Below are 56,293 nucleotides of genomic sequence, written 5' to 3' on the forward strand. Positions count from 1 at the left end.
CGCCCGCTCCCGCGCCCGGCCTACAGGTGCGTCGGCTCGAACATCCGCAGCAGCGCCGGGAGCACGACGACGGACGGCCCCGGGGCCGCCAGCGCCTTGCCCAGGTCCGCGGCGAGGGACTCCGGAGTCGTCCGGACGGCCGGGACGCCGAAGGACTCGGCGAGGGCGACGAAGTCCGGGCGGGACAGCTCGGTGCCGGTGGTCTCGCCGAAGGCTCCCGTCATGTACTCGCGCAGGATGCCGTAGCCGCCGTCGTCGACGATCAGCCAGGTCAGCGGCAGGTCGTACTGGCGCGCGGTGGCCAGCTCCGCGATGGAGTACATCGCGCCGCCGTCGCCGGAGACCGCGAGCACGGGCTTCGTCGGGTCGGCGGCGGCCGCGCCGATGGCCGCCGGGAAGCCGTAGCCGAGGCCGCCCGCGCCCTGGGCGGAGTGCATGGTGTTGGGGCGCCGGGCGTCGAAGGCGGACCAGGCCCAGTAGGCCAGGATCGTCATGTCCCAGAAGCTGGGCGCGGCGTCGGGCAGCGCCTCGCGGACGGCGGCGAGGACCTGCTGCTCCAGGGTGAGTTCCTGGGCCTCGATCCGGACCCGTACCTTCTCCAGCACGGTACGCACGCGCTCGGCGGCGTCCGCGTCCTCGCGGGGCTCGACGGCCTCCAGGAGGTCCGACAGCGCCTCACGGGCGTCGGAGTGGATGCCGAGCGCGGGGTGGTTGGACTCCAGCTTCCCGGCGTCCGCCTCGATCTGGATCACCCGGCCGCGCGGGCGGAAGGTCAGGTAGTTCGAGGAGAGTTCACCGAGCCCCGAGCCGACGACGAGCAGGACGTCCGCGTCCTCCAGGAAGTCGGTGGTGTGCCGGTCCTCCAGCCAGGAGCGCAGCGACAGCGGGTGCTCCCAGGGGAACGCGCCCTTGCCGCCGAAGGTGGTGACGACCGGTGCGTCGAGCTTCTCGGCCAGCGCGACGAGCTTGCCGGAGGCGTCGGAGCGGACCACTCCGCCGCCCGCGATGATCACGGGCCGCTCGGCGTTCGACAGCAGATGCGCGGCGGCGATCGTCAGCTCGGGGCGCGGGTAGAGCTCGCGCGGGGTGGCGTCCATGGCGCTGACGACCGGGAGGGTCGTCTCGGCCAGCAGCACGTCCTGCGGGATCTCCACCCAGACCGGCCCGTGCGGGGCGGTCAGCGCGGACTCCCAGGCGGCGGCGATGGCGGAGGGGATCTGCGACGCGGTCCGCACGGTGTGCACGGACTTCACGATGTCGCGGACGGAGGCCTGCTGGTCGCGCAGCTCGTGGAGATAGCCGTGCCGCCCGCCGCCGAGCCCCGCCGTCGGGATCTGGCTGGAGATGGCGAGGACGGGAGCGGAGGCGGCGGCCGCCTCCTGGAGCGCGGCGAGCGAGGTGAGCGCGCCGGGCCCGGTCGACAGCAGGAGCGGGGCGACTTCCCCCGTGATCCGGCCGTACGCGTCGGCGGCGAAGCCCGCGTTGTTCTCGACGCGGAGCCCGACGTAGCGGAGGGAGGAGCGGCGCAGCGCGTCGAACATGCCGAGCGCGTGCTGACCGGGCAGCCCGAACACGGTGGTCGCGCCGAGGCCCTGGAGGGACTCGACGACGAGGTCGCCGCCGTTGCGGCCGGCCGGCGGGTCCAGTACGGCGGCGGCCTGGGCTGCGGTGAGCTGGGGCCGGTCGTCGTGGTGGTCGTGGCTCACTTGGCGTCCTCGGCTCCCGTGGTTTCCTTCTCCGCCGCGATCTGGCGGGACATGATCGTCGTCAGCTCGTACGCGGCGTGCGAGGCGGCCACGGAGGTGATCTCGGCGTGGTCGTACGCGGGGGCGACCTCGACCAGGTCGGCGGAGACCAGGTGGCAGGAGGACAGCCCGCGCAGGATCTCCAGCAGCTCACGGGAGGTGAGGCCGCCGGCCTCGGGGGTGCCGGTGCCGGGGGCGTGCGCGGGGTCCAGGACGTCGATGTCGATGGAGATGTACAGCGGCCGGTCGCCGATGCGCTGACGGAGCTGGTCGGCGATCTCGTCGACGCCGCGCCGCATGACGTCGGCGGAGGTGACGATGCCGAAGCCCATCTTCTCGTCGTCGGTCAGGTCCTGCTTGCCGTAGAGCGGGCCGCGGGTGCCGACGTGGGAGAGGGCGGAGGTGTCGAGGATGCCCTCCTCGACGGCCCGGCGGAACGGGGTGCCGTGGGTGTACTCGGCGCCGAAGTAGGTGTCCCAGGTGTCCAGGTGCGCGTCGAAGTGGAGGAGGGCGACGGGCCCGTGCTTCTTGGCGACGGAGCGCAGGAGGGGCAGGGCGATGGTGTGGTCGCCGCCGAGGGTCATCAGGCGTGCGCCGGTGCCCAGCAGGTCGTCGGCCGCGCCCTCGATGGTCTCGACGGCCTCGTTGATGTTGAACGGGTTCGCCGCGATGTCGCCGGCGTCGGCGACCTGGGCGAGGGCGAACGGGGAGGCGTCCTGGGCCGGGTTGTACGGGCGCAGCAGCCGGGACGCCTCACGGATGGCGTTGCCTCCGAAGCGGGCCCCGGGCCGGTAGGAGACCCCGGTGTCGAAGGGCACGCCGACCACGGCGACGTCGGTCCGGCCGACCTCGTCGAGCCGGGGCAGCCGGGCGAACGTCGCGGGCCCGGCGTACCGCGGGACGCGGGAGGAGTCGATGGGGCCGCGCGGCGAGTCGGTGCTGCTCATGGGGGTGTGCCTTTCCTTCGGGTTTCTACGGTGTCAAGTGTGCGGGGTGCGGTGGGGTGCCGTGGTCGTCCGGCGGCCGCTTCGCCCTCAATCGCCGGGCGGGCTGATGGCCCCGGGCCCGCCCGATTCGGCCCGCCCGGCGATCCCGGCCCGCCCGGCCGATCCCAGGCCGCCTGGCCGATCCCGGGCCGCCCGGCCGATACCGGTCGCCCGGCCCATCTCGGACCGTCCGGCCCATCCCAGCCCGCCCGGCGATTGAGGGCATCTTTGGGCTCGGCCAGCCCATCCCAGCCCGCCCGGCGATTGAGGGCATCTTTGGGCTCGGCCAGCCCATACCAGCCCGCCCGGCGATTGAGGGCATCTCTTGGCTCGGCCGATCCGGCAGCGGGCTTCCGTCCTCAAACGCCGGACGGGCTGGGGTGGGCTGGCACGATGCTTCCGTCCTGAAGCGTTGGACGGGCTGGGGTGGCACGGCACGGGTTCCGTCCTCAGACGCCGGACGGGCTGGAAGTGGCGGACGGGCCAGGTGCGCCGGAGGCGATGGGCTCGGCCGAGGCATCCGGGTCCGGACCACCCCGCCCCGCCAACCGCTCCCGCCACGCGGCCAGCACGGCCGCATCCGTCGGCGGCGTCGCCAGCGAGACGACGACGTACACGGCCAGCGACGCCAGCAGCCCGTAGTAGATCGGCTGGTTCGCGAGGATCCCGTAGTACGCCATGAGCCCGATCACCGCGACACCCCCGACGCACACCGCCGACAGCGCCCCCGCCGCCGTGCCGCGCCGCCACAGCAGCCCCCCGATGATCGGCACGAGCAGCCCGCCCACCAGGAGGTTGTAGGCGACGGTCAGCGCCTCGACCACGTCGTTGAGCGCGATGGCGATGAGGATGACCGCGACGCCCATGATCAGGATGAACATCCGGTTGCCCCTGACCTCGTCGTGCGGCTCGTCACCGCCCCCGCCCCGGACCACGACCCCCCGCAACCGGGACCAGATGTCGTTGTTGGCGACCGTGGCGCAGGCGATCAGCGCGCCCGAGGACGTCGACATCACGGCGGCCAGCGCGGCGGCGAGCACCAGACCGCGCACCCCCATCGGCAGCTCGTCCTTGACGATCGTCGCGAAGGCCGCGTCCGCGCTCGCCAGGTTCGGGTACATCACCTTGGCGGCGGTGCCGATGACGGCCCCGGCGATGGCGTAGACGAGACAGTACGTACCGGCGACCGTCCCGCCCCACCGCGCCGTCGTGTCGCTGCGCGCGGTGAAGACGCGCTGCCAGATGTCCTGCCCGATGAGCATGCCGAAGGTGTAGATCAGGACATACGTGAAGATCGTCTCGCCTCCGATGCCCAGCGGGTCGAAGTACTCGGTGGGCAGCTGGGCCTTCATCTCGCTGAAGCCGCCCGCCTTGACGACGGCGATCGGCAGCAGGAGCAGCAGCACCCCGATGGTCTTGACGACGAACTGGACCATGTCGGTGAGGGTGATCGACCACATGCCGCCGAGCGTCGAGTACGCGACGACGATCGCACCGCCGAGGACGATCGCGACGGTCCGGTTCACGTCGAAGAGGACGTCGAAGATGGTGGCGTACGCGATGGTCGAGGTGACCGCGAGCATCAGCGTGTACGCCCACATCACCACGCCCGAGATGATCCCGGCCCGGCCGCCGTAGCGCAGGTCGAGCATCTCGGAGACGGTGTAGACCTTCAGCCGGGCGATCCGGGCGGAGAAGAAGACGGACAGCGCGAGCAGCCCGAGGCCGATGGTGAAGACCATCCACGCGCCGGAGAGGCCGTACTGGTAGCCGAGCCCGACGCCGCCGATGGTGGACGCCCCGCCGAGGACGATCGCGGCCATGGTGCCGGAGTACATGCCCGGTCCGAGGCGGCGGCCCGCGACCAGGAACTCGGCTTTGGACTTGGCGCGGCGCATGCCCCACCAGCCCATGGCGAGCATGCCGGCCAGGTAGACGACGATCACGGCGTAGTCGACAGCCATGGGCTTCCCTCCGTCTCGCGCAAACAGATGTACGTGCGAGGAAGACGGTAGGTGGCCGAAAGCCGACGCTGAAGTGTACGTTTCCTCCATCCTCAACGCACTGAATGGATGAACCGTCCATGCCGTCTCCTCCCGCAGCCACCACACCGCCGACCGCGGCCCCGCCACCCGGCCCCCCGACCCCGCCCATCCCCTTGGCGGAACTCCTGGCGAGCAAGGAGCTGGGCCTGCGCCGGATCGCGGGCCCGGCCGAAGCCGACCTGCTCTGGGTGCACACCTCGGAGATGGCGGATCCGTATCCGTATCTGCTCGGTGGCGAGCTGCTGCTGAGCGCGGGGGTGCTGCTGACGGACCCGGACCACTACGTCGGCCGGCTGGTGGAGGCGGGGGCGGCGGCGCTGGGCTTCGGGGTGCGCCCGGTCCACGAGACGGTGCCGGGCGCGCTGATCGAGGCGTGCGACCGGCATGGCCTGCCGTTGCTGGAGGTACCGCCGGAGACCCCGTTCACGACGATCGCGCGGGCGGTGTGGCGGCTGATGGCCGAGGCGCGCCACCGGGAGCTGCGCCGGGTGACCCGCGCCCAGCAGGCCCTGGCGACGGCGGCTGCCCGCCCCGACCCCGTACCGGCGGTGCTCCACCAGCTCGCGGCACAGCTCGGCGGCCGGGCGGTCCTGCTGACGGCACGCGGCGAGGAGGTGCACGCGGCGGGCCGCGACCCGGCCGAGGAGCCCCGTGCGGCGGGCCGCCACCCGGCCGGGGACGCCCTCGCGGCGGGCCGCCGCCCCGCCGGGGACGCCCTCGCGGCGGGCCGCCCCGCCGGGGAGATGCACGGGACCGGCCCCCACACCGCACGGGCGACGGCGGTGGCACTGACCCGCCTGGCGCGCGTGGTGGCCCGCGAACGCCCCGGCGCGCCCGCCTCGGCCACCGACGCCCACGGCGACACGCACCTGTCCGCGTACGCGCTGGGCGGCGGCGAGGGTCTGGTCCTGGCGCTGGCGACCCGGCGGCGGGAGTCCGGCGACCACACGGTGGCGGGCATCGCGGTGGTCCTGCTGTCGCTCCTGGCCGCCCCTCACCAGGGCGCGGACGCGGCGGGCCGGTCGGCGGCCCTGGTCCGCATGCTCCTGGGCGCCTCCCCCGCCGAGGTGGTGCCGCTGCTCGGCCCCACCGGCTCCTGGACGGTGATCCACGCCCGCCGCGCGGACGGCGCCCCGGCGGACGCCCTGACGGCCGGGGCGCTGGGCGCGTCGCTGGGCACGGCCCTGGTCGACGCGGGCCACGGAGGCGACGGCCCGGTCCGGGTGCTGCTGCCGGAGGGGGACGGGATCAGCCCGCAGCCCGGCTGGACGCTCGGCGCGTCCGCCCCCACCCCCGTCGACGCGCTCGACGCCGCCGACTGCCTGGCCGCCCGCGCCCTGGCCCACGCGCGGGCGACCCGCGCTCCGCTGGCGGTGGACACCCCGGTCGGCGGGCTCGCCGCCCTGGTCCCGCCCGAGCAGGCGGCCGCCCACGCCCGCGCCCTTCTCGCCCCGCTCACCGCGCCGCTGGCCGACACCCTGCGCTGCTGGCTCTCCCTGCACGGCAGTTGGGACCGTACGGCGGTGGCCCTGGCCGTCCATCGCAACACCGTCCGCCAACGCATCGGGCGGTGCGGGGAGTTGCTGGGCGCGGACCTGGACGACATGGACGTACGGGCGGAGCTGTGGTTCGCCCTGCGGCAGGGATGATCCGGGGCGGAGGAAGGGGAGGAGGACGGAAGAGGACACGGGGAGAGGGACACCGCGACCATCCACCTGAGGGAGCGGATATTCGGCTGCCCCGGGCCGGCCGGGGCACTAGCCTCGCGCTCATGCCCCCAGTCAAGCGGCGCGCCCTGTCCCCTGCCGATACCTCCCGGGCACTGCGTGCGCTCAGCACGTGGACACCGGCCGACGCCCCGGCCGGGGGCCTGCACCCCGGGGACGTGGGCTGGCTCCTGCGCCACGCGGACGCGACGGTCCACCTCTGGGTCGACGCCCGGGGCGACGGACGGCCCGATCCCCGGTACGACGCCGCGGCGACCGTCGCCGTGGGCTTCCTCGACGGGCCCGTCCTGCGGGTGACCGCCGCGCCCGACGCCGATCTCGGGGCACTCGCCGCGGACGCCGAGGAGCTGCTCGTACCGGGCAACGACTGGTCCGACGGCCTGCCCATACCGGGATGGCGGCCCGACCCGGAGGAGACCTGGCTCGCCCTGTCCTGGACCCCGGAGCCGGTGACGACCCGGGCCGAGCGGGTCGGCGAGCCCGACGGGGCCGACCGGGTGCTGGTGCACAGGTCGGCCTTCCAGAGGTCCACGTTCGCCCTGAAGCACTGGGAGACGATGCGGGCGTCCCCGGCGGGCCACCTGGCGGTGGAGACGCTCGTGCGTACGCCCGGGGGAGACCCCGCGGCCGCGGCGACCGGCTGGTTCGCGGGCGCCGGCAGATGCGGCCTGCTCGAACCGGTCGGCACCCACCCGGACCACCGCGGCCACGGCTACGGCCGCGACGCCGTCCGAGGCGCCTGCGCGGCCCTCGCCGACCGGGGCGCGAGCGCGGTGGCCGTCCTGACGCCGGCGAGCAACGAGGCGGCGGCAGCGCTCTACCGATCGGCCGGTTTCACCGTCGTACGCGAGAACCACGACTGGACACGCGCCCGCCGGGCCTGACCTCCTGCGCCCTTATGCTCTGCCCACCCCACTGGCCGTCGCGCTGGCGGTGGTCACCGCCGCCCTCATCGTGGGCGCGCGCTGTGCCAGCGATGGGCGTCGTCACGGTAGTACTTCGCGCGCCACGCTTCATCGTTGTTGGCCAACCAAAGGTGCGACAGAACAGTGAAGGTGGACGGCGTCGAGCTACCCATCCTCAAGAAACTTCCCGACGGTACTCTGATCGCCAAGTACGACCTCCCACACAGCCCGTCGGAAATCAGACACAGCCGCACCCCACTCAAACCTGAATCGGTTGATCCGCAGCATCTTCCCAAATTGGACGAGGCGGCGAAGAACAGCCGGGTGAGCGTTGATCTATCCAATGCGAAGAAGGCATTCGACGAGAACCCCTCAGCCCTAAACAGGTCCGATCTCGATGCAGCACAGCGAGCCTACGACGATCAGCTCCCCGGAGTTCCCAACAACAGCAAACATTCCCAGAAGCTCGGAGAATTTGCCTCCAGATGCCATGCCATACCCGAACTCTTTCCGACGGCTAAACATATCACTCTACCGAAGACACCAAATGGCGCCAACGCTCTGGATGAACTCTATGAACTTAGCAATGACAGCAACTTCCTGATTGTCGAACAAAAGGGCCCCAAGGCGAACCTCAACCCACCCCGACTTGGCGCAGGGCCGGCTGCGAACATGATGGTCAAGCAAGGAACCAGGCCATATCTCAAGACGATCTTCCACGAGATGTGGAAACGAGGCGGCGAGGACAGGCGGCTCGCCGAAAAGCTGTTCGACGCACTCGAAGACGGAAAGATCCAATACGTCCTGGTCAAGGGGAAGGAAAGGTCGGGATCTCATGATGGATCCGTCCTTGAGCATCTGAAGATCGATTAAGGAGCGAATCAGTGGCCAAAGTATCCCGCCACGACTTCCCAACTGAAGCAATCCGGGCAGACATGACGAGTCTCACGGAAAGCGCGGAGCGAGTACTTTCGAGGCTGGATGTCTCGGACATGTCCCGCTCCCGCGCTCTCGGTTGCTGCGTGACCGTGGCCATGTCCCGCTGCGCAGGGGACCCTGAGGGGATGGAGTTCAGCACCTGGCAGGCATGGGTCACCGCCATGCAGGTGGGATCGGCCCTGTTCGATTCGGCTACAGCCACGGACGGCCCCGTGGTTTGCCGTATCGGGGTGAACGACGAAGTGAAGAAACTCCCCGCGACCGGGCCCGTACCCTACGCGCACGCCGGAGCATGGCTGACGTCTGTCTACTTGGCAGTCATCTGCCGAGAGGAGGCCCGTCTCGACCGGCTCATGCGCGTTCCCGTGGCGTTCCTCCGTGAATCCGGAGCCGTCTTCGACGAGTACGTCTACAAGTGGGTCGAGGCGCTGCAAAGCTACTGGCTGCGCCGTGGCGACGACATGTGGAGCAGTTTGGTCACAGCAATCGAAATGGCCCGCCCTGAGACGGCACGGATCGCAGACGAAGAGACCTTGCTCAAGATTCTGTACCCGCCACTTGAGCTCTTCCAGCTTTACAACCGTGGCGAGGCCGAGAAGTTCAATGAATCACTGGCCGAATTTCTCACGTGGCACAAGCAGTACTGGACTGCTGATGAGGCGCGAGCCATGGACAGCGATGGCCTGGTAGCACTGGCTCCCTTGGCCATTGCTTCTATGGCCTACGACAACGGGTTTTCGGTTGATATCGAATCGGAATACCTACCGAGAGAGCTCCTGAAGTTCGGCTGGGCGGGCGAAGTTGATGCCTGAGTAGTCGAATCCGTCCCGCTTTGAGCCCCCTCGGTCGCGAACGATACCGGCGGCCTGGGTGACAACCCGGCAGACCCAGCAGGATTCCGGGCTGACCAACCGGACGGCATGACGAACGGCTCCGCAGACGGCCCCGGCGGCAGTTGGGTCGGGCGGCCTTCCGCTTATGCGGCCGGCATGATACGAATCCCCGAGGGGAACGCCCAACCAGTCGATATTCCAGCGATGTGGAGGAAAAGGACGAGGGCAGGTCTGTGGCGGCGCGAAGTTGATGGAACCTACACCGACGGTGGCCACCACTCGCCGAAGAGTCTCAGAGCGGCTGGAGCCCATCACCAAGCGCCGCATCTCGTGCGGGGCGGATTGGGGACCGCCTGGCAGGAGCTCAGCCTGAAGCACCCAAGACGGAGTTCGCCGCAGTTTTCTCCAACCTCGACAAATCCGTGAGGGATGTTTTCCAAGGGCTGCGTGCCAAGGGGCTGAATCTTCTGAAGTGAGCAACATGCCTTCACGTACGGTGTTGAACCGACTGTCGGCCATCAGCTGGGCTGACGACGCCGCAGCCTTCCAGCACGCTTACTCACGTGCCCTGCTTATGCAAGGCTTCGGCGTAGTCGCGTGCTGTTCGGTTCACGCCGCTTTGCCCCGTGGCTTCGAACGAGCCTTTTGGGACGGGACTCGCCGTCGGGTGGAGGTCCACGACGAGAGCGGGTTCCCCCCAGCTCGCACAACCCTTGCCGGACGGCCCCTGGGTCCGAGCCAAGGATGTTCCTCCGCCTCCAAGCCCGCGCTTCCTCGACGAGGACTACATTGCGGTGGGAGCAGACACCGTCACGAGCCGTGGCAGGCTGAAGCTTCTTGACTCGGCCGCACAAAAACGTTACTTCGACATCCAGTGGGACAATCTCGTAGCAAAATGGAAGGGCGATTCAGCGACCCTCCACGAAAAGCTGGGGACCTCCGAAACAGCGGCCGAGTGGGCCGAAGCTCGGGGCACCTACAAGGAATCCCATACCCAGATGGGGAAATCCGCGGAGGACTTCGGCGAAAAGGCCGCGGAGCACCACTTCGTTGCGGAAAGGTATTCAGACTTCGAAAAGCAACCGCTCCTCGGACCGAAGAATGGCAATGACCAGTTCGATCAGGTCTGGACACACGAGGGCGGTCGCGTCGTTGTCATTGAAGCCAGGAGCAGCACTGGAACGGACTGGGCAGTCGCAGGCTTCAAGACAGTAGACGAGCATCCCAGGGAAGCCAAGAATATTTCCTCGACATCATTGATGCCATGAAGAAGCGAGGAGAGTTCGACACGATAGAAGCCTCGGAAAGAGCGCTTGAAGACAACCGGCTGGACTATGTTGTTGTCAAGGGGGAGAAGAATATGGGCACGTATACTGGTTATCAGTATCGCCGCTTCGACATCAGCAAGGGGCCCCTTCCGTGACTGTAGACATTGCCCGCCATGCATTGCCCACGGGACCCGAGGCCGAGGAATTTACCGAACGCGTTGAAGCGCATCTGTCCACGGGAATCGGGCGTCTCGAACATTCCCCTGAAGCCATCCGATCAATATTCGGCACGGCGCTCATGACCTTGCGTTCCAGGTGCATCATCGATCCGCAATCGGCAGCGGTGGAAACATGGGAGTCCGCCGTCACCGCAATGCAGGTGGGGTCGGCCCTCTTCGCTGTAACCACCACAAACGAGGAGCGGGTGGAGTGCCGCATCGACAGGGAGCTCCGTTCCATCCCTGCCACCGGCCCTCGTTCATTTGCCGATGCGGGCACCTGGCTGTCGGCATTCTGGATGGCTGTCATCTGCCGTGACCAGGAACGTATGACCCAGCTCAGCGAGATCCCCCTGGACCGGCTCCGTTCACCCGAGGGCTCCTACGACGAGTACATCTACCACTGGGTCGACACCCTTCAGACCTGGTGGCTCCGTCGGCCCGGCCTCGCGGACAAGCTCATCGCCACCATCGAGGCGTCCGACCCCGCCGTCGCCCGCATCGCACCACAAGACCTGCTCCAGGCCGTGCTCTACCCGCCCATCAATATCTTCTACCATTACGTCCGCAACGACCGGGACGGCTTCGCCCCCGCCCTCGTAGACGCCCTCAAACTCCATAAGACCTACTGGACCCTCACCGAGGACCGCGCCACAGACATCGACGGCAGCATCGCCCTCGGTCCACTCGCCATCGCCTGCCTCGCCTACGACGCCGAGTTCCCCCTCGACATCGAGTCCGACTACCTCCCCAAGCACCTTCTCCAGCGCACCTGGATCGGCGAATTCCCCACCTGACGATCTCCGCGAAGGTGCTGAGGAAGCGCCGGCGTAAGTTCGAGGGAAAACGAGCAGAACGAAAGGAGTCCGACGCTCCTGCCGCATGCAACCGGTCGCCAACCTTCACGGCGACAGGCGAGCGCAGCAGAGCAAGCGGAAGGAGCCGCCACGATTGCCCAAGTTCCTTTGCTCGCGGTGCTAGTCGGGATCGCGATGCACAACTGCTTCGTCCTCTTGCGTCCCGAACTCGGCGGCGCGCACCTACGCGACCCTCACGCACTCTCCCTCGCGGACGCCCTGAGCTGTTTGGAGGAGCAAGTCGCGGCGCTCTGCACCATGGTGGATGTGCCGAATCGTCTGGGGCTCGACACACATTGATCGGTCATCCCCTCCGCGCTACGGGAGACGGGTGGTGCATCGTTGAGGCCATGGTCGAAGTCGACCTTGAACGATCATCGGGAGAGTTCGGCACCGTTGAGCGGTCGACGTGATGGTCACACCTGCCGAGAACTGCATCTCACAAGCGGATCGGGCCCGACCTCGCCCCGGGAACCGTCAGCCCAGCTGGGTCCCGAAGCGGACCGGCGACGGCGTCACGCCGAGGCTCGACTCGCCGAAGGAGACGCTGCCCTTGGTGACCGGGCCCGTGGAGCTGCCCTTGAACAGCCAGACGCCGCCCTGGCCGGCGTTCTCGCCGGGGGCGGCCACCGCCAGGGTCGCCGGTACGCCCTTGGCGGCGGGTACGACGTGGACCTCGCCGCCGAAGGCGTCGCCCTGCTCGTCGACGCCGGGGACGTTCGCCGTGGACTGGCCGATCACCTGCGTGTCGGCGCCCGTGATGCCCGAGGCGCGGCCCTTGAAGACCAGGAGCCCGCCGGCGTCCTTGGCCGCGTCCACGTCCTCGCCCGGCAGGCCCACGACGACCTCGCCGTAGCCGTCGCCGTCCAGGTCCTCCACCGCGGCGCTCGCGCCCATCGCGTCGCCCGCCTCGTCGGCGCCCGGGACTCCGGCGGTGGCCTGGGTGATCCACTTCGGCTTCACGGATGTGTTCTGCCCGTTGGGGCCGCCGAGGGCGATCGCCACCGCGCCGCCCTTGCTCGGGAAGTCCAGGTCGCTGTCCATGCCGGTCGGCTGCCGGGTGAAGACCAGGTCGGGGTAGGCGTCCCCGTTGACCGAACCGACCGTCACCGAGGCGTGTCTGAGGTACGTTCCGGGCGTGGTGGCGATCGGCGTGTAGGTGAAGCCCGTACCGGTCGACAGGTACAGCGACGTCCCGCCGCAGTCCGGCTCCTCGGTACAGCCGGTACGGACGAGCAGGTCGTCCTTGCCGTCGTTGTTGATGTCCGCGGCCTGCACGCTCTCGAAGTCGGTGACCCCGTCGTCCGCGGCGAGTGCCGTACGCGTGCTGCCGACGGAGCCGTCCGCGCCGATGTTCTCGTCCAGCACGATCTTCCCGGCCCAGTCCGTCCGGTCGACCCCGGCCACGTCCGTACGACCGTCACCGTCGAAGTCGCCCACCGCGTTGCCCCGGCCCTGGAACTCGACGGCCCGTGTGCCGAGACCGCTCCTGCCGCCGAACAGGATGATCCGCGGGCCCTGGCCGGCCGAGACCAGCAGGTCGGTGTAGCCGTCGCGGTCGATGTCGCCGGGCGTCGCCGTGCCGAACCCCGCGTTCGCGGCAGCCGAGCCGGGGACTTGGGGCGTGTTCTGGTTGATCACCTGGTGCCGGGCCGGGCTGATGCCCTTAGCGTCGCCCGGATACACCGCCACGTACCCGGCCTTCTTGATGCCGGACACGGTGCCGTCGGGCACCGACACGAACATGTCCTCGTACCCGTCCCCGTTGAAGTCGACCTGCTGACGCGCGGCGGAGGCCGAGGTAGCCGCCATCGACGTCCCGGAGAAGACCGGTGCGGCGGTCGCCGTGGCCGCGATCGTGACGAAGATCGCCGAAGCGGTACGGAGTCGAGAAGTCTTCATTGTTCATCCCCCGGATGTGCGTTCGTGGTCGACAGGTGAGCCTGCCGCCACCACCTGTCCAGAAAGACCATCCGCGCGGCCAATGGTTGTGCACTCCAGGCCCGATCCCTTTGCGCACGAGGCTGGCTCCAGCGCCACCTTCTTGCGTTATAGGCAAGGTTGCATGCATCAGACGCAAGGAGCCGTACGCTCGATTGCATGGCTCACACACACCAGCACCAGCACCAGCACGGACCTGCGGACCACTCCGCCCACGCCCACACCCACGATTCCGACGCGACGCGGAACGGCCTTCCCGAGATCCTCGACCTCGACGCCGCCCTCTTCGCGCCCCATCTGACCGCGCTCACCGGGCGTATCGCCTGTCTGGCCGGTGACGACGTCCGGCACGTCGTCGACCTCGGATCCGGGACCGGGGCCGGGACATTCGCCCTGCTGGAGCAGTTCCCGACCGCCCGGGTGACCGCCGTCGACAGCTCCCCCGCCATGCTGGAGCGGCTCACCTCGGCGGCCCGGGACCGGGGGCTGGGCGACCGTGTGCGCACGCTGGAGGCCGATGCCGGTGCGGGGCTGCCCGGAATTTCCGATGCCGACCTCGTCTGGGCGTCGGCGTCCCTGCACCACATGGACGACCCCGCGACCGCCTTGGCCGGCATCCGTGCCGCGCTGCGTCCCGGCGGGCTGCTGGCCGTGGCGGAGACCGACGGGATGCCGGACTTCCTGCCCGCGGACGGGGGCCCGGGTGAGCTGGAATCCCGCTGCCGAGCGGCGCTCGACGGCCTGCACGCCGAGCAGTTGCCGCACCGGGGCGCCGACTGGGGCTCCCTGCTGGCAGCGGCCGGCTTCTCCGTCGAGCAGGAACGCGCCGAGCAGTGGGAGCTGCGCGCCCCGCTGCCCGAGGGAGCGGGCCGGTACGCCTTCCTGGTCTTCGAGCGGATCCGCGGCTCTCTCGACGGGCGCGTCGACGCCGACGACCTGGCCGCGCTCGACCGGCTCGTCGACGGCGGGCCCGAGGACGTGCGCCACCGCGACGACCTCGTCGTACGGTCCACCCGCCGGACGTGGATGGCCCGCCCCGTCCCATCGAGGACGGGAACCACCGGCTCGCCTCGGCCGCCCGCCAGGGCCACGCCTCCGCACCCTGCATGATCGTCTGAACCCTGGCTCCGGCGGCCCTGGCCCGGGCAGCGACCCCTGGCACCGGGACCCCGGCACAAAGCCCGTCCTGATGGCCGACGGCGCCGGCGGTCTAGTTGCTGACGGCGATGGCGGTCCCCGCGGAGACCGCCGCCACCGTCCGCAGCACAGCCGCGTTCACCGCCTCCGCGCCCCAGCTGCTCCCCTCCAGCTCCTTCGCCCGCTGGTAGACCTTGCCGGACCACGGAATGGAGCGGTGCAGCGTCGGCAGCGTGCCGCTCGCGGAGAGCAGTCCGGTCAGCGCCGCCGTACGTTCGTCCGGTTCGGCCCCGTCGATCAGGACGGCCCGGACCTTCTCCACCAGGGCCTTCTTGTACCCGGTGTCCGCCATCTTCGTCGACGTCGTACGGAACAGGCCCAGGGTCTTCTTCGTCTCCTGGCGCAGCACGCCCCGCTCCACGAGCCGGTCGAGCACCGCCTCCCGCTTCGCCACCCCCGTACCGAGCTCGATCAGCAGGGTCTGTACGCCGCGCAGGCGCTCCCCGACCTTCGCGTGGGCGGCCCGGAGCAGCGGATCCGACGGTGTACGACCGGCGACGGCGTGCACCTTCACGCCGTTCAGGCCCGCGTCGTTCTCGTCGGCCCTGATGTGACCGTCGAGGCCCAGCTCGACGAGGACCGCGCCGCCCAGCGTGTAGTACAGCGTGCCCGCCCCCGCGATGGCCCCCGACGCGTCGTCCATCATCAGCAGCGTCAGGTCCTCGACGATGAGCAGGTCGTTCTCGATCTTCTTCTGCATGGCCTCTTGTCCAACCGTCGGCGTCCGGTGCGCGGGTCTCCGACCAGCCTGCCCCGCGCGGGGCAGGCTGGTCGGTGCGCCCTGTCACCACTGTTCATGACAGACGTCATGTCCGGTCCTGTGGCGAGGCCGACCGGCCTCGCGGCGGCGCCGATAGCATCCGGGTGAGACCCGAACGGACTGAGGAGCGACGCGTGCGATTCGCACTGGAAGCACTGTTCGCGGACGTGCCCGCCGAGCAGGTCGCGGAGGCCCGCGACTTCTACCGGGCGCGGGCGGCGGGCCGCGGACCCGCCGGCCTCCAGGAGCTCAAGGAGGCGCGGGCGAAGAAGAGCGCACCTCGTGCCGCCGTTCCGCCGCCCGTCGAAGAGACGGTCGAGGCCGCCGGTGTACGCGTCCCGGTCCGGATCTTCCTGCCGTCCGGCGGTCCGCCCCAAGGGGTCTACCTCGGCATCCACGGCGGCGGCTTCTACATGGGCTCCGCCGCGCAGGGCGACGAGCGCCACCGCGCGCTCGCGGACGCCCTGGGCATCGCCGTCGTCGGCGTCGACTACCGGCTCGCACCCGAGCACCCCTGGCCGGCCGCTCCCGACGACTGCGAAGCGGTGGCGCTCTGGCTCGTCGAGGAGGCGGAGGCCCGCTTCGGGACCTCCCGGCTCGCGATCGGCGGCAGCTCGGCGGGGGCCACCCTCGCCCTGGCGACCCTGCTCCGGCTGCGGGACCGGGACGTCGCCGACCGGTTCACCGGGGCGGCGCTCCGCTTCGGCACCTACGACCTGAGCGCGCGGACCCCGAGCGGCCGCCTCATCGCGGACGAGTACTTCATCCAGGCGTACGTCGGCCATGTGCCGGACCACGACCGCACCCTTCCCGACATCTCGCCCCTCTACGCCGACCTGGCCGGACTTCCCCCGGCCCTGCTGGTCGTGGGCGCCGAGGACATCCTGCTGGAGGACAACCTCACGCTGGCGGGCCGGTTGTCGGCGGCCGGCAACGACGTGGAGCTGCGCGTCTACCCCGCCTCGCCCCACGGCTTCACCGGCCACCCCACCGCCCTGGCCGCCACCGCGCTCGACGGCATCAACTCCTGGCTGCGCGACAGGATCAGTCGCCCCTGACCCGGGCGTGCAGATGCATGTCGTGCCGGCCGTCGTCATGCACGGCCGCGTTGCGCTTGGTGCCCTCCAGGCGGTAGCCGGCCTTCGTGGCGACCCTGCACGAGGCGTGGTTGCGCGTCGAGTGGTCCAACTCCAGGCGGTGGAAGCCGATGTCGTCCAGCGCCCACGCGCTGACCGCCGCGAGTGCGCGGGTGGCGACCCCGGCGCCGCGTGCGTCCGGGAGCACCCAGTACGCCACGTTCGCGACGCCGTCGTCGAAATCCAGGCCGCGCAACGCCATCCGGCCCAGCACCTCGCCGCTGACGCGGGCGACGGCCCAGTGGCAGCCCTTCTCCCGCTCCCAGTCCCGGCGGTACCCCTCGAACCACTCCCGGACCTGGGTCTCGGTCGAGGGCCGGTGCGTGTGCCAGCGGCGGGTCTCCTCGTCCGCGTACGCGGAGAGGAACGCCCCCGCGTCGGCCGCCTCCCACGGACGCAGCAGCAGCCCGCTGTCGGCTACCGCGAGCACGTGTCGCGGGGCGGTGGCGAGGCAGCCGGAGATCATCGCGGGCGGTGTCGACAGAACGCGGGTCATGGACCCATCGTCACCCGTGGCCCCTCATGGCCGCAGCCGGACCGGCCCCGCGCCCGATCCTCACGCCGGCTGAGGGGACCCGTCCCTCAGGAGCGTCCGCCGCGCTGCCAGCGCTGCGCCCCGAGGGGCGCGGGTCCGCCCGCGAGCTGATCCGCGAACGGCTGGACCAGGTGCCGCGCCTCGTCCGGGAACGCCTGCACGGCCGCGACCACCCCCGTCGTACCGGCTCCCTCGTCGTCGACCAGAACAGCCACGAAGGTCAGTCGCCCGTCCGGCACCGCCCCCAGCAGCCCCTGCTCGACCGGGCCCGTGGCACGGTCCCGCGCAGGCCACCGGGCGGTGATCAGCGTGTAGGGGGCATCCGCCGCCGGTTCGCGGTGCAGCAGCACCACCGTCGCGACCGCCGTGAACGCCCGGTAGAGACCGGCCTTCCAGAACGGCTCCTCGGTCGCGAACCGCTCGGCGGCGGCACGGTCGGCGAGGTCGACGACGTGGACACTCCCCGTGTGCTCCTCCCCGTCGTCGGACAGGGTGGGCCCGCGGAGTATCAGCCGGCTGTCGAAGCGGTCCATGTAGGACCAGTGCTCCTCGCACAGCTCCATCAACTGGTCGGCCACATCCGGCTGGTCCTGGGCGTGAACGTAGAACGGCATGCCGCGACCGTACCGGAGCGTCCGGAGCGGGTCCGGTCGTTCGCCCCCGCCTCACGGCCGCAGCCGGACCAGCCCCGGGCCCTTTCCGGCTGACCCGGAAGGCAGGCGGAAAGGGCCCCGAGGGCTGACGCCCTCACTCCCCCACGTACTCCGCCAGGTGCTCCCCCGTCAGCGTCGAGCGGGCCTCGACCAGGTCGGCCGGGGTGCCCTCGAAGACGATTTTGCCGCCGTCGTGGCCCGCGCCGGGGCCGAGGTCGATGATCCAGTCGGCGTGGGCCATGACCGCCTGGTGGTGCTCGATGACGATCACCGACTTCCCGGCGTCGACCAGGCGGTCCAGGAGGCCGAGGAGCTGCTCGACGTCCGCGAGGTGCAGGCCGGTGGTCGGCTCGTCGAGGACGTACACGCCGCCCTTGTCGCCCATGTGCGTTGCCAGCTTCAGGCGTTGGCGCTCGCCGCCGGACAGGGTGGTGAGCGGCTGGCCGAGGCTCAGGTAGCCGAGGCCGACGTCCACGAGGCGGTCGAGGATCTTGTGCGCGGCCGGCAGGGCCGCTTCGCCGGAGCCGAAGAACTCCTCCGCCTCGGTGACCGACATGGCGAGGACCTCGCTGATGTCGCGGCCGCCGAGGTGGTAGTCCAGGACCGAGGCCTGGAACCGCTTGCCCTCGCAGTCCTCGCAGGGGCTGGAGACACTGGCCATCACGCCGAGGTCGGTGAAGATGACACCCGCGCCGTTGCACGTGGGGCAGGCGCCCTCGGAGTTGGCGCTGAACAGGGCGGGCTTCACGCCGTTGGCCTTGGCGAAGGCCTTGCGGATCGGCTCCAGGAGGCCCGTGTACGTCGCCGGGTTGCTGCGGCGCGAACCGCGGATGGCGCTCTGGTCGACCGAGACGACGTTCTCGCCCGCCGGGATCGAGCCGTGGACGAGCGAGCTCTTTCCGGAGCCGGCGACGCCCGTGATGACGGTGAGGACGCCGAGCGGGATGTCGACGTCGACATCCTGGAGGTTGTGCGCCGTCGCGCCGCGGATCTCCAACGCCCCGGTGTGCTTGCGGACTTCCTCCTTGAGGACGGCCCGGTCGTCGAGGTGGCGGCCGGTGACGGTGTCGGAGGCGCGGAGTCCTTCCAGGGTGCCCTCGAAGCAGACGGTGCCGCCCGCCGTACCGGCCCCGGGGCCGAGGTCGACGACGTGGTCCGCGATGGCGATGGCCTCCGGCTTGTGCTCCACGACGAGGACCGTGTTGCCCTTGTCGCGCAGGCGCAGCAGCAGGTCGTTCATGCGCTGGATGTCGTGCGGGTGCAGGCCGATGGTGGGCTCGTCGAAGACGTACGTGACGTCGGTGAGGGAGGAGCCGAGGTGGCGGATCATCTTGACGCGCTGGGCCTCGCCGCCGGAGAGGGTGCCCGATGGACGGTCCAGGGCGAGGTAGCCGAGGCCGATCTCCACGAAGGAGTCCAGGGTCTGCCGGAGGGCTTCGAGCAGCGGGGCGACCGAGGGTTCCTCCAGGCCGCGGACCCATTCCGCGAGGTCCCTGATCTCCATCGCGCAGGCGTCCGCGATGCTGATCTTCTTGATCTTCGAGGAGCGGGCGCCCTCGGTCAGTCGCGTTCCCTCGCACTCGGGGCAGGTGGTGAAGGTGACCGCCCGGTCGACGAAGTCCCGGATGTGGGGCTGCATGGACTCGCGGTCCTTGGAGAGGAACGACTTCTGGATCTTGGGGATCAGCCCTTCGAAGGTGAGGTTCGCGCCCTCGACCTTCACCTTGGTCGGCTCCCGGTAGAGGAAGTCCTGCATCTCCTTCTTGGTGAACTTCGCGATCGGCTTGTTCGGGTCCAGGAAGCCCGACTCCGCGTACGTCCGCACGGTCCACCAGCTGTCCGACTTCCAGCCGGGGATGGTGAACGCGCCCTCGGCGATCGACTTGGAGTCGTCGTAGAGCTGAGTGAGGTCGATGTCGGAGACCGAGCCGCGGCCCTCGCAGCGCGGGCACATGCCGCCGGTGCGGCTGAAGGTCGCCTTGACCGCCTTCTTGTTGCCGCGCTCGACGGTGATCGCGCCGCTCGCCGTCACCGAAGGGACGTTGAAGGCGAACGCGCCGGGCGGGCCGATGTGCGGCTTGCCGAGCCGGCTGAAGAGGATGCGGAGCATGGCGTTGGCGTCGGTGGCGGTGCCGACCGTGGAGCGGGGGTCGCTGCCCATGCGCTGCTGGTCGACGATGATCGCGGTCGTCAGGCCGTCGAGCACGTCGACGTCGGGCCGCGCCTGCGAGGGCATGAAGCCCTGGACGAACGCGCTGTACGTCTCGTTGATCAGCCGCTGGGACTCGGCGGCGATGGTGCTGAACACCAGCGAGCTCTTGCCCGAGCCGGAGACCCCGGTGAACACCGTCAGCCGGCGCTTGGGGAGCTCGATGCTGACGTCCTTCAGGTTGTTCTCCCGCGCACCGTGCACACGGATCAGGTCGTGGCTGTCGGCAGCGTGCGGCGCGGGCGGCTGCTGGGTCTTCGTTCTCGGAGCCATGCTCGTCGTCTCTCCATCACTGGTGCGCGGAGCCTGCTGTGTGCGGGGCCCGGCCGGTACGGCTGATGCGGCTGGTTGTTCGGCTGGTGCGGGGGTCCGCCGGTGCGCGGAGCCTACTGGTCGTGCGGGAGGGCCGGGGCGCTTTCGGCCCCGGCCCCTGAGGGCGGGTGCTACTTCTCGACTGCTGCTGCTCGACTGCTGCTGCTCTGCCGCTACTTCGCGGCTGTCACTTCTTGGCCTGGGTGATGCGGAGCATGTTGCCGGAGGGGTCCCGGAAGGCGCAGTCGCGGACGCCGTAGGGCTGGTCGATCGGCTCCTGGAGCACCTCGCCGCCCGCGGCGCGGACCTTCTCGAAGGCCGCGTCCACGTCGTCGGAGGAGAGGATGACGCCACGCAGCATGCCCTTGGCGAGCAGCTCGGCCATGGTCTGCCGGTCGGCGGCCGGGGCGTTCGGGTCCGCGAGCGGGGGCTCCAGGACGATCTCGACGTCCGGCTGCGCGGGGGACCCGACGGTCACCCAGCGCATGCCTTCGAATCCGACATCGTTGCGCACCTCCATTCCCAGGGCGTCGCGGTAGAAGGCGAGCGCCTTGTCGTGGTCGTCGACGGCGATGAAGCACTGCGAGAGATTGATGTGCATGGATTTCACGCTACGGGCGGCGGGTGCGATCCGCTTCTCCATTCCTGACCGGTCGCGTGAGCATCTTGGCGACGCATGCCGGGATGGTCTCGCCCGCCTCGTGGGGGCGGGCCCGGTAGGCGCTCGGGCTCTCCCCGACCAGCTCCGTGAAGCGGGTGCTGAACGAGCCCAGCGACGTACAGCCGACGGCGAAGCAGACGTCCGTGACCGACAGGTCGCCCCGGCGCAGCAGTGCCTTGGCCCGCTCGATGCGCCGGGTCATGAGATAGCTGTACGGGGTCTCGCCGAAGGCGGCGCGGAAGCTGCGGGAGAAGTGGCCGGCCGACATCAGGGCGTCGCGGGCCAGCGAGGGGACGTCGAGCGGTTCGGCGTACTCGCGGTCCATGCGGTCGCGGGCCCGACGCAGCCGGGCCAGGTCCTCCAGCCTCACACCCTCACCTTCCTTCCCGTCGCCGTCTCTCCTCGATACTCCCCCACGCCACTGACAATCGGTCCGTCTCCCGGCCTCGGCCGGTCCTTCGCGTGCCGAGCATCACCCTGGACAGCGACCGCAACCGGCGGGTAACTTCGAAGGGAGTCTGAGCAAGCGCTTAGCCATCGACGAATCGACTGCCGACCCAGGAGGCACCCCGTGCGCCGTACGGTATTCAACGAGGACCACGAGGCGTTCCGGGAGACCATCCGCGCCTTCATCGCCGCCGAGGTCGTGCCGGTGTACGACGAGTGGTTCACCGCGGGCGTCGTGCCGCGCGACTTCTACCTCAAGCTGGGCGAGCTGGGCATCTTCGGCATCGAGGTCGACGAGGAGTACGGCGGCGCGGGCATCGACTCGCACAAGTACGAAGCCGTCATCTACGAGGAGACCGCCCGCGCGGGTGTCTCCTTCGGCGGCTCCGGCGTGCACACGCTGCTCGGCCTGCCCTACGTCAAGATGCTCGCCACCGACGAGCAGAAGAAGCGCTGGCTGCCGAAGTTCGCGACCGGCGAGGAGATGTGGGCCCTCGCGATGACCGAGCCGGGCACCGGCTCCGACGTCGCGGGCATGAAGACCACCGCCAAGCTCTCCGAGGACGGCACGCACTACGTCCTCAACGGCGCGAAGACCTTCATCACCGGTGGCGTGCACGCCGACCGCGTGATCGTCTGCGCCCGCACCGCCGCCCCGCGCGAGGACGACCGCCGCTTCGGCATCTCCCTCTTCGCCGTCGACACCAAGTCCGCGGGCTACTCGGTCGGCCGCAAGCTCGACAAGCTGGGCTTGAAGGTCTCCGACACCGCCGAGCTGGCGTTCGTCGACGTCAAGGTCCCGGTCGAGGACCTCATGGGCGAGGAGAACAAGGGCTTCGGCTACCTCGGCACCAACCTGGCCTCCGAGCGCTGGGGCATCGCCTTCGGCGCGTACGCCCAGGCCGCGGCCGCCGTCCGGTTCGCCAAGGAGTACGTGCAGGAGCGCACGGTCTTCGGCAAGACGGTCGCCTCGTTCCAGAACACCAAGTTCGAACTGGCCGCCTGCCAGGCCGAGGTGGACGCGGCCCAGGCCGTCGCCGACCGCGCGCTGGAGGCCCTGGACGCCGGTGAGCTGTCGGCGGCAGAGGCAGCCTCCGCGAAGCTGTTCTGCACCGAGGTCGCCCACCGCGTCATCGACCGCTGCCTCCAGCTGCACGGCGGCTACGGCTTCATGAACGAGTACCCGATCGCCCGCCTGTACGCGGACAACCGGGTCAACCGCATCTACGGCGGCACCAGCGAGGTCATGAAGTCGATCATCGCCAAGTCCATGGGTCTGTAAGGGGATACGTTCCCTCCATGAACGAGAGTCCCGATCCCCTGCTCGATCTGCTCCACCTGCTCGACCTGGAGCAGATCGAGCGGGACATCTTCCGGGGCCTGAGCCGCAGCGCGCTCGTGCCCCGGGTGTTCGGCGGCCAGGTCGCGGCCCAGGCGCTCGTCGCCGCGGGCCGCACCGTGCCCGCCGACCGCGGGGCCCACTCCCTGCACTCCTACTTCCTGCGGGCCGGCGACCCGGGCGCGCCCATCGTCTACACCGTCGACCGCATCCGCGACGGGAAGTCCTTCACCACCCGCCGCGTCGTCGCCGTCCAGCACGGGCAGCCGATCTTCCACCTCTCCGCTTCCTTCCAGACCCACGAGGAGGGCATGGAGCACCAGGCGCCCATGCCCACCGCCCCGGACCCGGAGACCCTGCCGACGGCCGCCGAGATGCTGCCCCGGTACGCGGACCGCTTCAGCGATCCGGAGGTGGTGGACCGGCTGATCGAGGCACGGCAGGCGGTGGACCTGCGGTATGTGGACGCGCCCCCGTTCGGCACGGTGGGCGAGCCGCGCGAACCGCGCTCGCAGGTGTGGTTCCGGACGAACGGCAAGCTCGCCGACGACCCGCTGCTGCACGTCTGCATGGCCACGTACGTCTCCGACATGACCTTGCTCGACTCGGTGCTCCTGGCCCACGGACGGGGCGGCTGGGCGGTCGGCGACGTGGTCGGCGCGAGCCTGGACCACGCGATGTGGTTCCACCGGCCGTTCCGGGCGGACGAGTGGCTCCTGTACGACCAGGAGTCGCCGTCGGCCTCCGGCGGCCGGGGACTGGGCCAGGCCCGTATCTACACCGCCGACGGGAGCCTCGCGATCACCGTCATCCAGGAAGGCGTCGTCCGCATCCCGCGAGGATGAGCGACATCCCCGCAGATGGTCCGTACCCGCGAGGATGAGCGGCCTCCGAAGCCGCGATTCCGACATACTCCCCACCATGAGCGACGCGAAAGCCGACGAAACGGCCGAGGGCGGGGAGTCCACGTTCACCGTGATCGTGGCGGCCCTCGCCAACCTCGGCATCGCCGTGGCCAAGGCCGTCGCCGGGCTGATCAGCGGCTCCAGCGCGATGCTCTCCGAGGCGGCCCACTCGGTCGCCGACACCGTCACCGAGGTCATGCTCCTCACCGCGCTCAAGCGGAGCGAGAAGCCGGCCGACGAGGACCATCCCCTGGGCTACGGCCCCGAGCGCTACATCTGGGCGATGCTCGCCTCGATCGCCACGTTCGTCGGCGGGGCCGTCTTCTCGATCTACGACGGGGTGCACACCCTGGTCGCGGGCGAGGAGCTGGGCGATCCGCTCATCTCCTACATCGTCCTGGCGGTCGCGTTCCTGCTGGAGGGCTACTCGCTGCGCACCGGGGTCAAGCAGGTGCGGCGCGAGGCGTCACGGCTGCGGGTGCCGGACACGTACTACCTGCGCCACACCCCCGACACGGCGGTGAAGGCCGTCGTGATGGAGGACTCGGCGGCCCTGGTCGGCCTGCTGCTGGCGGCGGGCGGCCTGCTGGGCGGACAGCTCTCCGGCTCGGGCGTCTGGGACGGGATCGCGTCCTGCCTGATCGGCCTCCTGCTCGTCTACGTCGCCTGGGTGCTGGGCCGTTCCAACGCGCAGCTCCTCATCGGCCGGCCGCTGCCCCCCGCGATGCGCTCGGGCGTGCGCGAGGAGCTGCTGTCGGTGCCGCACATCGTGGAGGTCCTGGAGCTGACCACATTGATCCAGGGGCCGACCGAGATCCTCATCGCCGCGAAGGTCGACTTCCGGGACATGGCCACCGCCGCCGAGGTCGAGTGGGCGTGCGAGGAGGCGGAGGCCCAGTTGCGGGAGAGGTTCCCCTCGGTCCGGCGGGTGTATCTGGACCCGACGCCGGGGCGGGCGCAGCGGCTGCGGCGGCACCCCGCTCCCTGACGCCCTACGCCGTCAGCTCCGCCACCGTCTTCGCGATGCGCCGCTGCCGCGTCGCGTCCGCCTTCGCGCCCTCGATCGACGTCACGTGCGCCTTCTGGCGGCTGGGCGCGAGGGCCGCGAACGCCTCCGCCGCACCGGGGGCCGCCGCCAGCGCCGCCGCCAGGTCCTCCGGCGGCTCCACCGTGCGGGGCGCGGTGTCGAGGGTCAGCTCCACCTCGATGGCGTCCCCGCCGCCGATGCCGGTCTCCTCGCGCTTGTCGGCGCTGAACGGGATGAGGTACTGGCCTCCCATCGGGGCGATCGTCGAGCGGTACGCGTATCCGTTCACGGTCACGTTCACCGGCGGGCGCTTTCCCGCGCCGAGGGCATCGACCACCGCCTCGGGCACCTCGATGCCCGTGTTGTTCCCTGCCTGGAACATCGTCGCGCTGAACTTCATGGCCCTCGCCCTTCCGCGGTCTTCGCCGGCCGCCCCGCGCGGAGGCGGCCGCGGCCGCTGTGTCGCTGTCGCTGTCGCTGTCAGGGAAGACGGCCGCCGGACCGGAAACTCATCGCCGGTAGCCGTTACGCGACCGGCTCCACGGCCCCCGCGGGCTCCTCGGACGCATCCTCCAGCAGCCCCGCGGCGTGCAGCAGGTAGTCCGTCATCGGGTCGTAGAAGCGCGGGTCGGTGACGTGGTCGTCCAGCGGGACCGTGACCTGGAGGGTGCCCTCCGACTCGCCGAGGAAGAGGGCCGGGTCGTTGCAGTCGGCGTAACCGATCGCGTCCAGCCCCCGCTGTCCCGCGCAGCCCGCCCAGCCGTGGTCGGCGACGACCAGGTCGGGCAGCGGGCGGCCCAGGTGCGCCATGGCGTCCAGGATGGCGGCCATCGGAGCCGGGGAGTGGGTGTGCCAGAGGGTCGCCCCGCGTTCCAGCATCGCGACGTCGGCGAACTGGAAGACCATGCCCTCGTCCGCGATCAGCCCGGACGGGATGCGGACGATCTCGCAGCCGGCCCGGCGCAGCGCGTCGGCCGTCTGGCGGTGCACGTCCAGCAGGCCACCGGGGTGCCCGGTGGCGAACAGGACCCGCTCACGGCCGTCGGCGGCCTTGCGCAGGCGGGCCGCCATCCGCTCCAGGGCGTCGACCGTCAGCTCCGGGTCGATGGTGTCCTGGCCCTGCCGGTGCGCGGGGTCGTCGCTGACGCCGCAGCGCTCGGCCATCACGGCGAGCACGTCCTGCTCGTCGGTCCAGCGGTCGCCGAGCTCCAGGCCCAGCCAGTAGTGGCGGTCGCCGTTGGCGAGCTTGCGGTAGTGGGAGAGGTTGTTGTCGCGTGGCGTGGCGACGTCCCCCGCGATACGCGTACGGACGAGGTGGTCGACGAGGGCGGCGCGGCTGGGTATCGGCATGGCCCCATTGTGCCGTCCGGGGCCCGGAACACGCCCGGTGTCCCGAACGACGGACGGCCGGTTCGTCGCCGTCAGGGGCTCGGGCTGAGCCCTTCGACCGCGAGCGTGTAAAGGCGGTCGGCCTGTACCGACGGCTCGGCGTGGTGCTCGGTGGCCAGGGCGATGCCGACGGCGAGGGTGAGCAGGTCGTGGAAGGTGGTGCCCGGCCTGACCGCCCCGTCGCGCAGGGCCCGGCGGAGCAGCGGAGTGGCCGCGTCCTCGATCACCGCGCCGCAGGAGTGCTGCCCGGGTTCGGCGGGGGCGTCGGTGGGGGGCTCGAAGGTCAGGGCGTCGGCGAGGCCGCGGGCGGCGACGGCGTACGCGAGGAGGTCGTGCAGCCACTCCAGCAGGGCGGCACGGCTGTCCTCGGTGCGGCTCAGCTCGTCGGCGCGCTCGCAGAGGGCCTGGACGCGTTCCTGGAAGACGGCTTCGAGCAGGGCCTGACGGGTGGGGAAGTGGCGGCGCACGGTGGCGGAGCCGACGCCGGCGGTACGGGCGACCTGTTCGAGGGAGGCGGCGGCGCCGTGCTGGGCGACCTCGGCCTCGGCCACGGCGAGGATGCGGCTGTAGTTGCGGCGGGCGTCGGCGCGCTGACCGGTCACGTTCTCTCCCTGGTTGCTAAGTGGTGGGCCCCGCCATATCGTAGCCAACAGAAAACGGCGGGCCCCGCCGTTTCGTGTTCGCGTGACGTCGTCGTGAGGTTCGGTCGACGCTCGCCTATCTGGAGGAGCCATCGCCATGGCATCAGAATCCGCCCCCGTACTGGTCACCGGCGCCACCGGACGCCAGGGCGGGGCCACCGCCCGGGCCCTGCTGGCCGCCAGCGTCCCGGTGCGCGCGCTGGTGCGCGACCCGCACACGCAGCGCGCGAAGGACGTCGAGGCGCTGGGCGTCGAGCTGGTGACCGGGGACCTGACCGACCGGCCCTCACTGGACGCGGCCTGCGCGGGCGTCCGCGCCGTGTTCTCGGTGCAGATGCCGCCGATGGACGCGAGCGGCGTCGACTTCGCGGGGGAACTGGCGCAGGCGGCCAACCTGATCGGGGCGGCGCGGGCGGCGGGCGTGCCCCAGTTCGTCCAGTCCTCGACCAGCGGGGTCGGGGCGCACACCCGGACTCCGGGCTGGGCGGAGGGCCGCTGGGCCGCGATGGCCCCGTACTTCGACACCAAGCAGGCGATCCTGGAGAAGGTGCGGGGTGCGGGTTTCGCCCGCTGGGCCGTGGTCAAGCCCGCGTTCTTCATGGAGAACCTGCCCCAACTGGCCCCGAACGGCCCCGAAGGCGGCCTGGCGACGGTGATCCGGCCGGAGACGACCCTGGCGCTGGTGGCGAGCGAGGACATCGGCGCGGCCGTCGCCCACGCCGTACAGGAGCCGGACCGGTTCCACGAGGTGGAGCTGGAGCTGGCGAGTGACCTCCTCACGATGGAGCAGGTCGCAAAGGTGCTGTCCACGGCGTGGGGCGTACCGGTGGCGGCCCCGTCGATGGACCTCGACGAGGCGCTCGCGGCGGGGATGCCGGCGTGGGGCGCCGGTCACCTGTGGAGCAACGCCGTGACACAGCCGGCCCGCCCCGCGTTCGCGCGGGAACTCGGCATTCCCGTGACCTCGTTCGCCACCTGGGCGCACCGGCACCTGACGCCCGCCCCCTGACGCCGGTTTGCCCGACTCCGGCGACCCGACTCCGGCGATTCGAGGGCAGCGGTCTTCGAGGGCAGCGGTCTACGGGGGCAGCGGTCTACGACACCACGGTGAGCACGGTCACCACCGTCACCGCGGAGATCGCCGCCTGGAGGTTGCGGATGGCCTCGCGCACGCTCACACCCGCCCAGTGGCCCTCGGCGATCTGGGCCATGCGCGGGGCGACCTGCTTCTTCGGCAGGCCGGGGAAGGTCTGGGGGTGCATGCCCGTCGCGTGCAGCAGGGCGACGAGCGCGGTGGTACGGGCGTCCGGCTCGGCCCCGTCCAGCACCACGGCGGCCAGCCGGTCGCGCAGCTCGCGTTCGACGGTTCCGTCCGCCTCCGGGTAGCGGCGCACCGGGAAGACCCCGAGGGCCCGGTGCTTCTCCTCGGTCACCAGGCCGCGGGCGCAGAGGCTCTCCACGACGTCCTGCGAGCCCTTGGCGTGGTCCCGGGTCAGCCAGTCGGCCACCTTGCGGCTGCTGGACGCCCCGTGGACCCAGCGCGCCAGGCGGTCGAGCCGTCCATCCAGGAGCGGGTCGCCCGTCGGGGACGGGTCGAAGACCTCGACGCGGCCGCCCCTGACCGTGGCGCGGCCCGCCATGACCAGCTCCAGGAGCATGCCGGCCGCCACGCCCCAGCGGGCGGCGGTCTCCCCCTTCGCCGCGCCGGTCGTGTCGTCCAGCGACAGCAGCATGATCTCTTCGCCCAGTGAGACGGTCATGGTGCGGCTCCCCGATTCGTTGCGTGTTGACCGGACAGACGTACGTACCCCGTCCCGGGTTGCCCGGATCCCGAGGGAGCCCGGAAGGGAAAGCCGCCGCTCAGGAGGGCTCCGCGGCGGCGAAGGCACCGCGGGCCAGTCGGTGCAGCAGGGCGGCGGTCGCCGCGCGGCCGGGCAGGGCCTCGGGCCGGGCCAGGTGCGGGGTGGAGTTCAGCAGGCCGAAGACGGCGTGCACGGTGACGCGGGCCCGGTTCTCGGCCAGCGAGGGGTAGAGGGCGCGGACGACGCCGACCCAGACCTCGACGTACTCGCGCTGGAGCCGCCGCACCCGCTTGCGGTCCGTGTCGCGCAGCCGGTCCAGCTCCCGGTCGTGGAGGGTGATCAGGGGGCGGTCGTCGAGGGCGAAGTCGATGTGGCCCTCGATGAGCGCGTCCAGGAGTGCCTCCGGTGAGCCGTCGCCCCGGGCCGCGTCCTCCGTGACCCGCAGCCGTCCGCCCTCCAGCAGGCGTTCGCTGATGCCCACCAGGAGTTCGGCGAGCATCGCGTCCTTGCCGGGGAAGTGGCGGTAGAGGCCGGGGCCGCTGATCCCGACGGCGGCGCCTATCTCGTCGACGCCGACACCGTGGAAGCCGCGCTCGGCGAAGAGGCGGGCGGCCTCCCGGAGGATCTGCTCGCGGCGGGTGGGAGCCGCGACGCGGGCGGCGGCATGGGTGCTCATGAGGATTCATTCTAGACAGGGTCGTTAGCGCTCGTTAACCTGAGGGAAACGCGTTAACGCTCATTAACAGCAGCGGGCAGACAGCAGCGAAGCACTGATCGCGGTAGGTACGGGCAAGGGGGCTCGACACGATGCAGCAGGCACCGGTCCTGGCGAGCGCGGCCGATCCCGCATCGGAGGCCTGGCAGGCCAACGAGGCGGCGCATCGCGCGCTCTCCGACGACCTGGCGGGGCGTCTCGCCACGGCACGGCTGGGCGGGGGTGAGAAGGCACGGGCCCGCCACGAGGCGCGCGGCAAGCTGCTCCCCCGGGACCGGGTGGACACCCTCCTCGACCCGGGCTCGCCGTTCCTGGAGCTGGCCCCGCTGGCGGCGAACGGGATGTACGGGGACCAGGCCCCCGCCGCTGGCGTCATCGCGGGCATCGGGCGGGTCTCGGGCCGCGAGTGCGTGATCGTCGCCAATGACGCGACCGTCAAGGGCGGCACGTACTACCCGATGACCGTGAAGAAGCATCTGCGCGCCCAGGAAGTGGCGCTGGAGAATCGTCTCCCCTGCCTCTATCTGGTCGACTCGGGCGGCGCGTTCCTGCCGATGCAGGACGAGGTCTTCCCCGACCGGGACCACTTCGGGCGGATCTTCTACAACCAGGCCCGGATGTCGGGCGCCGGCATTCCGCAGATCGCGGCGGTGCTGGGCTCCTGCACGGCGGGCGGGGCGTACGTCCCGGCGATGAGCGACGAGGCCGTGATCGTCCGCAACCAGGGCACGATCTTCCTCGGCGGCCCGCCGCTGGTGAAGGCCGCGACCGGCGAGGTCGTGACGGCGGAGGAGCTGGGCGGCGGCGAGGTCCACTCCCGTACGTCGGGGGTCACCGACCATCTCGCCGAGGACGACGCGCACGCCCTGCGGATCGTCCGCAACATCGTCGCGACCCTCCCGGACCGCGCCCCGCTCCCCTGGTCGGTCGAGCCGGCCGAGGAGCCGAAGGTGGACCCGGCCGGGCTGTACGGCGCGGTCCCGGTGGACTCCCGCACCCCGTACGACGTACGCGAGGTGATCGCGCGCGTGGTGGACGGCTCGCGCTTCCAGGAGTTCAAGGCGGAGTACGGGCAGACGCTGATCACCGGCTTCGCCCGCGTCCACGGCCACCCCGTGGGGATCGTCGCGAACAACGGGATCCTGTTCTCCGAGTCGGCCCAGAAGGGCGCGCACTTCATCGAGCTGTGCGACCAGCGCGGCATCCCGCTCGTCTTCCTCCAGAACATCTCCGGCTTCATGGTCGGCCGGGACTACGAGGCGGGCGGCATCGCCAAGCACGGCGCGAAGATGGTCACGGCGGTGGCCTGCACGCGGGTGCCGAAGCTGACGGTCGTCGTCGGCGGTTCGTACGGCGCGGGCAACTACTCCATGTGCGGCCGGGCCTACAGCCCCCGCTTCCTGTGGATGTGGCCCAACGCCAAGATCTCCGTGATGGGCGGCGAGCAGGCGGCCTCCGTCCTCGCCACCGTCAAGCGCGACCAGCTCGGCGACGACTGGAGCGCCGAGGACGAGGAGACGTTCAAGGCCCCGATCCGCGCCCAGTACGAGACCCAGGGCAACGCGTACTACGCCAGCGCCCGGCTCTGGGACGACGGCGTGATCGACCCCGTGGACACCCGGCAGGTGCTGGGCCTCGCCCTGACCGCCTGCGCCAATGCCCCGCTGCCCCAGAAGGACCCGGCCGGTCCGGGCTTCGGCGTCTTCCGGATGTGAGGAACAGATGACGACGATGTTCGACACCGTGCTGGTCGCGAACCGCGGCGAGATCGCGGTCCGGGTGATCCGGACCCTGCGCGAGCAGGGGGTGCGCTCGGTCGCGGTCTTCAGCGACGCGGACGCGGACGCCCGGCATGTGCGCGAGGCGGACACGGCGGTACGGATCGGCCCGCCGGCCGCGTCGGAGAGCTACCTGAACGTGGGGGCGCTGCTGGACGCGGCCCGCCGCACGGGCGCGCAGGCGGTCCACCCCGGCTACGGCTTCCTCGCGGAGAACGCCGAGTTCGCGGCTGCCTGCGCGGACGCGGGGCTGGTCTTCATCGGCCCGCCCGCCTCCGCGATCTCGCTGATGGGCGACAAGATCCGGGCCAAGGAGACGGTCGCGGCGTACGGGGTCCCGGTCGTGCCCGGCTCCTCCGGCAGCGGCCTGACCGATGCCCAACTGGAGGAAGCGGCACGGGAGATCGGCACCCCGGTCCTCCTGAAGCCCTCCGCCGGCGGTGGCGGCAAGGGCATGCGCCTGGTCCGCGACGCGGCGGTGCTGGCGGAGGAGATCGCGGCGGCCAGGCGCGAGGCCCGGGCCTCGTTCGGCGACGACACCCTCCTCGTCGAGCGGTGGGTCGACCGCCCGCGCCACATCGAGATCCAGGTGCTGGCCGACGCCCACGGCAACGTGATCCACCTCGGCGAGCGCGAGTGCTCGCTCCAGCGCCGCCACCAGAAGATCATCGAGGAGGCGCCGAGCGTCCTCCTCGACGAGGAGACCCGGGCGGCCATGGGCGAGGCGGCCGTGCAGGCGGCGCGCAGTTGCGGCTATGTCGGCGCGGGGACGGTGGAGTTCATCGTCCCGGGCAACGACCCGGCGTCCTACTACTTCATGGAGATGAACACCCGCCTCCAGGTCGAGCACCCGGTGACCGAGCTGATCACCGGCCTGGACCTGGTGGAGTGGCAGCTGCGGGTGGCGTCGGGCGAGCAACTCCCGTACGCACAGCAGGACATCAACTTGACCGGCTGGGCGATCGAGGCCCGCGTCTGTGCCGAGGACCCGTCCCGGGGCTTCCTGCCCTCGGGCGGTACGGTGCTGGCGCTGCGCGAGCCGCAGGGCGGCGGGGTCCGGACGGACTCGGGGCTCAGCGAGGGCGTGCCGGTGGGCAGCCTGTACGACCCGATGCTGTCGAAGGTCATCGCGTACGGCCCCGACCGCGCGACGGCTCTGCGCAAGCTGCGGGCGGCCCTCGCGGACACGGTGATCCTGGGCGTCCCGACCAACGCGGGCTTCCTGCGCCGCCTGCTGGCCCACCCGGACGTCGTCGCGGGGAGCCTGGACACGGGCCTGGTGGAGCGCGAGGCGGAAGGGCTGGTGCCGGACGGCGTTCCGGACGAGGTGTACGCGGCGGCTGCGGCGGTCCGCCGCGACGCGCTGGAGCCCCGGCCGGACGCGGGCGGCTGGACGGACCCGTTCTCGGTGCCGAGCGGCTGGCGCACGGGGGGTGTGCGGGTGCCGCTGATGTTCCCGCTGCGGGTGTCGGGCGCGGACCCGGTGACGTACGGGGCCCCGGCCTCCGCGACGGTCACGGCGGACCGGGTCACGGTCGAACTCGACGGCGCGGTCGGCCACTTCCACCGCTCCGGCGACTGGCTCGGCCGGGACGGCGACACCTGGCACGTCCAGGACCATGACCCGGTGGAGGCGTCCCTGAGCGGGGCGGGCCGGAGCGGGGCGGACACGCTGGCGGCCCCGATGCCCGGCACGGTCACGGTGGTGAAGGTGGCCGTCGGGGACGAGGTCGAGGCGGGGCAGAGCCTGCTCGTGGTGGAGGCGATGAAGATGGAGCACGTGATCTCGGCCCCGCACGCGGGGACGGTGACCGAGCTGGACGTCACGGCGGGAGCGACGGTGGCGATGGACCAGATCCTGGCGGTAGTGGTCCCCCTGGAGGACGCGTGAGCACGCAAGGGCTCCCCATGAAGGTCCCGGCGCCGGGTCTCCCCTCCCGGGTCCGCATCCATGAAGTAGGCGCGCGGGACGGCCTGCAGAACGAGAAGAAGGCCGTACCGACCTCAGTGAAGGCGGAGTTCATCCGCCGCCTGGCGGTGGCGGGCCTGACCACCATCGAGGCGACGAGCTTCGTCCACCCGGAATGGGTTCCTCAACTGGCCGACGCGGAAGCGTTGTTCCCCCTGCTCGGCGACATCGCTGACGTGGGTGACGTGTCGCTCCCGGTCCTCGTGCCGAACGAACGCGGACTGGACCGGGCGCTGGCGCTCGGGGCCCGGTCGATCGCGGTGTTCGGCTCGGCGACGGAGACGTTCGCCGCGCGCAACCTGAACCGCACGGTCGACGAGTCGCTGGCCATGTTCGCGCCGGTGGTGGCCCGCGCGAAGGCCGACAAGGTGCGGGTGCGCGGGTATCTGTCGATGTGCTTCGGCGACCCGTGGGAAGGCGCGGTCCCCGCCACCCAGGTGGTGAAGGTCGCGAAGGCGCTGATGGACCTGGGCTGCGACGAGCTGTCGTTGGGCGACACGATCGGGGTGGCGACACCGGGCCACGTAACAGCCCTGCTGACAGCGCTGAACGAGGGGGCCGTCCCCACGGAGGCGATCGGCGTCCACTTCCACGACACGTACGGCCAGGCGCTGTCCAACACCCTGGCGGCGCTCCAGCACGGGGTGACGACGGTGGACGCCTCGGCGGGCGGCCTGGGCGGCTGCCCGTACGCGAAGAGCGCCACGGGCAACCTGGCCACCGAGGACCTGGTGTGGATGCTCGACGGCCTCGGCATCGAGACCGGCGTCGACCTGGACGCCCTGACCGCCACCAGCGTCTGGCTGGCCGAACACCTGGGCCGGCCGAGCCCGTCCCGCACGGTCCGCGCCCTGAACCCTTCTTCTTCCGCCTCCCACAAGGAGTGAGTTACCCCATGTCCCTGGACCACCGGCTGACCGCCGAGCACGAGGAACTGCGCCGCACGGTCGAGGAGTTCGCGCACGACGTGATCGCGCCGAAGATCGGCGACCTCTACGAGCGCCATGAATTCCCGTACGAGATCGTGCGCGAGATGGGCCGGATGGGCCTGTTCGGACTGCCGTTCCCGGAGGAGTACGGCGGGATGGGCGGCGACTACCTGGCGCTCGGGATCGCCCTGGAGGAGCTGGCCCGCGTCGACTCCTCGGTGGCGATCACCCTGGAGGCCGGGGTCTCGCTGGGCGCGATGCCGCTGCACCTCTTCGGCACGGAGGAGCAGAAGCGCCGGTGGCTGCCGAAGCTGTGCGCGGGCGAGGCGCTGGGCGCGTTCGGCCTGACCGAGCCGGACGGCGGCTCGGACGCGGGCGGCACCCGGACGACGGCGGTGCTGGACGAGGCGAGAGACGAGTGGGTGATCAACGGATCGAAGTGCTTCATCACCAACTCGGGTACGGACATCACGGAGTTGGTGACGGTCACCGCCGTGACGGGCCGCAAGGAGGACGGCCGCCCGCTGATCTCCGCGATCATCGTGCCGTCCGGAACCCCCGGCTTCACTGTAGCGGCCCCGTACTCCAAGGTCGGCTGGAACGCCTCCGACACCCGGGAGCTGTCCTTCTCCGACGTCCGCGTCCCGGCGGCGAACCTCCTGGGCGAACAGGGCCGGGGCTACGCGCAGTTCCTGCGGATCCTGGACGAGGGCAGGGTAGCGATCTCGGCTCTGGCAACGGGCCTGGCGCAGGGCTGCGTGGACGAGTCGGTGAAGTACGCGCACGAACGCCACGCGTTCGGCAGGCCGATCGGCGCGAACCAGGCGATCCAGTTCAAGATCGCCGACATGGAGATGCGCGCCCACATGGCCCGCGTGGGCTGGCGCGACGCGGCTTCGCGGCTGGTGGCGGGCGAACCGTTCAAGAAGGAGGCGGCGATCGCGAAGCTGTACTCCTCGACGGTCGCGGTGGACAACGCCCGTGAGGCGACGCAGATCCACGGCGGCTACGGCTTCATGAACGAGTACCCGGTGGCGCGGATGTGGCGCGACTCGAAGATCCTGGAGATCGGCGAGGGCACGAGCGAGGTCCAGCGGATGCTGATCGCACGGGAGTTGGGGCTGCCGGCCTGAGTCCGCGGACCGGTTCTCCCACTGCCGACCGGTGGTTCGACTACCGCCCGGTGTTTTGGCCGCGGCCCGGTGCTGTGGCTGCCGCCCCGGTCGCCGTGGATATCCACGGTGGCCGGGGCGGCGGTGTCAGCTGGGATCACCCACCGGCTTCTCGCGGGGACGAGGAGGACGGAGCACGCGGTCTCGATCCGGGACGACCGGACTCACAGAGCCGTCCGCCGTTCTCGCGCGGTTCGAGGCAGCAGCGGGTGTCCTTGCCGTCCTCCGGAACGGAGCAGGCCAGGGTTCACGCGCCCCCCGATCCCGCGGCCTCCTCGATGAGGTCGGTCACCGGGCCGGGCTGCGACGCGAGGGACGCGTGGCTCGCGTCCAGCTCGATGGTCCGGCGCGGGTTCATCCGCTCGGCCATGCGGCGCTCGTTGTCGGGGTGGATCATGCGGTCGGCGGTGGAGATCTGGTACCACGTGGGCTTGGACCGCCAGGCCGGGGCGGTGATGTTATCGCCGAACGTCGACGCCGGCGGCGCCTTCTGCGTCACGGCCATCACGAGTGCCTCGTCCTCGGACAGGTCCTGGGCGAAGCTCTCGTGGAACTTGTCCTGCTGCACCCACAGGTAGCCGTCGGAGTCCGGTGCGATGTTCTCGAACGCGGCCGGGGGCTTCTCCTGGGTGATCTGTCCGGGGCTTTCGCCTGCGTCGGGCGCGAACGCGGCGATGTAGACGAGGCCGGTGACGTTGGGCAGGTCGCCGGCCTCGGTGATCACCGCGCCGCCGTAGGAGTGGCCGACCAGGACCACCGGTCCTTCGATCTGCCGGACCATCTTGCGGGTGCGCTCGGCATCGTCGGCCAGTGAGGTCAGCGGGTTCTCCACGGCGTGCAGGGAGCCGAAGCCACGACGGTGCAGCTCGGTGATGACCTTGGCCCAGTGGGCGGCGCCGCCCCAGAAGCCGTGGACCAGGACGATCGCGGGTTTGTCAGCCATCGGGCGGGGCCTTTCGGAGGAGCGCGTCGCGCGCGAGGAGTGCCGGAAGCCGTACCTCCCCAGCAGACGTCCATCCCGCCGTCACCGCATGTCGTCAGCATCATTCAGGTGGTGGCCGCCGCCCCCGGCCGCCGCGGGGCTGTCCACGGCGGCCGGGAGCGGTGTCGGCTAGGAGCGCTTCGCGTCCGGGACCGCCACCCCGTCCTCCGTCACGTACTTCGCGCCGTCGTCGCTCTTCGTGATCGTGAACGCGTCCAGGGTCTCCCCCACCTCCTTGTCCGTCGTCGATGCGTCGTCCCACTTCGCCCCGATGACCGCCTCGTAGCGGATCGTGTTCTTCGAGACGGTGATGCCCTGGAACGTCGACGTGTGGGCGGCGCGGGCCACCTGGGTCGCGCCGTTGCGGGTCCAGACGTTGTCGTCGGCCGGGGACAGCTCGTAGTACTTGGGGCCCGCCATCGCGACCGCGTAGACCGGGCCCGTCGTCACGCCCGGCGTGTCCGTCGCGTCCGCGTTCACGTAGCCGCGGGCGTACACGTGGTCGTGGCCCATCAGGACCAGGTCGATGTCGTTGCGCTGGAAGACCGGCAGCCACGCGTCGCGGATCGGCTTCTCGTCACGGCCCACCGCCGCCGAGAACACCGGCTGGTGGAAGGTGGCGACCGACCACTTGTGGGGGTTGTCCGCCAGGATGTGGTCGAGCCAGCGGGCCTGGAGGTCCAGCCAGAGCTTCTGCGGGTCCGGGCAGTCCTGCGAGCACGGCGGCAGATTCGGCGGGGTCATCAACTCGCGCGCGTCGTGCGTGCTCGCGTTGAGGGTGATGAAGCGGACGTTCTGGTAGTCCGTGTAGTAGGCCGTCTCCGTGATCGACTTCGCCATGTGGGCCTCGTACGCTGCTCGTTGGCGCTCCGCCGGGGTCTCGTCCTTGGCGGGTGCGGCCGTGGGGCCGTTGGCCGGGTACGCGAACGTGGACTTCCACGTCTTCAGGAACAGGTCCGCGTTGTACTCGTGGTTCCCCGGCGCGGCGATCACGTTGGCCGTCTGACTGTGGCCGCTCATCGCGCCGAACCACTCGTCCCACAGGCCGTCGTTGCCGCCCGAGTCGACCAGGTCGCCCGCGTTGACACTGCCGATCGCCTTCGGGAAGCGCTGGTACGCCTGGTCGACGACCGGGGCCCACTTCGCCTTCAGGTCGTTCTGGGCGTCGCCGAAGTAGAGGAACGTGAAGTCCTCGCCCGGCTTGCCGGCGGAGGTGAACACATATCTCTCGCTCAGCTTGCTTCCCGTGCCCACTCGGTACGCGTACGCCGTGCCCGGCTTCAGCCGGTCCATCACCGCCGAGTGCGTACGCGTCGGGACGCCGTTGCTCAGGAGTTCCTCGTTCGTCATTGCCTCGGCCTTGCGCCAGGCCGCGTTGGAGCCCTCCTCGCGGTACTGGACCTCGCCCTGCGTCGTGCCGCTGCCCGTCCGCCACGTCACCGCCTGCGAGGTGGCGGGTGTGGTGGTCGGGGTCAGGACGATGCGCTCCGGGGTGACCCCGGGGGCCTCCAGGTCCGGGTTCGTCGTCAGGGCCACGTCGAAGACGTGCATGATGCCCCGGTCCGTGCCCTGCGGCAGGACCACCGACCGCACCCGCTTCTTCCCGTCCAGCACCTGCGGGACCGTGCCGAAGACCACCGTGCGCGTCGTGTCCGACGTGCCGTTCACCTTGTTGCGGCCCTCCGTGGCCACCAACGGCACGTTGCCGTACAGATAGTTGGTGCCGGGCGTCCAGTCCGTGAACTGCACCGCCACGTTCTGCGTCGAGCCGTCCTCGTACTCCACCGTCGCCAGGCCCTGCGAGGGGCCGTTCGTCGCCAGACCGAGGAAGGAGATGCCCGTCGCCTTGACGCCCTTGCCGTTCCGGCCCGTGAGGTCCACGCGCTGGCCGTGCGGGATCCAGTTGTCCGGCTTACCCTGCTTCGCCGTCGGCCAGGTGAACGTGACCCCCGTGTCGCCCAGCGGCAGCTTCGCGCCCGGGGCCGCGCCCGCCGCCGCCAGCTTCTCGCGGGAGAGCGAGTTGTCGCTCAGGTCGAGCGCGCCCAGCCTGCCCTGGCCGTCGGGGGTCGACCCGATGTTGTTACGGGCGTCCGAGCCTTCCGTGTACGACGGCGGTACGTCGGCCGCACCCGTGCCCCAGGTCTTCGGAGCCTCGCCCATCGTGAACGTCAACTCGCCGCCCGCCCGCGCGAAGTCCTCGTCCAGCCAGGACGTGCTGGTGGGCTTTCCGTTGACCTTCAGGGCCGTGACGTACGGCTTGTCCGCCGCCGCGCCCGCCGCCTTGATGGAGATCCGGCGGTCGCTGTCCGCGCTGTCGATCGTGATCCGGTCGAACATCGGCGAGCTGAGCACCAGGTTCGCCGTCCCGTACACCGCCGGGTTCATCCCGAGGTTCGCCCACACGTACCAGGAGCTGAGCGAGCCCAGGTCGTCGTTGCCCGGCAGGCCCGACGGCGTCGTGCCGTACATCTCGTCCGTCGCCCGGCGCAGCACCTCCGACGTCCGGTGCGGCTGCCGCAGCCAGTTGTGGACGTACGGCATCGAGAAGCTCGGCTGGTTGCTGAGATAGGCGCCCGTGGTGTTGTAGACGCCCGCGTCCAGGGATTTCGTGTGCTCGTCCAGGTCTCGTGCGACCGGCTCGATGCCGCCGCGCTTCTCGATCAGCGTGCCGATGTTCTGCGGGACCATCCAGCCGTACTGGTAGCCGGTCGCCTGCTCGAACTGGTTGCCGCGCTCACCGAGGTTGAAGGAGCGGTCGAAGCCGTTGCGGCCGCGCGGGCGGATGCGGTACGTCTCGGGGTCCAGCAGGTTCTGCCAGTTCTGCGCCCTCGTCATGAACTCCGCACGCGTGCTGTCCTCGCCCAGTCTGTCCGCCAGTCGGGCGATCGCGAAGTCGTCGATCGCGTACTCCAGCGTCTTCGACGTCGCCGAGTCGCCCTTGCCGTTGTCGATGAACCCGGCGCTGAAGTACTGCTGTGCGTGGGCCCGCTTCGTCGTGTCGGCGGGCAGCCGCTGCGTCTTCCGCATCGAGGCGAGCGCCGCCCGGCGGTCGTAGTCCACGCTGCCGAACGCGTCGATCGACGACAGCACCACCTGGAGCGAGTCGCCGCTCATCTTCTGCTGCGACTGGTTCAGATGCGGCCAGTTGGGCCAGGCGCCCGTCTGCTTCACCAGGTCCACCAGGGACTGGTTGATGTCGGAGCCGACCTTCGGGAACAGCAGCGCGATGAGCTGCGCCTGCCCCCGGTACATGTCCCAGCCCGCGTAGGTGACGTAGTGGTGCCGGCCGGGCGCGACCTTGCGGATCCTGCCGTCGTGACCCGGGTACTGGCCGTTCACGTCGTCGGAGACGTTCGGGTGGAGGAGGGAGTGGTAGAGCGCCGTGAAGAACTTCACCCGCTCCGACTTCGTCCCGCCGGTGGCCGTGACCGTGCCCAGCGAGTCCTTCCAGACCTGCGCGGTCGCCTTCCGCACCTGGTCGAAGGTGCGGCCGCCGGTCTCCTCCTCGGCGTTGCGGGCGGCGTTCGCGACGCTGACGTAGCTCAGCCCCGTCCGCGCGGTGACCGTCGCGCCCTTCGGGAAGACGAGGTACGCGCCGGAGCCGTGCTTGGCCTCGCCACCGCGTGCGGTCGCCGCCCCCGGGGTGACCTCGCCGCCCCGCCAGGTGCCGTACGAGGTGAACGCGCGGTCGAACGTGGCGGAGAAGTAGGCCCGGTAGCGGCCGCCCTCGTCGCACACCGACGCCGTCTCGACCCAGCCGCTGACCGTACGGCCCTCGACCCTGACCTCGCTGTCGAAGACCCGGTTGTTGGACCCGGCGACGTCGAGGATCAGCGTCGAGGAGTCCTTGCGGGCCGGGAACTCGTACCGGTTGACGGCGGTTCGGGTGGTCGCCGTCAGCTCCGTCTGCACGCCGTTGGCGAGGCCGACCGTGTAGTGGCCGGGGGCAGCCGTCTCGTCGCGGTGGTCGAAGTCCAGGTAGTACGGGTCGATCTTCGTGCCGGGGCTGGTCGGCAGCGCGCCGCCGTCGAGCTTGCCCGTGTACGGCAGGACCGGGAAGTCGAACGCGCTGAACCGGCCCTCGCAGCCGGTGCCGGACAGCCGCGTCATGCCGAAGCCGCGGATCTTGTCGGCGCTGTACTCGTACCCGCCCTTCTGGTCGCCGTCGGACGAGCGGTACGTGGTCGGGCTCGACTGGACCATGCCGAACGGGGTCGTCGCGCCCGGCCAGGTGTTGCCGTACGCGCTGTTGCCCTTGTTCTGCTTCGGGTCCAACTCCGTTCCGATGAACGGGTCGACGGCGTCGTACGGGCTGATCGCCGACGCGCGCGGGGCGGCCTCGGTGGCGGCGGCGGCCGTCGCGGTGGCCGGGGCCGGGCCGGCGACGAGCGCTCCGGCCGTCAGGGCGGCGGCGACCACGACGGCGCGCAGCCGGCCCGGTCTCGTCCGGGCATCCGGGCGTTCGGCGGTGGTGGGTTCCCGCATGAGCGGTCCTCTCGGGTCGGGCGGAAGGCGTGGGTCTCCGACCCGGGAGGCGGAACGGCACGGAGGCATCGACGAGGGCGATGACAACGTTGTCCAACTCCCGTTCGGGCGCGTGCACCACAGTGCTCGGGACAGTTTTCCCGGAGAGGACCGTCATGGGAAGAGCTGACCAACAGGCCATGTCCCGCACGGTCGGGAGACGTGCGCACCGGGCGGCCTCCACCCCTGCACGGAGCGTGGCGGATCAGCGCCAGGCGTGGCGGATCTTCAGCCGCCCGTAGCCCATCGCCCCCGAGAAGCGGAAGCGCGGCGCACCCGGGCGGCTCGGCTGCCGGGGCCGGTAGCGGAGGTCCTTCCACCCGGTGGTCAGGCCCTCGACCTCGACGATGGCGTCGCGCGGCACCGTGATGCTCGCGTTTCCGGTGCCGAGGCTCAGCTCGATGTCGACGACCGGGTGTTCGACGATCGCCCGGGACAGGTCCAGACGCACCCGACCGAAGGCGGACTCGACCTTGAGGATCCTGGGCACCCGCCAGGCGCCGCGCCGCTTGATCCGTCCACCGGCGGCGGCGATCGTCGACGTGGTGCCCGGGTCCTCCGCCGGCAGCGGGTCCAGGGCCGACACGAGTTCGCCGTGGGTCGTGGCGGCGAGCACCCGGTCCAGGCGCTCGCCCATCTCCTCGTGCGAGATGCGCTCCTCGGCGTAGGCCTCCCGGACGCGCCGCACCGCGCTCTCGCGGTCGTCTTCGCCCACGCGCGAAGCGGCGTTCCTCTGAGGTGTGGTCACCGGTTCACTGTAGTGCGGCGCCGGCCGCGTGAACATGGTGAGACCTCTCAGGAGACCGACGCCGCCTCGGCTTCCTGACGGCTGTCGTAGTCGGCGCGCGCCTTCGCGATCTCCTGCTGGTGGCCCTCGGTCCAGTCGACCAGGGACCGGATCGTCGTGTGCAGCGTCGCGCCCAGCTCCGTCAGCTCGTACTCCACCCGCGGCGGGACGACGGGGTAGACCGTGCGCCGCACCAGGCCGTCGCGCTCCAGCTGGCGCAGGGTCACCGTCAGCATGCGCTGGCTGATGCCTTCGATCAGCCGGCGCAGCTCGGAGAAGCGCAGGGTGCGGCGCTCCAGGTGGGCGATGGCCAGGAGCGACCACTTGTCCGCGACGCGGTCGAGGATCTGCCGCACCTCGCAACCCTCGCGCACGTCCCACTGGTTGATGTAGTAGTCCGGCTCCGCGCCGGTATCCGCGCAGTGACTCGGTGACTTCGAAGTGCCTTCTTCCATACCTCCCCACGGTGCCGCAAGCTTCATGTGGTTACAAGAGAGAACCGACCGGCAATTCGGTAACTCGTCGCTCTTGCGCGCTGCTTGAGGCTCTTGCACGCGAATCCCGTTTTCTTCGACCGCTGTTGGCGGCTGTTCGCCATGCCCGTTTCGTCCGCTCACAAGGAGAAGTCCCGTGTCCTCATCACCGTCCCTTTCGAGATCGAGCAGTGACCGCATGACCGGGCGCGCCTGGGGTGTGCTGCTCGTCCTGTGCGGCGCGATCTTCCTCGAAGGCATCGATGTGGCCATGCTGAATGTGGCCCTGCCCGCGATCCGCGAGGATCTGAACCTGTCCACCGGCACGCTCCAGTGGGTGATGAGCGCGTACGTCCTCGGCTACGGCGGTTTCATGCTGCTGGGCGGACGGGCGGCCGACCTGTTCGGCCGGCGCCGGATGTTCGTCCTCTGGCTCGTGGTGTTCCTGCTCTTCTCCGGGCTGGGCGGCCTGGCCACCGAGGGCTGGATGCTGATCGTCGCCCGCTTCGTGACCGGGGTCGCCGCCGCCTTCATGACACCGGCCGGGCTGTCGATCATCACCACCGGCTTTCCGGAGGGACCGCAGCGCAACAAGGCCCTGCTCGTCTACGCGGGCACCGCGGCGGGCGGCTTCTCCATCGGCCTGGTCGTCGGCGGGCTGCTCTCCGCCATCGACTGGCGCTGGGTGTTCTTCGCCCCGGTCATCCTCTCGTTCGGCATCCTGCTCGCCGCACTCACGCTGATCCCCGCCTCACCCCGCCCGGACCGCACCGGGCAGGGCGTCGACCTGGCCGGAGCGGTCACCGTCACCGCCGGGATCCTGCTGCTCGTCCTCGGCGTCGAGCGGGCCACGCACGTCCCGGCCGTCTGGACCGTCGGCACGATCGGTGCGGCCCTGCTCCTCTTCCTCGCGTTCGTCCTCATCGAGCGCGCCTCGTCATCGCCGCTGGTGCGTCCGGGCATCTTCCGCAGCGGATCGCTGGTCCGCGCCAACGTGTCGGGGCTGCTGTTCGCCGCGGGGTTCTTCGGCTTCCAGTTCATCGCCGTGCTCTACCTCCAGGAACTGCGCGGCTGGTCGTCCCTGCAGACCAGCCTCGCGCTGATCGTCATCGGCGTGGACGCGGTGCTCTCGCCGCTCCTCACCCCGAGGCTGGTGGCCCGGTTCGGCAACGCCCGGGTCATCGTCGTCGGGCTGCTCCTCGCGTCGCTCTCGTACGCCCTGTTCCTGCCGCTCGCCGCGGACTGGACGTACGCGGCGATGTTCCCGGGCCTACTTCTTCTGGGTGTGGCCTTCTCCCTCGTCTACGGGCCGCTCACCATCGTGGCCACCGACGGCGTCGCCGAGGAGGAGCAAGGCGTGGCGGGCGGACTGCTGTACACGGCCTTCCAGTTCGGGGCGGCGCTGGGGCTGTCCGCCGTGGCCGCCGTCACCGTCACCGCCACGGACGGGACGTCACCGGCCGCCGTCCTCGACGGGTACCGGGCGGCCCTCGTCGTCCCGCTGACCGCCGCCCTGATCGCCGCCGCCGTCAGCGCGTCCGGTCTCCGCACCCGGCGGGCGACGGTGACGGGCTCCCCCGTCGGCGGCTCCGGAACCGCGCCGGGCGGGAGCGGCGCACCGGGTGGGGTCGAGCAGCCCGCCGGGCTCGGATCCTGATCGCGCGCAAGCGGGGCTACTTGGGGGTACGACCGCCGGAGACACCCGGCGGGCCGTGCCCCCGCCGCCGTGCGTCGCGCCGGTCCGTATACCGGTCGACACCTCTGCGCCCGTACGGCAGAGTCCCGTCATGGACCCCCGCCACTGGCCTTTGTACGGGCTTCGCCTGCGCACCCCGCGCCTCGAACTGCGGCTGCCCGGCGTCGAACTCCTCGACGAGCTGGCCTCGGTGGCGGCCCGCGGGCTGCACGATCCGGACCGTATGCCGTTCAGCGTGGCGTGGACCGACGGGAAGCCCGAAGAGGTGGCGCGAGCCGTGTTCCAGCATCTGCTGGGGACCGTGGCCACCTGGTCCGAGCAGGACTGGACACTCAGCCTGGCCGTCCTCCACGAGGGGCAGGTCGTCGGGCGGCAGGACCTGATGGGACGGGACTTCGGGGTGCGGCGGCAGGCGGAGACCGGGTCGTGGCTCGGGCTCCCCCACCAGGGGCAGGGCCTCGGTACGGAGATGCGCGCCGCGGCCCTGCACCTCGCGTTCGCCGGGCTCGGCGCGCGGTACGCCGTGTCCGCCGCCATGACCGACAACCCCCGTTCGCTCGGGGTCTCGCGGCGGCTCGGGTACACGGACGACGGCCTGGAGACGGGTGTCGTGCGCGGCGCCCCCGTCACCCTTCAGCGGCTGCGCCTGGACCGGGCCCGGTGGGAGGCGTACCGGAGCATGGACGTGACCGTGGAGGGGCTCGGAGCCTGCCGGGCGCAGTTCGGGGTCCGCGGCGGGGAAGACGCGTCGGCGACCACTCTTCCCGTGAGGCAAGGGTAGGCTAACCTTCCTTCGGATCGCCCCAGCCGGAAGCCGGGCCCGTCCGCCCGCAGCTCCGGCCCGTCCCGGAGGAGCCCCCCGTTGACGTCGACGACTGCCGCCACCCCCGAAGTCGCCCCGTTCCGGCCCTTCGACCTGATCGTCCTGCGGACCAGGAGGCTGGGCCCGTCCATCCTCCGGGTCACGCTCGGCGGGCCGGAGGCCGACGGCTTGCGGGGCGGGGGCCGCGACCGGAGCCTGTCCGTCATCCTGCCCGCCGGTCCGGGCGGAGGCGAAGCCCTGGTCCCGGCGGGCGGGGGCAGCACCGGCCCGGCGCGACCCGGGGACGAACGGGCCGCGAGGCGTTCGTATGCCGTACGGGCCGAGCGGCTGCGGGCCGACGGCTCCACCGAGGTCGACCTCGACTTCGTCCTGCACGGCGACGGCGGCCCCGCCGCCCGCTGGGCACGGGCGGCCGCCCCAGGTGACCGGCTCAGGGTGCTGGGCCCCGGCGCGACGGACCACACCGCCGTACGTTTTCGGCCGCCGGCCGATACCGACTGGGTGCTGATCCGGGCCGACGAGACCGCCCTGCCCGCCGCGGCCGCCATCCTGGAGTGGCTGCCCGCGGGACTGCCGGCCCGGGTCTGGCTGGAGGTCCCGTTCACCGAGGACCGGCAGGCACTGAACACCGCGGCGAAGGCGAGGATCAGCTGGCTCGTCCGGAGCGAGAGGGCAGCCTGCGGCGTCGAGGCCGTGCGCGCCGCCGAGTTGCCCGGGGGCACACCGTACGCGTGGATCGCGGGCGAGGCGTCCGGGGTGCGGGCGCTGCACCACCACCTCGTCCGGGAACGCGGCTTCGCGCCCGAGCGGGTGACGTCCGCCGCGTACTGGCGGCGCGGCCTCAGCGAGGAGCAGGCGCGGAGAGCGGACCGCCGCACAGCGGAGCGGCCCAAAACGGAGCGGGCCGAGCAAGTGGCGCGATAGGGGCGGGAAACCGGACAACCGGCACACCCGCGGGGGGCGAGGGGAAAAGCCGATTCCGAGTTAGGTTAGGCTCGCCTTACTTCGAGATCGCGCCCTCGCACCCTCTTCCTGCCCGGAGGGCCGCGATGAAGTTCCCCTCACCCGGGAGGACCCCGTCATGCGTTCGCACCTGCTCAACAACACGACTGCGGAGCACTATCGGAGCACCGTCTCCGCAGGCGTGGAACGGGTCGCGGCCACCCTCGCCGCCACCGAGCGACCCTTCAGCGGGGTCGGTGTCGACGAGCTCTCCCCCGTCGTCGACGCGATCGACCTCGACCGGCCGCTGGGCGACGCCGCCGCCGCCCTCGACGAGCTCGGCGAGGTCTACCTCCGCGACGCCGTCTACTTCCACCACCCCCGCTACCTGGGCCACCTCAACTGCCCGGTGGTCATCCCCGCCGTGCTCGGCGAGGCCGTGCTCTCCGCCATCAACTCCTCCCTGGACACCTGGGACCAGAGCGCGGGCGGCACCCTCATCGAGCGGCGGCTGATCGACTGGACCACCGAGCGGATCGGGCTGGGCCCGGCCGCCGACGGGATCTTCACCAGTGGCGGTACGCAGTCCAACCTCCAGGCCCTGCTGCTGGCCCGGGAGGAGGCGAAGATCCGGCCGGAGCACTTCACCCGGCTGCGGATCTTCACCTCCGAATGCAGTCACTTCAGCGTGCAGAAGTCCGCCAAACTGCTCGGCCTCGGCCCGGACGCCGTCGTCTCCGTGCCCGTGGACCGCGACAAGCGGATGCAGACCGTGGCGCTCGCCCGTGCCCTGGAACAGTGCGTCGCCGAAGGGGCCGTCCCCATGGCCGTCGTCGCCACCGCCGGCACCACGGATTTCGGCTCCATCGACCCGCTGCCCGAGATCGCCGCCCTCTGCGAGCAGTTCGCCACCTGGATGCACGTCGACGCCGCCTACGGCTGCGGGCTGCTCGCCTCCCGCGCGCGGCGCGGGCTGCTCGAAGGCATCGCCCACGCCGACTCGGTGACCGTGGACTACCACAAGTCCTTCTTCCAGCCCGTGAGTTCGTCGGCCGTGCTGGTCCGCGACCGGGCGACCCTGCGCCACGCCACGTACCACGCGGAGTATCTGAACCCGCGCCGGATGGCCGAGGAGCGGATACCCAACCAGGTCGACAAGTCCCTCCAGACGACCCGCCGGTTCGACGCGCTCAAGCTGTGGATGACGCTGCGCGTCATGGGCGCCGACGGCATCGGCGAGCTGTTCGACGAAGTCTGCGACCTGGCCGCCGAGGGCTGGCAGTTGCTCGCCGCCGACCCGCGCTTCGACGTGGTCGTCGAGCCGCGGCTCTCCACGCTCGTCTTCCGCTACATCCCGTCCGGCGTCACCTCCCCCGACGAGATCGACCGAGCCAACCTCCATGCCCGCAAGGCGTTGTTCGCCTCCGGCGAGGCGATCGTCGCGGGCACCAAGGTCGGCGACCGCCAGTACCTGAAGTTCACCCTGCTCAACCCCGAAACGACCGTGCACGACATCGCCACGGTCCTCGATCTGATCTCCGGCCACGCCGAGAAGTACCTGGGAGACTCCCTTGACCGCGCTTCCTGAACCCCACGACTTCATCGGGATCGGGCTCGGCCCGTTCAACCTCGGCCTCGCCTGCCTGACCGAGCCGATCGACGAGCTGAACGGCGTCTTCCTGGAGTCCAAGCCGGACTTCGAGTGGCACGCCGGGATGTTCCTCGAAGGGGCCCATCTCCAGACGCCGTTCATGTCGGACCTGGTCACCATGGCCGACCCGACCTCGCCGTACTCGTTCCTCAACTACCTCAAAGAACGCGGCCGGCTCTACTCGTTCTACATCCGGGAGAACTTCTACCCGCTGCGGACCGAGTACAACGACTACTGCCGCTGGGCCGCCGGGAAGCTGAGCAGCATCCGGTTCAACGAGACCGTGGAGACGGTGAGTTACGACGAGGGCTCCGAGCTCTACACCGTGCGCACCGCCGCCGGTGAGCTGTTCCGCTCCCGGCATCTCGTCCTCGGCACCGGCACACCGCCGCACATCCCGGACGCCTGCCAGGGGCTCGGTGGAGACTTCCTGCACAACTCCCGTTATCTGGACGGCAAAGCCGGACTCCAGAAGAAGAAGTCGATCACCCTGGTCGGCAGCGGGCAGAGTGCGGCGGAGATCTACTACGACCTGCTCTCCGAGATCGACACCTACGGCTACCGGCTCAACTGGGTCACCCGCTCCCCGCGGTTCTTCCCGCTGGAGTACACCAAGCTGACGCTGGAGATGACCTCCCCGGAGTACATCGACTACTTCCACGCGCTGCCCGAGGAGACCCGTTACCGGCTGGAGACCGGACAGAAGGGGCTCTTCAAGGGCATCGACGGGGAGCTGATCGACGCCATCTTCGACCTGCTCTACCAGAAGAACCTGTCCGGCCCCGCGCCCACCCGGCTGCTCACCAACTCCGCCCTCGTCAGCGCGCGTTACGACGAGGAGGGCGGCGCGTACAGCCTGGGACTGCGCCAGGAGGAGCAGGGCAAGGACTACTCCCTGACCACCGAGGGCCTGATCCTCGCCACCGGCTACCGGTACGAGGCGCCCGCCTTCCTCGCACCCGTGGCCGGGCGGCTGCGCCACGACAGCCGGGGCCGCTTCGACGTGGCCCGCAACTACAGCATCGACACCACCGGGCGCGGGGTCTTCCTCCAGAACGCCTCGGTGCACACCCACTCGATCACCTCGCCCGACCTCGGCATGGGCGCCTACCGCAACGCGTACATCATCGGCGAGCTGCTCGGCCGTGAGGTCTACCCGGTCGAGAAGTCCATCGCCTTCCAGGAGTTCGCCGTATGAGCCACCCCGACAAACACCGCCCCGGCACCCTCGGCACGTTCGCCGTCCGTCCGCTGGACCCCGCCGCCGACGCCGAGCTGGTGCACGGCTGGGTGACCCACCCCAAGGCCGCGTTCTGGCTGATGGGCGACGCCGAACTCGCCGACGTGGAGCGGGAGTACCGTTCCATCGCCGCCCACCCGCACCACGACGCCTTCATCGGGCTGCACGACGGCGGACCCGCCTTCCTGATCGAGCGGTACGACCCCACCGAGGTCGAGCTCAAGGGCCTGTACGAGGCGGAGCCCGGCGATGTCGGGATGCACTTCCTGGTCGCCCCCACCGACACCCCGGTGCACGGCTTCACCCGGGCCGTGATCACCGCCGTGATGGATTTCCTCTTCGCCGACCCGTCGGTACGCCGGGTGGTCGTCGAGCCCGACGTGACCAACAGCGCCGTGCAGGCCCTCAACAAGGCCGTCGGATTCGAGGTGCTCCGCGAGATCGCCAAACCGGAGAAGGACGCTCTGCTCAGCGCCTGCACCCGTGAGCAGTTCGAAGCAGCAACCGGAGGTTACGACCGATGACGACCGCCCTCACCGACAGCGTCGCCCACCTCTCCCCGGAGCGCTGGGCCACCGCAAACCGACTGCTGGTCCGCAAAGCACTGGCGGAATTCAGCCACGAGCGGCTGCTGGCCCCCACGCCCATCGGCGACGACCGCTACACCGTCCGTAGCGACGACGCCTCCACCGAGTACCGTTTCACCGCACGCGTCTTCGCCCTGGACCACTGGCAGGTCGAGGCGGAGAGCATCACGCGCCACCGGCACGGGTCCGAACTCCCACTGGATATGCTGGAGTTCTTCATCGAGCTGCGGCACACCCTCGGGATCTCGGAGGAGGTCCTGCCGGTCTACCTGGAGGAGGTCTCCTCCACCCTGGCCGGAACCGCCTACAAACTCACCAAGGAACCGGCCACCTCGGGCCAACTCGTCGCCGCAGGCTTCCAGGCCGTCGAGACCGGGATGACCGAGGGCCACCCGTGTTTCGTCGCCAACAACGGGCGGCTCGGCTTCGGCGTCGACGAGTACCGGGCGTACGCCCCCGAGGCGGCGTCCCCGATCCGGCTGGTGTGGCTGGCCGCCCGCCGGGAGCGGGCCACCTTCACCGCGGGCGCCGGGCTGGACTACGACGCGCTGATGAAGGACGAGCTGAGCGAGGCGACCCGGGAGCGGTTCGACGGCGCGCTGCGCGGGCTCGGCCTCGACCCGGCCGACTACTTCCTGCTGCCCGTCCACCCCTGGCAGTGGTGGAACAAGCTGGCGGTCACCTTCGCCGGAGAGCTGGCCGAGCGGCATCTGGTGGTGCTCGGCGAAGGCGAGGACGGCTATCTCGCCCAGCAGTCGATCCGGACCTTCTTCAACACCGACCACCCCGAGAAGCACTACGTCAAGACGGCGCTGTCCGTCCTCAACATGGGCTTCATGCGGGGGCTTTCGGCCGCGTACATGGAAGCCACTCCCGCGATCAACGACTGGCTGGCCGGCCTCATCGAGCGCGACGACCTGCTGCGCGGGGCCCGGTTCTCGATCATCCGGGAGCGGGCCGCGATCGGCTACCACCACCGGTCCTACGAGGCGGCCACCGCCAAGGGCTCTCCGTACCGGAAAATGCTCGCCGCCCTGTGGCGCGAGAGCCCGGTGCCGGGGCTCCAGCCGGGCGAGCGGGTCGCGACGATGGCCTCGCTGCTCCACACCGACCACGAGGGCGGTTCGGTGGCCGGGGTGCTGATCGCCGAGTCGGGCCTGGACCCGCGGGTGTGGCTGCGGCACTACCTGGACGCCTATCTGGTGCCGGTGCTGCACAGCTTCTACGCCTACGACCTGGTCTACATGCCGCACGGCGAGAACGTGATCCTGGTCGTGGAGGACGGGGTCGTCACCCGCACGATCTTCAAGGACATCGCCGAGGAGATCGCGGTGATGGACCCGGACGCGGTGCTGCCGCCGCAGGTCGAGCGGATCCGGGCCGAGGTCCCCGAGGACATGAAGCTGCTGTCGGTCTTCACCGACGTCTTCGACTGCTTCTTCCGCTTCCTGGGCGCGGGCCTGGCCACCGAGGGCATCCTCGACGAGGAGACCTTCTGGCGGACGGTCGCCGCCTGTGTGCGCGACTACCAGGAGTCGGTGCCGTATCTCGCGGGGAAGTTCGAGCAGTACGACCTGTTCGAGGCGGAGTTCGCGCTGTCCTGCCTCAACCGCCTCCAGCTGCGCGACAACCAGCAGATGGTCGACCTCAACGACCCGGCGGGCGCGTTGCAGTTGGTGGGCCGGCTGAAGAACCCGATCGCCGGGTTCTGAGCCCGGCCGCCGCAGCGCGCGGCGGCCCCTGAACGGTGAGCGCCCGAGGACGGTCCCTCGGGCGCTCACCCCTTCCCCGAGGGCGGTCGGCTGGCAGAATCGGGGCCATGGCAGAAATCATCCAGCGGGACGGAACGTGGACGTTCGACGGGGACACCGTGCGCATCGTGCCGGGGGGAAAGGCGCACCCGGTCCGGCAGGAGCTGGGTGAGATCGCCGTCCCGCTGGAGGCGGTGGCGGGCGTCTCGTTCGAGCCGGACCGCAAGGGCGGACGGCTGCGGCTACGGCTGCGCGGGGGCGCCTGCCCGGTGCTGCGGGCCGCCGACGGCCGGCTCCGGGACGGCGCGGACCCCTATGTGCTGACCGTGGAGAAGGACCGCACGGGGGTCGCGGAGTACTTCGTCGACGAGGTCCGCAACGCGCTCCTGATCGAGCAGGTGCCGGACGGCCCGGTGGACCGCTTCCTGCTGCCCGGCCCCACCCTTCCGGTCTCGGGCGGGGGCGGCGACGGCACGGCGTCCTTCGACGGCGAGAGCGTCCGGCTGACCTGGAACTGGAAGGCCGAGGAGTCCAAGACGGCCGGGGGCGCGTCCATCTTCCCGCTGTCGCGGATCGCGGGCGTGCGGTGGCTGCCCTCGATCGGTCTGGAGAACGGCTATCTGCGCTTCGAGCCGGTCGAGGGGCCCGTCTCCGCTCCGCCGAAGTACGACCCGTACGCCCTGGACCTGTGGGGGATGTCCAAGAAGGAGCACACCGCGGTCCTGGTCGCCGCGGCGGTGCTGATGCGGCTGCCCGGGGCCCGGGCGGCTCCGGACGGACCGGAGGCTCCCTCGTCCCTGACCAAGGCGGCCGAGCCCGCCGCCGTGCCGGCCACCCCGCCCGCGGGCGATCACGACGCTCTGCTGCGCCGGCTGCGGGAGCTGGGCGAGCTGCACCGGGCCGGAGTCCTCACCGACGAGGAGTTCAGCACCGCGAAGCAGGCCGTTCTGCGCAGCATGTGAGGCGATCGGGCGACCTTTCCGGCACCCCCTGCCCGATATCGGGCAGATTTCTTGCATAAGCGCGCCCCGGCACGCAGTATCGACGGGTGCTTGAACGCCGCTCGTCGCACGACGACCTCATCGATCACCTCGTACGCTCCACCGCGCTCCAGCGCGGCGAGGCGGCCCGGGTGATCCTCGACGTGCTGGCGTACTTCGACGAGAGCACCGACGACTTCGTCCGGCGCCGCCACCGCGAACTGCAGTCCGGCGGCCTGGTCAACACGGAGATCTTCGAGCGGATCGCGGCCGAGCTGCCGCACCGCGCCGTGGCGCCGCCGGAGCTCTCGCTCCGCCAGCTGCGCCGCATCGTCTACGGCTGAGCGAGCCGGGCGCCCGTGCGCGGGGCGCCGCAAAGCATGTGTGTACGTGTACGTCGATGGAGGGGCAGAGAATCCATGTGCGGGATCGTCGGATACATCGGGAAGCGTGACGTCGCTCCGCTGCTGCTGGAAGGCCTGCAGCGGCTGGAGTACCGGGGGTACGACTCCGCGGGCATCGTCATCACCGGCAAGGCCGCGGCGGGAAAGCCGGGCGTTCTGAAGATGGTCAAGGCCAAGGGCCGGGTCCGTGAGCTGGAGGCCAAGGTCCCCAAGCGGTTCGCCGGCACCACCGGCATCGCCCACACCCGCTGGGCCACCCACGGCGCCCCGAGCGACGAGAACGCCCACCCGCACCTGGACGCGGAGAACAAGGTCGCCGTCGTCCACAACGGGATCATCGACAACGCCTCCGAGCTGCGGGCCAAGCTCACCGCCGACGGCATCGTCTTCCTCTCGGAGACCGACACCGAGGTGCTGGTCCACCTGATCGCCCGGGCCCAGGCGGACACCCTGGAGGAGAAGGTCCGCGAGGCGCTGCGCCACGTGGAGGGCACCTACGGCATCGCCGTGCTGCACGCCGACTTCAACGACCGCATCGTGGTCGCCCGCAACGGCTCCCCGGTCGTCCTCGGCATCGGCGAGAAGGAGATGTTCGTCGCCTCCGACGTCGCCGCCCTGGTCGCCCACACCCGCCAGGTCGTCACGCTGGACGACGGCGAGATGGCCACCCTGAAGGCCGACGACTTCCGTACGTACACCACGGAGGGCTCGACCACGACGGCCACGCCGACCACCGTCGAGTGGGAGGCCGAGTCGTACGACATGGGCGGCCACGACACGTACATGCACAAGGAGATCTCCGAGCAGGCCGACGCCGTGGACCGCGTCCTGCGCGGCCGGATCGACGACCGGTTCTCCACCGTGCACCTGGGCGGCCTCAACCTGGACGCCCGCGAGGCACGCGGGGTGCGCCGGATCAAGATCCTCGGCTGCGGCACGTCGTACCACGCGGGCCAGATCGGCGCCCAGCTCATCGAGGAGCTGGCGCGTATCCCCGCCGACGCCGAGCCGGCCTCCGAGTTCCGCTACCGCAACCCGGTCGTCGACCCCGACACCCTGTACGTCGCGGTCTCCCAGTCGGGCGAGACGTACGACGTGCTGGCCGCCGTCCAGGAGCTGAAGCGCAAGGGCGCCCGGGTCCTCGGCGTGGTCAACGTGGTCGGCTCCGCGATCGCCCGGGAGGCCGACGGCGGTACGTACGTCCACGCGGGCCCGGAGGTCTGCGTGGTCTCCACCAAGTGCTTCACCAACACCGTGGTCGCCTTCGCGCTGCTCGCGCTGCACCTGGGCCGGATCCGTGACCTGTCGGTCGCGGACGGCAAGCGGATCATCGACGGGCTGCGCCGGCTGCCCGACCAGATCAGCGAGATCCTCGCGAACGAGGACGAGATCAAGCGGCTCGCGGCGGAGTACGCGGACGCCAAGTCGATGATGTTCATCGGCCGGGTGCGCGGCTATCCGGTGGCCCGCGAGGCGTCGCTGAAGCTGAAGGAGGTCTCGTACATCCACGCCGAGGCCTACCCGGCCTCCGAGCTGAAGCACGGCCCCCTCGCGCTGATCGAGCCCGCGATGCCCACCGTGGCGATCGTGCCGGACGACGACCTGCTGGAGAAGAACCGCGCCGCGATGGAGGAGATCAAGGCCCGCAGCGGCCGGATCCTCGCCGTGGCCCACCAGGTGCAGGAGAAGGCCGACCACACCATCGTCGTGCCGAAGAACGAGAACGAGCTGGACCCGATCCTCATGGGCATCCCGCTCCAGCTGTTCGCGTACCACACGGCCCTCGCGATGGGCCGGGACATCGACAAGCCGCGCAACCTGGCGAAGTCCGTGACGGTCGAGTAGACGGCCGGACACCGACCTGGGCCCCGTACCGTCAGGGAGACGGTACGGGGCCCAACGCGTGCTGCCGCAGGGGCTTCTGGCGGCCCCTCAGGTCATGGGGGCGCTTCGGGTGCCGCTCAGGGGATGACGATGACGGGGCGTTGCGCGCGGCGGGCGAGCCGGCCGGCCACAGACCCGAAGATCCGGCCGACGATGCCGTGCGTGGAGCCCACGACGATGGCGTCGGCGGCGTACTCCCGGCCGACCTCCTCCAGCTCGTGGCAGATGTCGCCGCCGCGCTCGACGAGCACCCAGGGAACCTCGGAGAGGTAGTCCGCGCAGGCCAGCTCCAGGCCGAGGACCTCGGTGCGGTGGTCGGGGACGTCGACGAAGACGGGGGGCTCGCAGCCCGCCCAGACGGTGGTCGGCAGCCGGTTGGCGACATGGACGATGATCAGGCCGGAGCCCGAGCGGCCGGCCATGCCGATGGCGTAGGCGAGGGCCCGCTCACTGGACGTGGAGCCGTCGAAACCGACCACGACTCCGTGCCGGAAGGCGGGATCGCACGCATGGCGTGCTTCTTCGACCGTCCGCGGCTCCGACCCGGGGTCGGCTACCGGCTTGCGGTCTTTGGGTTCAGGGATTTCGTGACCGGCCATCGGTGTCTCGGCGAAGAGAGTCCTCGTGAGGAGGGAACGGTTTCGAGAGGTGCATCAGCTGGTGGTGAAGCTCTGTCCGGGAATCATCTTCCCAACCCCATACCCCCAAGGGTACGGCGTCACTCCTCCACCGCCCAGACCCCCGCAAAAGCGTGCGTGACGCTGGAGGGAGCATGCCCGAGCCTGTCCGGGATGGCAATGCCGGTTGTGTCGTACACGGGCCTCGGAGGAGGCGAACACCAGCGGGCGTCCTGTTTTTCGCGACCGCCCGCGGCAGCCCGCCGCGGGTGGTGGCGAGGCCCGCACCCGGTCCCTGTTGGCCACACCGCCGCCAGGCCGTCACCCCGACGAGTGACCCGTCACCGAACCCCTCGCGGCCACCGTTCGAACCGGGTCCGGCGAGGGTGCCCGGGCCGGCGGGCGCCGGGGCCCGCCGGGCCGCCCCCGGCCGCCGGCCGGCACCCGCGGTTCTCGTGCCCCACGGCACATCGGTCGGTAACGCGGCCCTGCGGGAACTCGGCCCCGGCCGCGCGGCAACGGGCCGCCGCATCCGCCCGCGGCGGTCCGAACACGCCATGACGCACGGCCGCGAGGGAGCGCACCGGCGCGGCCGTCACACGGCGGTTGTGCGCCCGGCGTGACCGGATACAGCACACACAACCGATGTTTTTCGGCCAACTTCGGCCGAGTGCCGAACCCTTGGCCGGATGGCCGGACAACCCACCGCCCACCAGGCAGGAACGGACCGCGCGGTACGCTTTCACCCAACGCGGACGGGCCACGTTGTCGAAGGGCACTTCCCTGTGCGCTTCGCAGGTGAAACGCTTCGTGATCGAACGCTTCACGCCACGTTTCCTTATCGACATTGAGCTGGTGGGGGAAGGTGTCACGGCGGGACCACGCGACGCAGTAGATTCGATCTTGGAAATCGGAGACTGGGGACACGTGCGACACCGAGGGGAAACGTGCAGGAGCGACAGGCCCGTAAGGACCAGGGAGACGCGAACACCGAGGGGGGCTTAGCGTCATGAGCCAGGACTCCGCCGCCGCGACCGAGGCCGCACGCAAGCTGACCGGGCGGCGACGCCGGGAAGTCGTTGCCGTGCTGCTCTTCAGCGGCGGCCCTATCTTCGAGAGCTCCATCCCGCTCTCCGTTTTCGGGATCGACCGGCAGGACGCGGGAGTTCCCCGCTACCGCCTGCTGGTCTGCGGCGGCGAGGAAGGGCCGCTGCGCACCACCGGTGGGCTCGAACTCACCGCGCCGTACGGCCTGGAGGCGATCAGCAGGGCCGGCACCGTGGTGGTGCCCGCCTGGCGGTCGATCACCTCGCCGCCGCCCGCCGAAGCACTGGACGCGCTGCGGCGCGCCCACGAGGAGGGCGCCCGCATCGTCGGTCTGTGCACGGGAGCCTTCGTGCTCGCGGCCGCCGGCCTGCTGGACGGCCGGCCGGCCACCACGCACTGGATGTACGCGCCGACGCTGGCCAAGCGCTATCCGTCGGTGCACGTCGATCCGCGCGAGCTGTTCGTGGACGACGGCGATGTGCTCACCTCCGCCGGCACGGCCGCCGGGATCGACCTCTGCCTCCATATAGTCCGCACCGACCACGGCACGGAGGCCGCCGGGGCACTCGCCCGCCGGCTGGTCGTGCCGCCGCGGCGCAGTGGCGGGCAGGAGCGCTACCTGGACAGGTCTTTACCGGAGGAGATCGGGTCCGACCCGCTCGCCGAGGTCGTGGCCTGGGCCCTGGAGCATCTGCACGAGCAGTTCGACGTGGAGACGCTCGCGGCGCGCGCCTACATGAGCAGGCGGACCTTCGACCGCAGGTTCCGTTCGCTCACCGGAAGCGCACCGCTGCAGTGGCTGATCACCCAGCGGGTGCTGCAGGCGCAGCGGCTGCTGGAGACCTCCGATTACTCGGTCGACGAG

At 70.8% G+C, this 56,293-nt stretch carries 48 protein-coding genes (1 of these 48 cut by a window edge); 28 read left to right on the forward strand and 20 right to left on the reverse strand.

Features of this window, described 5'->3' with window-relative positions; translation table 11 throughout:
* Positions 1–20: 20 nt before the first annotated feature.
* The 3 genes from ACFWRV_RS19405 to ACFWRV_RS19415 all read right to left on the reverse strand — a co-directional run bounded on the left by ACFWRV_RS19405 (position 21) and on the right by ACFWRV_RS19415 (position 4,695).
* Positions 21–1,706, reverse strand: coding sequence for a thiamine pyrophosphate-binding protein (locus ACFWRV_RS19405; RefSeq protein WP_384336103.1), 1,686 nt, complete (start codon positions 1,704–1,706; stop codon positions 21–23).
* Positions 1,703–2,692, reverse strand: a complete 990-nt coding sequence (speB, locus tag ACFWRV_RS19410) for an agmatinase (RefSeq protein WP_164611796.1) — start codon at positions 2,690–2,692, stop codon at positions 1,703–1,705. The genes ACFWRV_RS19405 and speB overlap by 4 nt, the downstream gene beginning before the upstream one ends.
* A gap of 488 nt (positions 2,693–3,180) precedes the next feature.
* Positions 3,181–4,695 carry a sodium:solute symporter gene (locus ACFWRV_RS19415; protein ID WP_384336106.1) on the reverse strand — a complete coding sequence of 505 codons (1,515 nt, stop codon included), beginning with the start codon at positions 4,693–4,695 and terminating at the stop codon, positions 3,181–3,183.
* A gap of 104 nt (positions 4,696–4,799) precedes the next feature.
* Here ACFWRV_RS19415 and ACFWRV_RS19420 point away from each other — a divergent pair, with 104 nt between their 5' ends.
* The 7 genes from ACFWRV_RS19420 (at position 4,800) to ACFWRV_RS19450 (ending at position 11,463) form a co-directional block, all read left to right on the forward strand.
* Positions 4,800–6,425, forward strand: coding sequence for a PucR family transcriptional regulator (locus ACFWRV_RS19420; protein ID WP_384336108.1), 1,626 nt, complete (start codon positions 4,800–4,802; stop codon positions 6,423–6,425).
* A gap of 122 nt (positions 6,426–6,547) precedes the next feature.
* A complete protein-coding gene (locus ACFWRV_RS19425; RefSeq protein WP_384336110.1) occupies positions 6,548–7,387 on the forward strand; it encodes a GNAT family N-acetyltransferase in 840 nt (279 codons plus the stop codon).
* Positions 7,388–7,552: 165 nt separating this feature from the next.
* Positions 7,553–8,281, forward strand: coding sequence for a hypothetical protein (locus ACFWRV_RS19430; RefSeq protein WP_384336112.1), 729 nt, complete (start codon positions 7,553–7,555; stop codon positions 8,279–8,281).
* Positions 8,282–8,472: 191 nt separating this feature from the next.
* Complete coding sequence (locus tag ACFWRV_RS19435) at positions 8,473–9,159, forward strand: immunity 49 family protein (protein WP_384336114.1); 687 nt, start codon at positions 8,473–8,475, stop codon at positions 9,157–9,159.
* An 815-nt stretch (positions 9,160–9,974) separates the two neighbouring features.
* Positions 9,975–10,448, forward strand: coding sequence for a hypothetical protein (locus tag ACFWRV_RS19440; protein WP_384336116.1), 474 nt, complete (start codon positions 9,975–9,977; stop codon positions 10,446–10,448).
* Positions 10,445–10,603, forward strand: coding sequence for a hypothetical protein (locus ACFWRV_RS19445; RefSeq protein ID WP_384336118.1), 159 nt, complete (start codon positions 10,445–10,447; stop codon positions 10,601–10,603). Before ACFWRV_RS19440 ends, ACFWRV_RS19445 begins: the two co-directional genes overlap by 4 nt.
* A 143-nt stretch (positions 10,604–10,746) precedes the next feature.
* Complete coding sequence (locus tag ACFWRV_RS19450; RefSeq protein WP_384336257.1) at positions 10,747–11,463, forward strand: immunity 49 family protein; 717 nt, start codon at positions 10,747–10,749, stop codon at positions 11,461–11,463.
* 537 nt (positions 11,464–12,000) lie between these two features.
* Here the strand turns inward: ACFWRV_RS19450 and ACFWRV_RS19455 are convergent.
* The gene (locus tag ACFWRV_RS19455) at positions 12,001–13,425 is read right to left on the reverse strand and encodes an FG-GAP repeat domain-containing protein (RefSeq protein ID WP_384336120.1); all 1,425 of its coding nucleotides are present in this window, start codon (positions 13,423–13,425) and stop codon (positions 12,001–12,003) included.
* 198 nt (positions 13,426–13,623) lie between these two features.
* Here ACFWRV_RS19455 and ACFWRV_RS19460 point away from each other — a divergent pair, with 198 nt between their 5' ends.
* Entirely contained in the window at positions 13,624–14,574 is a 951-nt protein-coding gene (locus ACFWRV_RS19460) for a methyltransferase (protein ID WP_384336121.1), read from the forward strand.
* Between the two features lie 100 nt (positions 14,575–14,674).
* Here the strand turns inward: ACFWRV_RS19460 and ACFWRV_RS19465 are convergent, their stop codons facing one another.
* Positions 14,675–15,361, reverse strand: a complete 687-nt coding sequence (locus tag ACFWRV_RS19465) for a GPP34 family phosphoprotein (RefSeq protein WP_384336123.1) — start codon at positions 15,359–15,361, stop codon at positions 14,675–14,677.
* 194 nt (positions 15,362–15,555) lie between these two features.
* Here ACFWRV_RS19465 and ACFWRV_RS19470 point away from each other — a divergent pair, with 194 nt between their 5' ends.
* Positions 15,556–16,479 (forward strand): alpha/beta hydrolase, encoded by a 924-nt coding sequence (locus ACFWRV_RS19470; RefSeq protein WP_384336125.1) that lies wholly within the window; start codon positions 15,556–15,558, stop codon positions 16,477–16,479.
* Here ACFWRV_RS19470 and ACFWRV_RS19475 read toward each other — a convergent pair.
* The 5 genes from ACFWRV_RS19475 to ACFWRV_RS19495 all read right to left on the reverse strand — a co-directional run bounded on the left by ACFWRV_RS19475 (position 16,466) and on the right by ACFWRV_RS19495 (position 21,297).
* Positions 16,466–17,053, reverse strand: coding sequence for a GNAT family N-acetyltransferase (locus ACFWRV_RS19475; RefSeq protein WP_384336127.1), 588 nt, complete (start codon positions 17,051–17,053; stop codon positions 16,466–16,468). The two genes, ACFWRV_RS19470 and ACFWRV_RS19475, sit on opposite strands and share 14 nt — an antisense overlap.
* Before the next feature lie 86 nt (positions 17,054–17,139).
* Complete coding sequence (locus ACFWRV_RS19480) at positions 17,140–17,706, reverse strand: YciI family protein (protein WP_384336129.1); 567 nt, start codon at positions 17,704–17,706, stop codon at positions 17,140–17,142.
* A 133-nt stretch (positions 17,707–17,839) separates the two neighbouring features.
* Positions 17,840–20,227: an excinuclease ABC subunit UvrA gene (locus tag ACFWRV_RS19485; RefSeq protein WP_384336131.1), complete on the reverse strand. Its 2,388-nt coding sequence runs from the start codon at positions 20,225–20,227 to the stop codon at positions 17,840–17,842.
* 226 nt (positions 20,228–20,453) lie between these two features.
* The gene (locus tag ACFWRV_RS19490; protein ID WP_384336133.1) at positions 20,454–20,867 is read right to left on the reverse strand and encodes a VOC family protein; all 414 of its coding nucleotides are present in this window, start codon (positions 20,865–20,867) and stop codon (positions 20,454–20,456) included.
* A gap of 10 nt (positions 20,868–20,877) precedes the next feature.
* Positions 20,878–21,297, reverse strand: coding sequence for a helix-turn-helix transcriptional regulator (locus ACFWRV_RS19495; RefSeq protein ID WP_384336135.1), 420 nt, complete (start codon positions 21,295–21,297; stop codon positions 20,878–20,880).
* A 201-nt stretch (positions 21,298–21,498) separates the two neighbouring features.
* Between ACFWRV_RS19495 and ACFWRV_RS19500 the strand changes: the two genes are divergently transcribed.
* The 3 genes from ACFWRV_RS19500 to ACFWRV_RS19510 all read left to right on the forward strand — a co-directional run bounded on the left by ACFWRV_RS19500 (position 21,499) and on the right by ACFWRV_RS19510 (position 24,606).
* Entirely contained in the window at positions 21,499–22,656 is a 1,158-nt protein-coding gene (locus ACFWRV_RS19500) for an acyl-CoA dehydrogenase family protein (protein WP_384336137.1), read from the forward strand.
* 17 nt (positions 22,657–22,673) lie between these two features.
* On the forward strand, positions 22,674–23,558 hold the full coding sequence (locus ACFWRV_RS19505) for an acyl-CoA thioesterase (RefSeq protein ID WP_384336140.1): 885 nt from the start codon (positions 22,674–22,676) through the stop codon (positions 23,556–23,558).
* A 76-nt stretch (positions 23,559–23,634) separates the two neighbouring features.
* Positions 23,635–24,606, forward strand: a complete 972-nt coding sequence (locus ACFWRV_RS19510) for a cation diffusion facilitator family transporter (protein WP_384336142.1) — start codon at positions 23,635–23,637, stop codon at positions 24,604–24,606.
* Between the two features lie 4 nt (positions 24,607–24,610).
* Here the strand turns inward: ACFWRV_RS19510 and ACFWRV_RS19515 are convergent, their stop codons facing one another.
* The 3 genes from ACFWRV_RS19515 to ACFWRV_RS19525 form a co-directional block, all read right to left on the reverse strand.
* A complete protein-coding gene (locus tag ACFWRV_RS19515) occupies positions 24,611–25,045 on the reverse strand; it encodes a YdeI/OmpD-associated family protein (protein ID WP_384336144.1) in 435 nt (144 codons plus the stop codon).
* Positions 25,046–25,170: 125 nt separating this feature from the next.
* Positions 25,171–25,995 carry a phosphatase gene (locus ACFWRV_RS19520; protein WP_384336146.1) on the reverse strand — a complete coding sequence of 275 codons (825 nt, stop codon included), beginning with the start codon at positions 25,993–25,995 and terminating at the stop codon, positions 25,171–25,173.
* 71 nt (positions 25,996–26,066) lie between these two features.
* Complete coding sequence (locus ACFWRV_RS19525; protein WP_384336148.1) at positions 26,067–26,636, reverse strand: TetR/AcrR family transcriptional regulator; 570 nt, start codon at positions 26,634–26,636, stop codon at positions 26,067–26,069.
* Positions 26,637–26,772: 136 nt separating this feature from the next.
* On the opposite strand from ACFWRV_RS19525, the gene ACFWRV_RS19530 reads away from it, so the two are divergent.
* The gene (locus tag ACFWRV_RS19530; protein ID WP_384336150.1) at positions 26,773–27,684 is read left to right on the forward strand and encodes an NmrA family NAD(P)-binding protein; all 912 of its coding nucleotides are present in this window, start codon (positions 26,773–26,775) and stop codon (positions 27,682–27,684) included.
* 85 nt (positions 27,685–27,769) lie between these two features.
* Here ACFWRV_RS19530 and ACFWRV_RS19535 read toward each other — a convergent pair whose 3' ends face one another.
* Together ACFWRV_RS19535 and ACFWRV_RS19540 are read right to left on the reverse strand one after the other, a co-directional pair.
* Positions 27,770–28,435 carry a GPP34 family phosphoprotein gene (locus ACFWRV_RS19535; RefSeq protein WP_384336152.1) on the reverse strand — a complete coding sequence of 222 codons (666 nt, stop codon included), beginning with the start codon at positions 28,433–28,435 and terminating at the stop codon, positions 27,770–27,772.
* 100 nt (positions 28,436–28,535) lie between these two features.
* Positions 28,536–29,153 carry a TetR/AcrR family transcriptional regulator gene (locus ACFWRV_RS19540; RefSeq protein WP_384336154.1) on the reverse strand — a complete coding sequence of 206 codons (618 nt, stop codon included), beginning with the start codon at positions 29,151–29,153 and terminating at the stop codon, positions 28,536–28,538.
* Positions 29,154–29,284: 131 nt separating this feature from the next.
* Here ACFWRV_RS19540 and ACFWRV_RS19545 point away from each other — a divergent pair, with 131 nt between their 5' ends.
* Genes ACFWRV_RS19545 through ACFWRV_RS19560 form a run of 4 tightly spaced genes read left to right on the forward strand, consistent with a single transcriptional unit; the run spans position 29,285 to position 35,001 of the window.
* Positions 29,285–30,907 (forward strand): carboxyl transferase domain-containing protein, encoded by a 1,623-nt coding sequence (locus ACFWRV_RS19545; protein ID WP_384336156.1) that lies wholly within the window; start codon positions 29,285–29,287, stop codon positions 30,905–30,907.
* Positions 30,908–30,914: 7 nt separating this feature from the next.
* Positions 30,915–32,861 (forward strand): biotin carboxylase N-terminal domain-containing protein, encoded by a 1,947-nt coding sequence (locus tag ACFWRV_RS19550; RefSeq protein ID WP_384336158.1) that lies wholly within the window; start codon positions 30,915–30,917, stop codon positions 32,859–32,861.
* A gap of 17 nt (positions 32,862–32,878) precedes the next feature.
* Positions 32,879–33,826, forward strand: coding sequence for a hydroxymethylglutaryl-CoA lyase (locus tag ACFWRV_RS19555; RefSeq protein WP_384336259.1), 948 nt, complete (start codon positions 32,879–32,881; stop codon positions 33,824–33,826).
* 8 nt (positions 33,827–33,834) lie between these two features.
* On the forward strand, positions 33,835–35,001 hold the full coding sequence (locus ACFWRV_RS19560; protein WP_384336160.1) for an acyl-CoA dehydrogenase family protein: 1,167 nt from the start codon (positions 33,835–33,837) through the stop codon (positions 34,999–35,001).
* 286 nt (positions 35,002–35,287) lie between these two features.
* Here the strand turns inward: ACFWRV_RS19560 and ACFWRV_RS19565 are convergent, their stop codons facing one another.
* From ACFWRV_RS19565 to ACFWRV_RS19580, 4 genes are all read right to left on the reverse strand, one after another.
* Positions 35,288–35,983 carry an alpha/beta hydrolase gene (locus ACFWRV_RS19565; RefSeq protein WP_384336162.1) on the reverse strand — a complete coding sequence of 232 codons (696 nt, stop codon included), beginning with the start codon at positions 35,981–35,983 and terminating at the stop codon, positions 35,288–35,290.
* A 168-nt stretch (positions 35,984–36,151) separates the two neighbouring features.
* The gene (locus ACFWRV_RS19570; protein WP_384336164.1) at positions 36,152–40,507 is read right to left on the reverse strand and encodes a GH92 family glycosyl hydrolase; all 4,356 of its coding nucleotides are present in this window, start codon (positions 40,505–40,507) and stop codon (positions 36,152–36,154) included.
* Between the two features lie 244 nt (positions 40,508–40,751).
* Positions 40,752–41,294: a DUF1707 domain-containing protein gene (locus ACFWRV_RS19575; RefSeq protein WP_384336166.1), complete on the reverse strand. Its 543-nt coding sequence runs from the start codon at positions 41,292–41,294 to the stop codon at positions 40,752–40,754.
* A gap of 47 nt (positions 41,295–41,341) precedes the next feature.
* Positions 41,342–41,788, reverse strand: coding sequence for a winged helix-turn-helix transcriptional regulator (locus ACFWRV_RS19580; RefSeq protein ID WP_384336168.1), 447 nt, complete (start codon positions 41,786–41,788; stop codon positions 41,342–41,344).
* A 217-nt stretch (positions 41,789–42,005) separates the two neighbouring features.
* Between ACFWRV_RS19580 and ACFWRV_RS19585 the strand changes: the two genes are divergently transcribed.
* From ACFWRV_RS19585 to glmS, 10 genes are all read left to right on the forward strand, one after another.
* Positions 42,006–43,463 (forward strand): MFS transporter, encoded by a 1,458-nt coding sequence (locus ACFWRV_RS19585; RefSeq protein ID WP_384336170.1) that lies wholly within the window; start codon positions 42,006–42,008, stop codon positions 43,461–43,463.
* Positions 43,464–43,593: 130 nt separating this feature from the next.
* Positions 43,594–44,283 carry a GNAT family N-acetyltransferase gene (locus tag ACFWRV_RS19590; protein WP_384336172.1) on the forward strand — a complete coding sequence of 230 codons (690 nt, stop codon included), beginning with the start codon at positions 43,594–43,596 and terminating at the stop codon, positions 44,281–44,283.
* 81 nt (positions 44,284–44,364) lie between these two features.
* Positions 44,365–45,249 (forward strand): siderophore-interacting protein, encoded by an 885-nt coding sequence (locus ACFWRV_RS19595; protein ID WP_384336174.1) that lies wholly within the window; start codon positions 44,365–44,367, stop codon positions 45,247–45,249.
* 157 nt (positions 45,250–45,406) lie between these two features.
* On the forward strand, positions 45,407–46,855 hold the full coding sequence (locus ACFWRV_RS19600; protein WP_384336176.1) for a pyridoxal phosphate-dependent decarboxylase family protein: 1,449 nt from the start codon (positions 45,407–45,409) through the stop codon (positions 46,853–46,855).
* The gene (locus ACFWRV_RS19605; protein ID WP_384336178.1) at positions 46,839–48,116 is read left to right on the forward strand and encodes a lysine N(6)-hydroxylase/L-ornithine N(5)-oxygenase family protein; all 1,278 of its coding nucleotides are present in this window, start codon (positions 46,839–46,841) and stop codon (positions 48,114–48,116) included. The genes ACFWRV_RS19600 and ACFWRV_RS19605 overlap by 17 nt, the downstream gene beginning before the upstream one ends.
* Positions 48,113–48,682, forward strand: coding sequence for a GNAT family N-acetyltransferase (locus ACFWRV_RS19610; protein ID WP_384336180.1), 570 nt, complete (start codon positions 48,113–48,115; stop codon positions 48,680–48,682). The genes ACFWRV_RS19605 and ACFWRV_RS19610 overlap by 4 nt, the downstream gene beginning before the upstream one ends.
* On the forward strand, positions 48,679–50,457 hold the full coding sequence (locus tag ACFWRV_RS19615; protein WP_384336182.1) for an IucA/IucC family protein: 1,779 nt from the start codon (positions 48,679–48,681) through the stop codon (positions 50,455–50,457). The genes ACFWRV_RS19610 and ACFWRV_RS19615 overlap by 4 nt, the downstream gene beginning before the upstream one ends.
* Before the next feature lie 107 nt (positions 50,458–50,564).
* The gene (locus tag ACFWRV_RS19620) at positions 50,565–51,458 is read left to right on the forward strand and encodes a DUF4429 domain-containing protein (protein ID WP_384336184.1); all 894 of its coding nucleotides are present in this window, start codon (positions 50,565–50,567) and stop codon (positions 51,456–51,458) included.
* A gap of 86 nt (positions 51,459–51,544) precedes the next feature.
* Positions 51,545–51,820: a hypothetical protein gene (locus tag ACFWRV_RS19625; protein WP_003968990.1), complete on the forward strand. Its 276-nt coding sequence runs from the start codon at positions 51,545–51,547 to the stop codon at positions 51,818–51,820.
* A gap of 75 nt (positions 51,821–51,895) precedes the next feature.
* Entirely contained in the window at positions 51,896–53,725 is a 1,830-nt protein-coding gene (glmS, locus tag ACFWRV_RS19630; protein ID WP_384336186.1) for a glutamine--fructose-6-phosphate transaminase (isomerizing), read from the forward strand.
* Positions 53,726–53,841: 116 nt separating this feature from the next.
* Here the strand turns inward: glmS and ACFWRV_RS19635 are convergent, their stop codons facing one another.
* A complete protein-coding gene (locus tag ACFWRV_RS19635; RefSeq protein ID WP_026290787.1) occupies positions 53,842–54,363 on the reverse strand; it encodes a universal stress protein in 522 nt (173 codons plus the stop codon).
* A 1,027-nt stretch (positions 54,364–55,390) separates the two neighbouring features.
* Here ACFWRV_RS19635 and ACFWRV_RS19640 point away from each other — a divergent pair.
* Positions 55,391–56,293: the 5' portion of a helix-turn-helix domain-containing protein gene (locus ACFWRV_RS19640; protein ID WP_384336188.1), read on the forward strand. The gene runs 315 nt beyond the window's last position; the window shows 903 of its 1,218 coding nt (coding positions 1–903); it begins with the start codon at positions 55,391–55,393; the stop codon falls past the right edge of the window.

This window comes from Streptomyces sp. NPDC058576, assembly GCF_042718715.1.
Taxonomy (GTDB): domain Bacteria; phylum Actinomycetota; class Actinomycetes; order Streptomycetales; family Streptomycetaceae; genus Streptomyces.

What these genes read in the sequence shown, in the direction of transcription:
- ACFWRV_RS19420 (WP_384336108.1), top strand. Translation starts at nt 4,800, where the DNA reads ATGGATGAACCGTCCATGCCGTCTCCTCCCGCAGCCACCACACCGCCG.
- ACFWRV_RS19530 (WP_384336150.1), top strand. Translation starts at nt 26,773, where the DNA reads ATGGCATCAGAATCCGCCCCCGTACTGGTCACCGGCGCCACCGGACGC.
- ACFWRV_RS19415 (WP_384336106.1), bottom strand. Translation starts at nt 4,695, where the DNA reads ATGGCTGTCGACTACGCCGTGATCGTCGTCTACCTGGCCGGCATGCTC.
- ACFWRV_RS19435 (WP_384336114.1), top strand. Translation starts at nt 8,473, where the DNA reads ATGGAGTTCAGCACCTGGCAGGCATGGGTCACCGCCATGCAGGTGGGA.
- ACFWRV_RS19550 (WP_384336158.1), top strand. Translation starts at nt 30,915, where the DNA reads ATGACGACGATGTTCGACACCGTGCTGGTCGCGAACCGCGGCGAGATC.
- ACFWRV_RS19555 (WP_384336259.1), top strand. Translation starts at nt 32,879, where the DNA reads ATGAAGGTCCCGGCGCCGGGTCTCCCCTCCCGGGTCCGCATCCATGAA.
- ACFWRV_RS19490 (WP_384336133.1), bottom strand. Translation starts at nt 20,867, where the DNA reads ATGCACATCAATCTCTCGCAGTGCTTCATCGCCGTCGACGACCACGAC.
- ACFWRV_RS19590 (WP_384336172.1), top strand. Translation starts at nt 43,594, where the DNA reads ATGGACCCCCGCCACTGGCCTTTGTACGGGCTTCGCCTGCGCACCCCG.
- ACFWRV_RS19545 (WP_384336156.1), top strand. Translation starts at nt 29,285, where the DNA reads ATGCAGCAGGCACCGGTCCTGGCGAGCGCGGCCGATCCCGCATCGGAG.
- ACFWRV_RS19510 (WP_384336142.1), top strand. Translation starts at nt 23,635, where the DNA reads ATGAGCGACGCGAAAGCCGACGAAACGGCCGAGGGCGGGGAGTCCACG.
- ACFWRV_RS19445 (WP_384336118.1), top strand. Translation starts at nt 10,445, where the DNA reads ATGAAGAAGCGAGGAGAGTTCGACACGATAGAAGCCTCGGAAAGAGCG.
- ACFWRV_RS19475 (WP_384336127.1), bottom strand. Translation starts at nt 17,053, where the DNA reads ATGACCCGCGTTCTGTCGACACCGCCCGCGATGATCTCCGGCTGCCTC.
- ACFWRV_RS19615 (WP_384336182.1), top strand. Translation starts at nt 48,679, where the DNA reads ATGACGACCGCCCTCACCGACAGCGTCGCCCACCTCTCCCCGGAGCGC.
- ACFWRV_RS19635 (WP_026290787.1), bottom strand. Translation starts at nt 54,363, where the DNA reads ATGGCCGGTCACGAAATCCCTGAACCCAAAGACCGCAAGCCGGTAGCC.
- ACFWRV_RS19535 (WP_384336152.1), bottom strand. Translation starts at nt 28,435, where the DNA reads ATGACCGTCTCACTGGGCGAAGAGATCATGCTGCTGTCGCTGGACGAC.
- ACFWRV_RS19455 (WP_384336120.1), bottom strand. Translation starts at nt 13,425, where the DNA reads ATGAAGACTTCTCGACTCCGTACCGCTTCGGCGATCTTCGTCACGATC.
- speB (WP_164611796.1), bottom strand. Translation starts at nt 2,692, where the DNA reads ATGAGCAGCACCGACTCGCCGCGCGGCCCCATCGACTCCTCCCGCGTC.
- ACFWRV_RS19515 (WP_384336144.1), bottom strand. Translation starts at nt 25,045, where the DNA reads ATGAAGTTCAGCGCGACGATGTTCCAGGCAGGGAACAACACGGGCATC.
- glmS (WP_384336186.1), top strand. Translation starts at nt 51,896, where the DNA reads ATGTGCGGGATCGTCGGATACATCGGGAAGCGTGACGTCGCTCCGCTG.
- ACFWRV_RS19600 (WP_384336176.1), top strand. Translation starts at nt 45,407, where the DNA reads ATGCGTTCGCACCTGCTCAACAACACGACTGCGGAGCACTATCGGAGC.
- ACFWRV_RS19580 (WP_384336168.1), bottom strand. Translation starts at nt 41,788, where the DNA reads ATGGAAGAAGGCACTTCGAAGTCACCGAGTCACTGCGCGGATACCGGC.
- ACFWRV_RS19610 (WP_384336180.1), top strand. Translation starts at nt 48,113, where the DNA reads ATGAGCCACCCCGACAAACACCGCCCCGGCACCCTCGGCACGTTCGCC.
- ACFWRV_RS19480 (WP_384336129.1), bottom strand. Translation starts at nt 17,706, where the DNA reads ATGCCGTTCTACGTTCACGCCCAGGACCAGCCGGATGTGGCCGACCAG.
- ACFWRV_RS19425 (WP_384336110.1), top strand. Translation starts at nt 6,548, where the DNA reads ATGCCCCCAGTCAAGCGGCGCGCCCTGTCCCCTGCCGATACCTCCCGG.
- ACFWRV_RS19585 (WP_384336170.1), top strand. Translation starts at nt 42,006, where the DNA reads ATGACCGGGCGCGCCTGGGGTGTGCTGCTCGTCCTGTGCGGCGCGATC.
- ACFWRV_RS19570 (WP_384336164.1), bottom strand. Translation starts at nt 40,507, where the DNA reads ATGCGGGAACCCACCACCGCCGAACGCCCGGATGCCCGGACGAGACCG.
- ACFWRV_RS19520 (WP_384336146.1), bottom strand. Translation starts at nt 25,995, where the DNA reads ATGCCGATACCCAGCCGCGCCGCCCTCGTCGACCACCTCGTCCGTACG.
- ACFWRV_RS19460 (WP_384336121.1), top strand. Translation starts at nt 13,624, where the DNA reads ATGGCTCACACACACCAGCACCAGCACCAGCACGGACCTGCGGACCAC.
- ACFWRV_RS19540 (WP_384336154.1), bottom strand. Translation starts at nt 29,153, where the DNA reads ATGAGCACCCATGCCGCCGCCCGCGTCGCGGCTCCCACCCGCCGCGAG.
- ACFWRV_RS19620 (WP_384336184.1), top strand. Translation starts at nt 50,565, where the DNA reads ATGGCAGAAATCATCCAGCGGGACGGAACGTGGACGTTCGACGGGGAC.
- ACFWRV_RS19505 (WP_384336140.1), top strand. Translation starts at nt 22,674, where the DNA reads ATGAACGAGAGTCCCGATCCCCTGCTCGATCTGCTCCACCTGCTCGAC.
- ACFWRV_RS19465 (WP_384336123.1), bottom strand. Translation starts at nt 15,361, where the DNA reads ATGCAGAAGAAGATCGAGAACGACCTGCTCATCGTCGAGGACCTGACG.
- ACFWRV_RS19450 (WP_384336257.1), top strand. Translation starts at nt 10,747, where the DNA reads ATGACCTTGCGTTCCAGGTGCATCATCGATCCGCAATCGGCAGCGGTG.
- ACFWRV_RS19485 (WP_384336131.1), bottom strand. Translation starts at nt 20,227, where the DNA reads ATGGCTCCGAGAACGAAGACCCAGCAGCCGCCCGCGCCGCACGCTGCC.
- ACFWRV_RS19560 (WP_384336160.1), top strand. Translation starts at nt 33,835, where the DNA reads ATGTCCCTGGACCACCGGCTGACCGCCGAGCACGAGGAACTGCGCCGC.
- ACFWRV_RS19565 (WP_384336162.1), bottom strand. Translation starts at nt 35,983, where the DNA reads ATGGCTGACAAACCCGCGATCGTCCTGGTCCACGGCTTCTGGGGCGGC.